A 56,709-nucleotide genomic window follows, 5' to 3' on the forward strand; every position below is an offset into this window, starting at 1 on the left:
CGAGCAGGGATGGGCTGAGTATGAGCAGCGAACGTATTGGCGTGATTGGCGCGGGCATAATGGGGAGCGGTATTGCGCAGGTATGCGCGGTTGCTGGCCTGCCAGTGACATTGGTCGATATTTCCGGAGCCGCGCTGGAAAAGGCCATCGCGACCATCGGCAACAGCCTCGACCGTCAAGTTCAGAAGGGCGTTCTGAGCGAGGAGGAGGGCGTTGCCGCTCTCGGCCAAATCAGTACCAGTTCCGACTATTGCGACCTGAGAGGGGCCGCCCTTGTGATAGAGGCAGCGACCGAGAGTCTGGAGTTGAAGCTGCGCATCCTGAAGCAGGTCGATGAGCAGGTCGGCGCGGACACGATCATCGCCAGCAACACCTCGTCGCTGTCCATCAGCCAACTGGCAGCCCAGGTCAGTCATCCGGAACGCTTCATCGGGCTGCATTTCTTCAATCCCGTGCCGGTGATGACCTTGGTCGAGGTGATCCGCGGTTTGCAAACTGCAGACGCCTCCTATGCCCGGACCATGGAATTCGCCACGCGGATCGGCAAGACGGCGATAACGGCCGGAAACAGGCCAGGGTTCGTGGTCAACCGCATCCTGGTGCCGATGATCAACGAGGCCATTTTCACTCTGCAGGAAGGTTTGGCCAGTGCCGAGGATATCGATACCGGGATGAAGCTTGGCTGCGGCCAACCGATGGGCCCATTGGCCCTGGCTGACCTGATTGGCCTGGATACCCTCCTGGCGATACTCGAATCCTTCCAGGAGGGGTTCGGAGATCCCAAGTACCGCCCTGCACCCTTGCTGAAGGAGCTGGTGGCTGCGGGCCGTCTTGGTCGCAAGAGCGGTCAGGGATTCCATCGCTATAACTGAGCCGCAGCCGGGCATGGATAGGCCAGCACCGCTCCAAGTCGCGCATGTCGGCCATTGTTCTGCTCGAGGTACCAGTTGATATGAATACCAAACGCCTGATCGCCAGCCCTTCGACCGAGGAGCAATATTCAGCTTCCGGCGAAGAGCCTGTCTCGCGCCTCGAGCAGATCCGCACCAAAGCGCTCGAACTGTTTGCCGAGCGTGGTTTCGCTCAGGTGGGTATGCGCGAGCTGGCCCTTCATCTGGGTATCGCTGCGGGCTCGTTCTACCACCATTTCGAGAGCAAGGAGAAGCTGCTGTTCGAAGTGATCGAGGAGCTCTATGAGGATCTGCTCGACGCCGCTGTGCTGACAGAGAAGGGCAACGCCTACGGCCGCCTCCAGGCATTGCTGCGGGCACATATCGCCCTTCACGAGCGTCGTCGCCTGCATTTTCTGATGGCCGAGCAGGAGTTCCGTTGTCTCTCGCCGCAACACCAGGAGCAGATCCGGCAGCTGCGCAAGCGCTATGAGGAGAAACTCGTCCGGCGCCTCCTGGAAGCGGGCGCAACAGGTTCCATGCCGCTGCTCCAGGCAACGATGCAGGGTGTCGTTTCCTGGCTGAACAATCTGCCAACCTGGCTGGATCGATCCGACCTGAACCCGACACAGAGGCAAGAGGTGATCAATGGGATCGTCCTGGGCTCCTTGTCCGGCGTTCTCAAGCAGCCGCCAGCTGCCGCAGATGGCAAAACGGTAGTTCCGTTGCGAGTCCTGGGTGCAAGCCTGCAAGGCTGACATCCCGATTAATAGATCAGGGCATGGTGAATGCCCTCACATTGTCTGAGTAAACCAATCATGTCTGACTACAAAGCCCCCCTGCGCGACATGCGCTTCGTCCTCAATGAAGTCTTCGAAGTCTCCAAGCTGTGGAGCCAATTGCCGGCGCTGGCCGAAGTGGTTGACGTCGATACCGCTGCGGCGATCCTCGAAGAGGCCGGGAAAGTGACCGCCGGAGTAGTCGCACCGCTCAACCGCAGCGGCGACGAAGAAGGCTGCCAATGGCAGGATGGCGTGGTCACGACGCCGGCCGGCTTCCCCACGGCCTACCAGACCTACGCCGAAGGCGGCTGGGTTGGGGTGGGCGGTGACCCGATCTACGGCGGCATGGGCATGCCCAAGGTCATCTCCGCCCAGGTGGAGGAGATGGTCAACGCGGCCAACCTGTCGTTCGGCCTGTACCCGATGCTGACCGCCGGCGCCTGCCTGTCGCTCAACGCCCACGCCAGCGACGAGCTGAAGGCAAAGTACCTGCCGAACATGTACGCCGGCGTCTGGTCGGGTTCCATGTGCCTGACCGAGCCGCATGCCGGTACCGACCTCGGCATCATCCGCACCAAGGCCGAGCCGCAGGCCGATGGCAGCTACACGATCACCGGCACCAAGATCTTCATCACCGGCGGCGAGCACGACCTGACCGAGAACATCATCCATCTGGTGCTGGCCAAGCTGCCCGACGCACCGGCCGGTCCGAAAGGTATCTCGCTGTTCCTGGTGCCCAAGGTCATGGTCAACGAAGATGGCAGCCTTGGCGCACGCAATGCAGTGAGCTGCGGCTCGATCGAGCACAAGATGGGCATCAAGGGTTCCGCCACCTGCGTAATGAACTTCGATGGCGCCACCGGCTACATCGTCGATGCGCCGAACAAGGGCCTGGCGGCGATGTTCACCATGATGAACTACGAGCGCCTGGGCGTGGGTATCCAGGGCCTGGCCTCCGGCGAGCGCTCCTACCAGAGCGCCGTGGAGTACGCCCGCGAGCGTATCCAGAGCCGCGCGCCGACCGGCCCGGTGGCCAAGGACAAGGCGGCCGACCCGATCATCGTGCACCCCGACGTGCGCCGCATGCTGCTGACCATGAAGGCAGCCAACGAAGGCGGCCGTGCCTTCTCCAGCTACGTCGCCATGCAGCTGGACACCGCCAAGTTCAGCGAAGACCCCCTCGTGCGCAAGCGCGCGGAAGAGCTGGTCGCCCTGCTGACGCCGGTGGCCAAGGCCTTCCTCACCGACCTCGGTCTGGAAACCACCGTGCATGGCCAGCAGGTCTTTGGCGGCCACGGTTTCATCCGCGAGTGGGGCCAGGAGCAACTGGTGCGTGACGTGCGCATCACGCAGATCTACGAAGGCACCAACGGCATCCAGGCGCTGGACCTGGTGGGGCGCAAGGTGGTCGGCAGCGGCGGGGCGTTCTACAAACACTTCGCCGACGAGATCAAGGCGTTCGCCGAGAGTGCGCCCGCCGAACTGGCCGAGTTCGTGCAGCCGCTGAAGGCCGCCATCGCCAACCTCGACGAGCTGACCGCCTGGGTCCTGGACCGCGCGCAGTCCAACCCCAATGAGATCGGTGCCGCCTCGGTCGAGTACCTGCACGTGTTCGGCTACACCGCCTACGCCTACATGTGGGCGCTGATGGCGCGGGCCGCCTTGGGCAAGGAAGGCCAGGACGAGTTCTACGCCAGCAAGCTCGGCACCGCGCGCTTCTACTTCGCGCGCCTGCTGCCGCGCATCCACTCGCTGACCGCCTCGGTGAAGGCCGGTAGCGAATCGTTGTACCTGCTGGACGCTGCGCAGTTCTAAGCAGCTTCCGGTCTGGCTCGCCCAGCGTCGTTTGAGGCTCGGGCGAGCCACGCTTTGCCATCTTTACTCGAAGCCTCTGGCTGTGCCGGCTCCTGCCATATTGGCAAGCGCATCCCGTGTCATGAAATGGAAATTGGCTGTCGCCCGATGAGAAGTGTCGGGCCTGCATCCAGCCTACAGTCCATGCCAACCATCGCAGTTAGAAACCATCGCCCGGATGATGGAAGAGTCAGCCCCTGCTGATCAGGTCGGGGGTCGGATGCTGTGCCCGCCACGCGCAGGCGACGAATACGTGGCTCGACGTCATGTGATGCAGTGATCGCTGACCGCGCCAGGAAGATACAGCGTCCGGATCAGGGACGGGCAGCCACGACCTGTCCGTCCCTGGTTGACTTTGACGACGGACCAGAACAACCGGCCGATGCAAGACAAACCGATGGAGACATGGCCTTTCACCACAGCGCGAAGGGTGAGGGCGTCGATACTTCGTCGGCATCCCGAGCTATCGCAGGTGCATCGCCGTTGCGCTGACCTTCAGCCTGTTCCCTGAACCACGAGAGTCGCAATGAGTAAAACCCCTCGAGCGAGCCAGACAACAACCACCACGAAGCGTCGTCCAGCAGCAGGCAGGGGACCGCGCAAAAGCGAAGACCCTGAGCGCGCGTGCAATTCCCAGGAACATGAGCTGGTTGGCGCTGCGATGAATCACACGCTGGCAGGCAACCCGCTGGTCAGTGTGCGCGCAGTAGATCTGGCAGGGTCTGCCGGTTACTTGTTGAAGGCCCTGGGCAAGACGCCAATCAAAGCTGGATATCACCTCGGTGGCTACCTCAAGGAGTTGCGCGGCATAGTCGGCGGAACTTCCAGCATTGCCCCGGACCCCAGAGACAAGCGTTTCGCCGACCCGGCCTGGCAATCCAATTTCGTATTACGCGCCCTACTGCAAAGCTACCTGGCCGGCCAAAGCGAACTCACTCGCTTTATCGGCTCCTCCAACCTTACGCCCCTGGAAAAGAGCCGTGCCCAGTTCGTCACATCGCTTCTGGCCGATGCGATGGCACCGAGCAACTCGCTTCTGACCAATCCAACTGCACTGCGCAAACTGGTAGACACCGGCGGCATGAACCTGGTCAGGGGCATTCGACAATTCACCCACGATGCGCTGAACAACCGGGGGATGCCCGCGCAGGTCGACAGCACGCCGTTCAAGGTGGGGGAGAACATTGCCACGGCCAAGGGTGAAGTGGTGTTCCGTAACGACATGTTCGAGCTGTTGCAGTTCGCACCGACCACCGAAAACGTCTACGCAAGGCCATTGGTGATGTCGCCGCCGCAGATCAACAAGTACTACGCCATCGACCTCTCGCCGGAGAAAAGCCTGATCAAGTGGGCGCAGGATAGCGGCGTGCAAATGTTTGTTATCAGCTGGCGTAATCCGACGAGCGAGCACCGTGACTGGGGTCTGTCCGAGTACGCGCTGTGCCTCGACCAGGCCGTGGATGTGGCGTGCAAGATCACCGGCAGCCCGGATGTAAACATGTGGGGGTCCTGCTCGGGCGGGATTACCCTGGCGGCCTACCTGGGCTGGCTGGCGGCGCGCGGCGAAGGCCACAAGGTTGCCAACACCAGCTGGGCCGTGTGCGTGCTCGACATGCCGTCGGCACTCGACGACTCTACGCTGGGACTCTTTACCACCCCAGCTGCGTTGCGCACAGCCAAGGCCAGCTCGAGGCGCAAGGGCGTACTAAGTGGTCAGGACATGGCGCGGATGTTCGCCTGGATGCGGCCCAATGATCTGATCTGGAACTATTGGGTCAATAATTACCTGCTTGGCAACAAGCCGCCAGCCTTCGACATCCTGGCCTGGAACAACGACACCACGCGACTGCCGGCACAACTGCATGCGGACTACCTCGATCTGGTCCAGCTGAACCCCTATAGCAACCCGGGCGCCATGCAAATAGCCGGCGAGTCTATCGACATGACCAAAGTCAGGGTCGGCGCTTATGTGATCGGGGGAACCACTGACCACATCACGCCCTGGCAAGGCTGCTATGGCACGGCACGTCTGTTTGGTGAGGACACTACCTTCGTGCTGTCCAACGCTGGTCATCTGCAGAGTCTGGTCAACCCGCCTGGCAATCCCAAGTCGTATTTCTACGCAGCACCTGCGACCGCCGATGATCCGGAGGCCTGGCTACAGAACGCCGGGGAACGCCAGGGGGGCAGTTGGTGGCCGCATTGGCGCGAGTGGATTCAGCAACGCTCGGGCGCTAATCTGCCAGCGCCGAAAAAGCTCGGCTCGCGCAAGTATCCGCCGCTGTGCGCTGCTCCCGGCACGTATGTGCTTGAGCGCTGAGGGTAAAATCGTTCGCTGAGCAGGCATTGGTAGGCTCGAGGGTACAGGGGCGCAGCAGCACGCTCCTTGGCCCTCACTAATTCGACGCAGGAGGGCAGGGCTAAACACGTTCATCTCAGGAATCGACATAACAACAAGAATCGAGGATAGGGAAATGCGACCGATAGTGATGTTGTGCCTGCTGTACCTGCTTTCACCCATGACCTGGGGCGATGGACGAAGCGATCAGCAGTTGAGCGAGCTGTCCAGTCGCAGCCAACTGCTGTGCGCCAGTGCCATGCTCTATTTCAACCCGGAGGAGCGTGCGCCTGACCCTCGCAGCCTGACAGTGGTCTTCCATCATCTCAGCACCCTGGAGACCTATGTTCTGCAACTCGGCCAGCCGGAATCGCTGGTACAACCCCTTCACGCCATGAAGCGCATTTTCGCGCAATTGGACAGCTTGCCAAGCAGCCAGCGAGAGCGCTATCCGGAATTGCTTCGGCAGATGTTGGTGCAGCAGCGGCAGCTGCAGCAGGCTGCCGTGGACATCCTTTCTGGCGTTAGGCAGAGCAGTTCAGAGGCCGCCCAGGGGCAGCCGTTCAACGCGCAAAGCCAAGCCTTGGCGAGCCTGTTGATGGACTACCAATTGCGCTTCTATCCAATGCCCGGCAAGCATGAATTGACAATGAAGCGGGAGCAAGTGCTAGACCTTGACCGGGCAATCGAGCAGCGCTTCGAGATGCTGCTGGTCAGGCACTTCGAACAGGCGGAGCTGTTGGCCAAGATCAGGGGCAACTACCAGTTCGTGCGCGCCCAGTTGTTGCAGGATAAAGGGCGCGCTCAAGGTGGCGTTGAGTTCTACCTGAGCCGTGCAGTGGCCGACCTCGATGAACTGGCAGTCATGACGCGGCCGACAGATTCAGGGCAGCCTCCGCTCTAGTCGCCATGTTTAACGTGCCTTGGTACCACTGCGCCCTGCTTGCGTCCTGGAGGAACCGCTACATGCTCCGCCCCTGGTTACACAGGTTTCTGCACGCTATCCAAGCCCTGCGCACCTTACACAAAGACTTTCACATGAGCATCACCAACACGGATCCCAGCACCTAGCTTGCTTTCTATATGTTTGAAGATCCCGATGTTGGGATCGGGCGTTGAGCGGAGTGCGGGCATCCCAACAGGCTGGGAAATAACCCTGTAGCTGGTAAGGCGAACGGGGATAGCCGCAGACGCTAGAGAGCAATAAGACAGACTTCACTTGGGCGTTTATCCGTCGAAAGGCGGGTGGCAGCTCCGTTGGCGATAGATGACGAAGCCGTACGCCTGGCCGTATGTAGTGGGCAAGCCGCGCTGGACCAAGCGCCAACGGGCGCAATTGCAGACGCAGCCCACGCAATCCCAACGGCGCATGGTCAGTGACGCGAGCCATTATTTCCTAGGGCAGCGGTATAGGCTCAGGGTAATAGAGGAGGGTGGTTCACACCGGCTGCCCCTCAGGGGCAAGGCTTCAATGCTCTTGACCGTGCGCTCAGATACGACGCCAGAGAAAAAGCAGGAAATTCACCATACCTTATGCCGTGCAGAGCTGAAAAAGCTTGTTTCCGAACTGTTGGACAAGTGGCAGCCAATCCTGGGTGGTTACGGTCAGCGCCTAGGGTATCAAGCGCATGAAGACCAAATGACGCATCTGCTGGAGCGCCATCACAACGAGCGATTTACAGGATTGCTTGACCAACCCTTGCCGCAATGGCGACCGCTGCGTGAGGAGCTGAATGGATTGGTGCTGGCGGAGTTCTAGACTGATCGCTGCATCGATGTGCTCGTGCGCATAGTCAATTTTGAGTAATCGCATCATAGCGTCGGTTGCACGAAGCGGATCTGCTTGAGACGAAAAGCAGCCCGAAGAGCTAAATGATGCGTTGGCGGCGAAGCATAGGAGACTGATTCAAAAGGGCTTTCAGGATTCTCATCCTTGAGGGAATTCTCCACTTAGCTGACGTACGACAAACAGAAATGAAGCCGGTATGCTCCACCAAATATCGTATTTACCATAATATACATTATGCGAAGCCTTGGATAAGAACGACCGCCCAGCTACAGGCTCCAGTAAACAGGAGCAACGCCGTGGCGATCCGGTGAAACCAACAATCAACACACGTCCAGGAACGGCAAGTTATCGCCATGGCCTCGTTGGATATTCCGAATCAGCCACTACCGTCAGTTTCTCACGCGGCTGGCGGTCAGGGTTCGCGGGGTGCGGCTGGTGCCTTCTACCATAGTGGCGCGGACCGGTCGAGGTTTGGCCTGGCAGGCTGGTGAGCATCACCCGATCCTGCATCCAGCCATCGCTGGCCTGCGGATCGGGTGTGTCAGGTGCGTTGTAACGACCATCAGAACGCCACTGGCCGTTCTAGGTTGGAATCCTTTCTTCACGTAGCGCACCGATGCGCCAGAAGCCCGACAGAGGCGGATCGACCCTTGTGCGGCCGGCAGCATGTCCTCAGGCCATGGGTTGACCTCTGGGGCGATGAAGCTTGCTCGTGGGCACTCGTCTCCACGACATCAACGTAGGTCGAAATGGACTCCCGAATCTTCAGCTTTGCCGGAAGATTGGCCCCAGTCGGACACCCGCTATAAATCTTGATTGTGAAGCGCTAATAAATGCCTGCCGCATTAAGCTTTTCGTGCACGTACGAGAATTTGACCAAGGCACTTACCCACGACGCCAAGTCGGAAGCGTTCTGCGCGACGAGCACGGCCTGCATGCTGCATGGTCTTGGCCTGAGCATCGACCTAGTGACCTTGCTCCTTCAGCAGCTCAAGGTCCTTGAGCGAAAACTTGTTGATCTTTTGATCTTTTGACCGCTTGCCCAGCGCCGCCAGATTTCGTCTGGTACGAGAACCACACCGTTAGGGATGCGATCCCGCTGACAAGGCCCTCATCTCGACTAAGTCGATCGGAGCAAGGTGGATGTCATAGTCGGCGACTCACCGAGCTGCTGCCCCGGAAAGTGCACTACTGCTTCGACATAGCGCAGTGCCGACTTGGCATCGCGCCAACCGACATAGCCCATCAGCGCCTTCTGGTCCCAGCCACTGCGCGTGGCCCAGGTGGCGAAGCCGCGACGCAGGGAATGGCTGCTGTACAACTCGGCCGGCAGCCCCGCCCCTTGTAACACCGCGCGTAGCAGCGGGATGACGCTGTGGGGGTGCAGTGCCTGTTCGCTCAGGTGCCCCCAGCGATCGAGGCTGCGGAACAACGGCCCGCGCGCGATGCCCGCCAGGCTGATCCAGTCGCAGTACGCCTGCACCGGGCAAAGCCGGGCCAGCGCGGGTGCCTGGTAGGTCTGCCCCAGGTTGTCACGATCGCCTTTGGTCCAAGGCAGGAACAGCTGCATACCCTCCCCCGGCCGCACCTGGATGTGCTCGACCTGCAGTCGGCACAGTTCGTCACTGCGGAAAGCACGCCAGAAACCGATCAGTAGCAGGGCGCGGTCGCGCCAGCAGCGCAGCAACCGCGGCAAGTCGCCATCCGCCCGTGCCTTCTCCCCCGCCTGCTCCAACCAGGTGACGCACTGTTCCAGCTCGCGCAGTTGCAGCGGTTCGGCCTGCTTTTCCGGCTTCGGGTGCAGGGTGCGAATGCCCTTCAGCACCTGGCGTACCAGCGGCGTCTTGGTCGGGTCGGGGAAACCCTGGCTGACATGCCACTGCGCTAAGGCGGCCAGGCGCAGTTTCAGGGTGCTGCTGGCCAGCGTACCGGCGTAATCCACCAGGTAGCGCACGATGGCGTCACTGGTGGCCGGCAGAAAGCCGCCCCAGCTTACCTCGAAGTGCTCGATTGCCTGCTGGTAGCTGCGCCGTGTGTTGGCGCGGGTGCCCGCCTGCAGGTAGCGCTCGATCTTATGATTCACTCCCCCCTCCCCGCCCCGGCGTACTGCCTATTGACCCAAAAAAGGTCGAAAAACTGTATCACCTTGGATAATTCGTGATTATCAAAGGTTAACTCATGGTTGATTTAGCGTGAAAGAGTCGAGAACAATATACTGTAATTGCATAGTATGTATCACAGTACGTAATTGTAGGAGGCCGATATGGCGCGTGGTGGTATCAACAAGGCCGTAGTGCAAAAAGCCCGCACCGCTCTCCTCGCCCGCGGTGAGCACCCGAGCATTGACGCGGTGCGCATCGAACTCGGCAACACTGGGTCGAAAACCACCATTCACCGCTATCTGAAGGAATTGGACGCCGCCGAGCAGGGCCAAGGCGGGGCGGTCTTCATACTCAGCGAGCAGCTCAGCCATCTGGTGGGGCAGCTCGCCGATCAGCTCCAGGACGAAGCCCAGGCTGCGGTGGCTGGAGAACGCGAGCAATTGGCCCGTGAACGTCAGGGGTATCTGGCACAGGTTCGCGAGGCTGAGAGCCGTATTAAGCAACTCGAAGGTCACACCACTAGCCTTGCCGAGCAACTACAGGCGCTGCAAGCCGCCCAGCAGGAGGCGCAGCAGCTGCGCCAACAGGCCGAGGTCGAGAACGCCCGGCTGCTGCAGGCCAACCGCGACCTGGAAGCGCGCGTTCAGGATCGCGACGTACAGATCCGTTCGTTGGAAGATAAGCATCAACACGCCCGCGAGGCCGTGGAGCACTATCGCCAGGCGAGCAAGGAACAGCGCGAGCAGGAGCAACGCCGGCATGAAACCCAGACGCAACAGCTGCAACTGGAGCTGCGTCAGCTGCGGCAGACGTTGATCGTCAAGCAAGACGAGCTGACTCAGCTGAACCGTGACAATGCGCGCCTGCACACCGAGGCCCGACAGAACCAGAAGGAGCAGCACAGCCAACAGCGTCTTCTGGAGCAGAAATCCCAGGAACTGGTAGCTCTGCAGAGCCAGCTCAGCACAGAGAAAACCGCAAATATGCTCCTCGAGCAACGCTATCAGGACTTGCAGAAGAAGCTAAAGAGCGCCAACAGATCCAAGGTCAGGCAGCGGGCCGCAGCAACGCCAGTCCATCCAAATGAATAGTGAATTTAATTGTGGCAGCGCGCACCTGCCACTCGAACTCGGACTATCTATTTCTTAGGCATCGCTCACGCGCTCGCCTCGATTTGCCCTTGCTCGGCCCCACGCGTTCATGTGCCTTTTCCCGCACGTTGCTGCTTCTGGTCGGGTATGGATCAGGCCAACACTAGAAACTGATCGCCAAAGCCCGCCACTTCGGTGACAGTACTAGGTCCATCAATTACAATTTGATTAACATCCATCAAATTGAATAAGCAGATATCTATGGAAAGCAAGACTGCGCGACTTACCGTACTCATCGACCCCCACAAGAAGAAAGCGTTCGAGCAGCTGTGCGCAGCACAAGACCTGACGCCTTCGCAGGTGGTGCGACAACTGATCCGCGAGTACCTGGACAATCATGGCGTCACTTACGTAACCAAGAGCAAGCTGGCTAACAACACCAAAGCTTGACGCCACAAGGGAGTTGGCCAATTTCGGGCCAACTGACCTCACCCAAAAGAAGAGCTTTAGTGTTGTCGGGGGGCGTACGATGCCTCATTGGCCGCGAGTGCAGCAGCAAAATCGTCGTGGTAGTGCTCCGTACCGATGGTTTGCAGAACACCCGCCCTGTCGAGCTTGCTGAGTACCTTCCGGTTCGCCTCGCATAATTTCACTACGATACGCCGCTTATGTAGCTGTTGGATGACCTCCTCCAGCGTCTGCAGGCCGGTGATGTCCATGAACGGCACTCGCTTCAGGCGGATTACCAACATCCGCGGATCGGTGTGAGTCTGCGCCAGCACACGCTCAAAGGTTTCTGCCGCGCCAAAGAACAGCGGACCCTCGATCGTATATACCAACACTCCGGGCGGCAGTCGGGTTTGCCCATTGACGCGTAGTTCAGTTTCCAACTCCTCCTCGACGACCTGTTGCACCTCCACCGAAGAGGCCATGCGCCGCATGAACTGCAACATGGCCAGGATGACTCCGATGTTCACCGCGATCACCAGGTCGCTGAACACAGTCAGGCTGAAGGTAACAAGCAGGATCGCCACATCAGCGAGCGGCGCACGCTGAACCATTCGTATGAAGTGTTTCACTTCGCTCATGTTGTACGCGACGACAAACAAGACAGCGGCCAGCGCGCACAGCGGAATGTTCGAAGCCAGAGGCGCCAGGAATAGAATGATCAGCAGCAGGGTCAGGGCATGCGTAATCCCGGCCATTGGTCCGGTGGCACCGTTTCGGATATTGGTGGCAGTACGGGCAATAGCGCCAGTGGCGGCGAATCCACCGAACAACGGCACGACAAAGTTCGCGACGCCTTGCCCGATAAGCTCCTGATTGGAATCGTGCTTGGTGCCCGTCATGCCGTCAGCCACCACCGCGGAAAGCAATGACTCGATAGCGCCCAACATGGCAATGGCGAATGCTGGTCCAATCAGTTCGATGACGCGAGGTAGCGTGATATCAGGCAAGGAAAGCTCGGGCAGTCCTTGGGGAATTCCACCGAAAGAACTGCCGATTGTCGCCACTCCATCGAAATGGAATACCGACTGGACGGCCGTGGCAAAGACCATCGCCACTAGTGGGCCTGGCACCCTCTTCAGCCCCGGCAGCTTGGGGGCTGCAATGATCAAGGCAAGACTGCCTACCGCGAGCAAGGTAGTGGCCACATGCAAATTCGGTAGGGCCTGCACCAGGTACAAGAGCTTCTCGTGGAAGTGCTCGCCGATAATGTTGGGGATGCCAAAGAAGTCCTTCCACTGCCCCACCCAGATGATTACCCCGATCCCTGCGGTAAAGCCGACGATCACCGGGTCGGGGATGAACTTGATGATGGCACCGAGTCGAGTGACTCCCAGAAGAAACAAGATGACGCCCGCCATCATGGTGGCGACTTGCAGACCATCCACACCGTACTTCGCTGTTACCCCAGCCAGAATGACGATGAAGGCTCCGGTTGGCCCGGCGATCTGCAAACGGCTTCCTCCCAGGAGTGATACCAGTACGCCACCGATGATGGCCGTATAGATGCCCTGCTCCGGCTTGACTCCTGAGGCGATGGCGAACGCCATGGCCAAGGGCAATGCCACGATGCCCACTATCACCCCGGAAACCAGGTTACGCCCCCAGTGCGCCCGGCCAAACAACCCCGCAATCCACGCTTCACGTACGGCAATCATGACTAGCTCCTCTATCGGCGCATGTGCATAATATTACCATCCTGTGATAATGATAAATGCCTCCCCTCCGCTTCTGTCGGGCGAGGCATCGATGCTGATCAGATGCCGAGATGCTGCCGAGATAGCACTCGTTTTGGGTAGAGGCGCGCGAGCGCGCATGCAGCGTGGTGACTCAGATGAACCGTAATGATGTGAAACTCAGGCATGCCGAAGGTATTTCCTTCGACACCCATGTAATCGCGAACCCTACCAACACCAAAGAGTGGATCGTGTTCTTCAAGAAAGATGCGGGACGAAGCTATTTCCTGGTCGACGAGAATGAAGAGGTCGAATCCTTTGCAAATCTGGATGACCTGATCCATGAACTCCGCGACCTTGGAATAAAGAACGCAGAAATTCATTTCTGACCACTGAATGGCCCTGGAGGCGCGAACATGTCCGTTAGAATCGAGCATTTATCCAGCCATAGCGAAGAGCTTTGGGCTGTGCACTTTGGCATCCGGCGGGTGCAATTCCGTCATGAGCGCTGCGCCAGGGACTTCGCGGACAAACTGAAGCAGCGCATTGAGGCCCCTCACGTGTACCCACGTGCTGACCAGTTGGTACGAGAACGAAATGGCAAGGCGCGCTGATTACATTACGGAAATCGTTCTGTTCCGGGCATACACGCCTTTCCGCCAGCGATTACCGGCATGTGTAGGCTCATTCAGGAATCCAATAATCCATGATTGGGCCGTTCGATAAACCATATGATTCTTGCCAGGTGCGGATAATCAGCGACCAACCGCCGGAACTCGACGAACTTCTGGAGTTTCTCGAAAGTTGCGACTTCCGCTGCATCGGATGCACATCGAGCCTGTCGATACGGCCTTTCGAGGCGATCATCCTCACCGCTATGTGATGTGATAGAGGCGATTCGCGGCGGAATCGCCGACTACGACCTGGAGCAGATGCTGTGCGCCATCAGCCGCTTGGAGCAGCGACTGCAGCTCCCCCTGGCAGGCAACCCTGGAGCGGACCGAGCTGAACCGCAAGCTGTGCGCATTGGCTGAGTCGATTGACGAACCTTACGGCGAAGTCAACAAGCGTCGGCGCAGACCGGACGATCCCCCACTCAAGTCGGGTTCAGACCAAAGCTGTAAGTTCCACCGCCCTTCGATATGCTTTCTCCACGCCAGCTCGAAGTCGTCCGAAGAATCAGCAAGGGCATGACAAACTCCCAGACCGCGTGCGAACTGGGACTTACGGAAAATACGGTAAAGCTCTACGTCTCACAGGTCCTGCGCTTGAACCTCACGAATAGCCGCACATAGCTGGCTGCCGCGTGAGCCTGACTGATCACACGAGCTCATTGGCGACAACCAATCGCCCCGAAGCAGGCTGCGTGCTTCAGGGCGGTTGGCAATCTACTCCGGCAGTGTCTCGCCTGACCCACCCATTTCCTTGGGCATATCCTTCATTTTGGGCAGCCCGTCCTTGATCCTGAGCACTGCCTCCTGATAGTGAACATGAAGCATGGGCTCATGGCGGTAGGTGGGGATGGTGGCGGCGTACACATCGACCAGCCCGAAAGGTGGATGGTCTGTCAGCAAGTGCCCACCACACGCCTTGCAAAATTTCCGGTAGCTCTTCTCGGTCTTGTGGTAGACGCCAATGTTGTCCTCACCTTTGGTGATTGTCACAGCCTCGGGCTTCCAGAGGCTGAACGCATTTACCGGCGCGGCAGACCAACTCCGGCATGATGCACAGTGGCAGAATCCGGCAGCTACCGGCTCACCGGTGACAGTGAGCTCGACAGCCCCGCAGAAACAGGCACCCTTGTAACTCTGAGTCATGGCTCGCCCCTTGCGCCCATTCGAATGATGATGTCGCGCGTTGGCGCGGTCCGATCAGTGTAGACAGTCCGCGCCTATCTGGTCGTTGCCGGAGCCAGGGATGAGTCCTCTACTTCAGATGAACCTCACGCCGGGTTTGGCCCGCTCATCCACCGTCAGTTCGAACACGTCAGGCCGTGCGTAGTGCCCCACAACATCGAAGTCGTAGCGCGCACGCACCAGTTCATCGGTATCGATCTGTGCTACCAGCAGGCCGCGCTCGCCCACCAGAGGGCCGGCCAGGACATCGCCCAGCGGGCTGACAATGAGGCTGCCACCATTGATCAACGGACGTTCGGCAGGCCAGTTCTCGATCGTCTGGCCCAGGTCGTTCGGCGAGCCCTGGACCTGGCAGGCGCTGACCACGAAACAGCGGCCTTCGCAGGCAACGTGACGCATGGTGACCTGCCACATCTCCCGCTCATCGACGGTGGGCGCGCACCAGATGTCGACGCCCTTGGCATACATGGCAGTACGCAGCAGGGGCATATAGTTTTCCCAGCAGACGGCAGAGCCCAGGCGGCCGGCCTGGCCCTCGACCACCGGCAGGGTCGAGCCGTCACCCTTGGCCCAGATCAACCGCTCGGTTCCGGTCGGCATGAGCTTGCGGTGCTTGGCGGCAAGCCCTGCCTCCGGATCGAAGAACAACACGGTGCAGTAGAGACTGTGGCCGCTGCGCTCGATCACACCTATCACCAGGTTGGCCCCGGTGCGGGTAGAAAGCGCGGCCAGTGCATCGGTTTCAACGCCGGGCACATCAATGGCATTTTCGTAATACCGAGCAAATGCTTCCCGACCTTCCGGCAGGCGGTAGCCCAGTTGGGTACCGAACCGCTCACCCTTGGGATAGCCGCCCAGCAACGCTTCGGGCATCACTACCAGGTTGGCGCCTGCCTCACGGATGGCCGTTTCATAGGAAAGGATCTGCTCGAGGGTTTCTGCCTTGCCGCCGGGCAGAGAGCCGATCTGCAGGGCCGCTACGATGGACTTGGACATGTCTTTCTTGCTCCCGAATTTGCGGTGGACGTTGCGCATTGTCAGCGGCTGCTGAATCATGAATAAAGCCATGTCTGCTACTGAATGATATGAATCAAGTGAATATCGTCGACGTTGATCTCAATTTGCTCAAGGTATTCGAAGCGCTGCATGACGAGGTCAGTGCAAGCCGCGCAGCATTGCGCCTGGGCATTACCCAGTCAGCGGTGAGTGCGGCGCTGCGGCGGTTGCGCAACTTGTATGACGACCCCTTGTTCGTACGCACCGGGCGCGGGCTGGCGCCCACGCTGCGCGCCAACCAGTTGAAGCCGCTGATCGGCGAGGCCTTGAACAAGTGCCGGCAAAGCCTGACCTTGCTCGATCCGCACGCCGGCAACTACACCGGCCGCGCGGTGACGCTCGGGCTGTCGGATGATTTCGAGATTGCCTACGGGCAGCGACTGATCGCTGAGGTGCGGTCGCGGGCGCCGGGCTTGCGCTTGATCTTCCGCCAGACCCACAGCCAGATCGTCGCCAACGCGCTGATCGAGCGCAGCATCGATCTGGCGATTACGGCCGGTGGATTCAATGAGCGCATGCTTAGCCGCCAGGTATTGACAGAGGGAGATTACTGTTGCCTGGTGGATTCCTATAGCCTGACGCTGGGGCAGAACAGTCTGAGCGTGGAAGAGTTTGTGGAGCGGGAGCAGATCCTGGTTTCTTCCGGCGGCTTTATCGGCATCGTCGATGAGGCCTTGGCGACGTTGGGACGGACCCGAAAGATCAGTGCCTCGACCACCCACTTCGCGGCCCTCTCCTATTTGCTACAAGGCACGGCGGCCATCGCGACCATCCCCAGCCATGCTGCCGAAGCGATTTCCCGCGCCACAGGGCTGGCCATGCTGCCCTGCCCTTTGACACTGCCAGGCTACCCGATCGAGCTAGGCTGGCGCACTGTGGCACAGGTGGACCCGGCAGTGTTGCGGGTCAGGGAGGCGATCGCGGCCTGCTTCGCCAAAGAGCGATGACGCATTGGCCGTCGTATTGGGCCTGAAACTCCTCGCCTCTCCCACATTCAGATCAGGCAGCAGGCGGAGTCCGTCCGCAAGGCGTGAGGACCGAAGGATCCTCGGGATTTGCAGGTAGCCCCCAATTTGCAACTGCCGGGCGCTGACAATTGGGAAGCTGAACAATCCGGGATCAGCGCCAAAGGTCGGCGCTGACACTATTCGATTCTTGAGCGCCTTCAGATGTCAGAGCTCGCCATAAAGCTTGTCGCTCACCAGCATGTGCCCGGGCGCATGGGTGATGCACAGTTCCGGCGAGGCATCGGTGATGACCGACTGGGGCGTGACGCCGCAAGCCCAGAACAGCGGAATCTCATCCTCAGCGATGGGCACCGGGTCACCATAATCGGGGGCCTGCAGGTCGCTGATACCAATCAGGGTTGGATCGCCAATATGCACGGGAGCGCCATGGGTCATGGGGAAGCGAGAGGTGATCTCGATGGCGCGTACTGCATCGACAGCCTTCATAGGGCGCATGGAAACCACCATCTTCCCAGCTAGGCGCCCTGCCGGACTGGTGTCGATCGACGTGCGGTACATAGCGACATTGCAGCCCATATCGATATGCCGCATCCGGATGCCGGCATCGAGCAGCGCCTGCTCGAAGGAGAAGGAACAGCCGATGGCGAAGGCAACGAAGTCGGCTTCCCAATACTCGCCAATATCAGTCACTTCCTGATAGGGCTGCCCGCGACGATGAATGCGGTAACGTGGCACGTCACTGCGCACATCGACATCGATGCCAAGCTTCTCGAAATACGGCGAACCGGGTTCGGTGACATCGAGCAGTGGACAGGATCGGGGATTGAGGACGCAGAAGCGCAGGAACTCATCCGCCCAGGAACGTTGCAGGATAACGATATTCGCCTGTAAATGACGTTGGCCCAGGCCGCTCGTGTGCCCGGTATAGTCACCTCGGCGAATCTGCTGGCGCAGCTCGCGCGGGGTAAGGGTGGCGAGTGCATTCAACGTTTGCGAGGTCATCTGGCGGCTCCATTCCAGTTCAGGGAATGGCCGATCTTTTAGACGGCCTGCCATTGCGGCGTCCAACAAAAACTTTCCGCGACCGGGCATAAGGAAAGTTGAATCACAGGGTCCGCAACCGGCCTGCCACCTTGTTCAGCGGCGCCGGCACGAAACAGTCCTTGCCGACATTCTCCGCGTAGTCGCTGACCACCGCCTTGCTGACCTCGACAATCTGGTCAACCAGCTCCAGGCCGGTACCGCCGCGCCAGGAAACCACCAGTGGCAGATCTGGCGGCGGAGGACCAATGCGCAGGACGGTCAGTTCACCACGCTCCAATTGCTGACTCACCAGAGCCGGCGGCAAGGCACCTATGCCGAATCCGTCACGCAACAGGCGGGTCATGGCCGCCACCGAGTTCACGCAACTCAGCCGGGGCGCCACAACACCGTTAGCGTGCAGCAGGCTGAGCACATCCTGGTGTGGGCGTGAATGCTTGGAAAAGGTAACCACCCGCTCGCTGGCCAGCTCAGCCAATGAGGCGTAATCGCGGTGATAGATCGAGCCGGTTGAGACGATCCAGCGCATCGGGTAGCTGCCCAGCTCCAGGTTGAGTACAGACTCATGACGCAGCGGGTCGGTCTGGAAAATCAGGTCCAGATAGCCCTTCTGCAACTGCTCGGAAAGATTGCGTGCGGTATCGGCCATCAGCTCGATCTCTACCGCAGGGAATTCCTCCATCACCTTCGAGACAAGTGGGCTCAGCCAGGTATGGATGACGGTATCCATCGCTCCGATGCGGATGCGCCCCTGGGCGGTGCTGCTGGTGTCGATAGACTGCTTGAGCGCATGCATGGTGTCCATCATCTGCTCGGCGTACTCCAGCACCTTGTGCCCCTCTGGCGTCAGTGTCACACCCCGGGAGTCGCGTACGAACAGTTTCACCCCGAGTTCGTCCTCTAGTACGGCTATGCGGCTGGAGATGGAGGCCTGGGTGCTGAACAGCTTTTCAGCGGTGAGGCGGAAGCTTTTAAGACGGGCGACCCAGACGAAGGTTTCGAGGAACTTGAGGTTCATGACGGCTACCGGCAATCAGTGAAGCTGCGCCGGCCACGGCCGTCGCTAACGATTAGAGACATAGTAAATTCAAGCACTTCCTGTGCCATGCAATAGGTTCATTCGACGAACGTGCCCGCGTGTGCGGCCATATGATCGTTGTTCGGCGAGTCGCGCGGGTATCGGAAATTCTTATCCCCCGCGGCCGTTTTAATTAGTTGGACGCTGGCTTCGACAGCGCCCAAGAATGCCGCCACAGGCTGCGGCAATCCAACTCCGCATCCGCCGAATGCTCATACAACGCCAAGAACAGCGATCGGAGAACAAAATGGAAAAACAAGCGACCCATGCGGGCGGCCTGGACGTGGACCAGGGCGGCTATTTCGGTTGGTATCGGGACCTGAACAAGCAGGAGCGCCGGACCTTCTGGAGCTGCAAGATCGGCTATGGCCTGGACGGCATGGACACCCAGATGCTCAGTTTCGTCATCCCCACGCTCATTGCGATGTGGGGGATCACCACGGGCGAGGCCGGATTCATTCACACGCTCACCCTACTCGCCTCCGCCATTGGCGGTTGGGTCGCCGGCATCCTCTCCGATCGCATCGGCCGTGTGCTGACCCTGCAATTGACGGTGCTCTGGTTCGCTTTCTTCACCTTCCTCTGTGGCATCGCGCAAAGCTACGAGCAATTGCTGGTCGCTCGCACCCTGATGGGCTTCGGCTTTGGCGGCGAATGGACGGCCGGCGCCGTGCTGATCGGCGAAGTGATCAAGGCCAAGGACCGCGGCAAGGCCGTGGGACTGGTGCAATCCGGCTGGGCCCTCGGCTGGGGCATGACCGCCATTCTATATTCCCTGATGTTCAGCCTGCTGCCGCCGGAAGACGCCTGGCGAGCACTGTTCATGCTGGGTCTGCTGCCTGCGCTGTTCGTGATGGTGGTCCGCCGCCTGGTAAAGGAGCCGGAAATCTATCAAGAGGCCCGCAAGCACAACCAGGGAGCGGAAAAAGTCAGCTTCTACGAGATCTTCGCCCCTGGCATGCTCAGCATCACCCTGCGCGCCTCGCTGCTGACCACCGGAGCGCTGGGCGGCTACTACGCCATCACCTCCTGGCTGCCGACCTTCCTCAAGACCGAACGCGGCCTGACCGTGCTAGGCACTGGTGGCTACCTGGCCATGGTCATCATCGGCTCCTATGTCGGCTACGTGATCAGCGCGTTCCTCACCGACCTGATCGGCCGCAAGAAGAACTTCATTCTGTTCGCTGCCGGCTCCTTCACCGTGGTGCTGCTCTATACCCAGCTGCCAGTCAGCAACTCGGCCATGCTCTGGCTGGGCTTCCCCCTAGGCTTCTTCGCCTCGGGCATCTTCAGTGGCATGGGGTCATTTCTCACCGAGCTCTTCCCCACGCGTATCCGCGGTTCGGGTCAGGGCTTCTGCTATAACTCCGGCCGCGCCATCGCCGCCCTCTTCCCGATGCTGATCGGCATGATCAGCCAGCACGTCCCGCTCAGCCTGGGCATCGGTGGATTCGCCGCGGTGTCTTACGGGGTGGTGATCCTCGCGGCCCTCAGCCTGCCGGAAACTCGCGGCAAACAACTCGAAATCTGATCGGCCCGTTCCACACCCAGGATTTCCCCATGCACCCGAACACCCATCTGGCTGCCGCGCTGTTGGCCGGCAGCGGGCTGGGCTGGCCGCTGCTCGCCCAAGCCGAGCTGATCGACGACAGCCATGCCAGCCTGGAACTGCGCAACTTCTACTTCAACCGCGACTTTCGCCAAACCGGTGCTCGTGACAAGGCCGAAGAATGGGCCCAGGGCTTCCTGCTGCGAGTCGAGTCCGGTTTCACCAAGGGCCCGGTAGGCTTCGGAGGCGATGCCATCGGCCTGCTCGGGGTCAAGCTCGACTCCGGTGACGGCACCGCTGGCACCGGGCTGCTGCCTGCTGACCTCGGTAGTGGCGGCTCCCAGGACGAGTACTCCAAGCTCGGCCTGACAGGCAAGGTAAAAGTCTCCAATAGCCTGCTCAAGGCCGGCGCCCTGCACTTCAAGAGTCCAATCGTCTCGGCCAACGACTCTCGACTGCTGCCGCAACTCTTTCGCGGCGCCTTGCTCAATGTGCAGGAGATCGAGAACCTGACCCTGCAGGGCGGCCGCCTCGACCGCATCAAGCTGAACAGTTCCAGCGATTACCAGGAGTTCAGCGCCAATCGCATTGGGGGGCGTAGCGATGCCTTCACCTTTGCCGGAGGCGACCACCGCATCACCCCAGCCCTGACTACCAGCCTTCACTATGGTCAGCTGGAAGACATCTACGCGCAGACCTTCGTCGGGTTAACCCACAACCTGGCGTTTGGCGGTACGCAGTCACTCAAGAGCGATTTGCGCTATGCCCGCTCCCGCGAGGACGGCAGCTTCCGTGAGCTGGACAACGAGGCATTCGGCGCGCTGTTCACCTGGAGGATCGACGGACACGCGCTGGGTGCTGGCTACCAGAAGATGGCCGGCGATGATCCCTTTCCTTACCTAGCGGGCAGCGATCCCTTCCTGGTCAACTTCGTGCAGATCGGTGATTTCGCCAATACCGGGGAGCGCTCCTGGCAGCTGCGTTACGACTATGACTTCGCCAGCCTCGGGGTGCCGGGCCTGACCTTCATGAGCCGTTATGTGTCCGGCGACAAGGTCCAGCTTGGTGCGCCGAACGATGGCGAGGAATGGGAGCGCGACACCGATATCACCTACGTGATCCAGAGCGGCCCGCTGAAGAACCTCGGCCTGAAATGGCGCAATGCCACGGTGCGCTCCAACTTTTCCAACGATCTCGACGAAAACCGCCTGATCCTCAGCTACAGCCTGGCGCTGTGGTGAGGACCGGCTCGATAGCTGAAGGACAGACCATGAGCAGACTGCTGCTGAACTGTGATATCGGAGAAAGCTTCGGCGCCTGGAAGATGGGGCTGGATGCTGAGGTGATGCCGCTGATCGATTGCGCCAACATCGCCTGCGGCTTCCATGCCGGTGATCCCAGCACCATGCGCCACACCATTGCCCTGGCCATCGAACATAGGGTCAGCATCGGCGCCCATCCGGGCTATCCGGACCTGGTTGGTTTCGGCCGCCGCTCCCTGGATTGCAGTCCGGCCGAAGTGGAAGACTTGCTGCTCTACCAGATCGGCGCCCTCGACGGTCTTTGCCGCGCCCAGGGCGCACGGGTCAGTTATGTGAAGCCACACGGTGCGCTCTATCAGGACATGATGCGCGAGCCGAAGATACTGATGGCGGTGATGCGTGCCGTGGCGGCCTATGACCCGCAATTACCGCTGATGCTGATGAGCACCCGCGACAACACGCGGGCTCAGGCCATTGGCGATGAGTACGGTGTGACGCTGTGGTTCGAAGCCTTTGCCGACCGCGCCTACGACGCCGACGGCTATCTTGTTTCGCGCAGCCTTCCCGGGGCGGTGCACCACGAGGCCGGGCGAGTGATTTCCCAGGCCGTCGCGATCGCGAGTGGTGAGCCCCTGGTGGCCAGCGACGGCAGCGCCCTGCCGCTGCAGGCCCATACCCTTTGCGTACATGGCGACAACCCCGGCTCGGTCGCCGCCGTGCGTCACATACGCGAAGCCCTGGATGCACTGGAGGCCCAATGAACAAGCCGCATCTGCGAATCGAAGTGGCCACGATCGACAGTTTCATCCTGCGCCTGTTCGACCGCATCGACGAAGACAACATGCCCTGGCTGATGGCGGCTGGAACACGCCTGCGGCAAGGCTTCGGCGAACATCTGGTGGACCTGGTGCCCTCCTACACCACGCTGCTGCTGCATTACGACCTGCACCACCTGGATCCTCGGCAGGCCCGCGAGCGGATCGCCGAAGCCCTGCACGACCTGCAGCCGGAACACCACGCCAACGGCCGCTGCCATCGCATCCCCACCTGGTACGACCCGCAGGTGGGGCCTGACCTCGAACCGCTGGCGCAACGCAAGGGCATGCCGGTAGCTGAACTGATCAAGCGCCATAGTCAGCGCGAGTACCAGGTGTTCGCCCTTGGCTTCACGCCCGGCTTTGCCTTCATGGGCCTGGTAGAGGAGGCCCTGGCCAGCCCTCGACTAGCCACGCCTCGCAAGCGAATTGCGCCGGGTAGCGTTGGCATCGCCGAGCGCCAGACTGCCATTTACCCGGTGGCCTCGCCCGGAGGATGGAATCTGCTGGGGCGCACTCCGACCTGCCTGTTCGACCTCAAACTGGAAGGCTACAGCCTCTTGAAAGCTGGCGACCGCGTGCATTTCGAACCTGTCGATCACGCTGAATTCGTCCGCCTGGGCGGTGACGACACCCCGCTGGAGACTCCGCAATGACCGCAATGTCTGCGCTGCAAGGCCTGCGCATCGAAACCAGCACGCCCTTCATCCTCCTGCAGGACGGAGGTCGCTTCGGCTGCCGTCACCTGGGAGTAACCCAGGGAGGAGCACTCGACTGGGTCTCCATGAGCTGGGCCAACTGGATACTGGGCAACCCGCTGGATGCGGCGGTGGTGGAGATTGGCCTCGGTGGCTTCTCGCTGATCTGCCAGCAGGACGGCTGCCTGGCCCTTGCCGGTGCCGACCTCGGGGCGACCCTCGATGCCCAGCCGCTGCCGCTCTGGAGCCATTTCAGGGTGCGCCCCGGACAACGGCTGGCATTCGCCCATCCTCGACGGGGCGCACGCGCCTATCTGGCTGCACCCGGCGGATTTGTGGGTGAACCTCAGCTCGGTAGCCTGGCCTGCGTTGGTCGGGAGAACTTGGGCGGGTTGCATGCGGACGGCAAGGCGCTCGCGGCAGGTGACCAGCTCACCTGGCGCGGAGAAGCCGCCAAGCCGCGGGGCATACCGCGTGCGAGCATCCCTGATCTGGCTGGCGAGATTCATTTGGAGGTGATACTGGGTGCCCAGATCGGCGACTTCTCCGGCCAGAGTCTGTTCGATGCGTTCAACAGCGACTGGACTGTGGATACCCGCGCCGACCGGATGGGCGTGCGCCTGCTTGGCCCGGTGCTGCAGTGCAAGCGCCAATCGATGGTGTCCGAGGGGATCGGTCTGGGTGCCCTTCAGGTTCCGCCAGATGGCCAGCCCATTGCACTGCTCAACGACCGCCAGACCATCGGCGGGTACCCCCGCCTTGGCGCTCTCACGCCACTGGCAGTGGCGCGGCTCGCCCAATGCCTTCCAGGCACATCCTTGCGCTTCGCACCCACGGTACAGGAGGCGGCGTACCGGACGCACCAGCAGCGGTTGGCAACCTGGTGGGCTGATTGAACGCCTGGAGCACGACTCAAGTCTGGTTTGCCTGGTTGTGCCGCTAACAGGACCGCCTCTGGGCCGGGTAGGGAATGGGCGGACGTAGCCAAGGCCAGAATCTTCAGCATTCTGCCCGCGGCTTCAGTCCACCCGAATGCGCGCAGGTGCACATCACTTCGACTCGGTAATCCCGCGCCCTTTGGCCAGCGTCCACTCCAGCACCTTGATTGACAGCATGTCGCTGGCCTTGCCAAACGCGGTCACCACCTGCTCAGGCGATGTGCCGGCAGCGGGTTGGCGGACTTCGAAACGCTGGCTGGCAACAATACGCCGAGTCCCGCTTTGAACCAGGCGCGCATCCAGCAATACGTGGGCTTCCGGAGTGCCGGAGCGGTATTCGCTCTGGAAGGCGCGCAGATCACCAGTCAGCTCCAGATCGGCCTGCAGGCGGCTGTCATCACTGCTGACCTCCCCTACCCGCCCGTCGGCCAGAAATGCGTCGACCAGTCGATCCCGCACCAACACGGGCGCCCGGTCACTCCAGCGCGCACCTTTGTAGGCGCTGAGTCGATCCCCGGCAGGCGCCACTGCAATCCGGGTACTATCGAGCGTCTGACTGGCCTGCGGACGGCTCACCCTGAGGGACCAGTCGACAGCCTTCACCTGCACACGGGAGGGCGGATTGCTCGTCGGCAGAACGTAGACATCCAGTTCCTCGCGTTCGGGAAGGATCGAGCACGCGCCAAGCAAGCTGCTCACCAGCAGCACGCCAAGAGGAAAGATCCGCTTCATGGTTGGAACTCCTTGATGGTGTCACTGCGGAGCAAGTACCCCGCAGGGTCTGCCTCCAGGCGCTGGGAAAATGACCGCAGGGCCTCCAGCGTGTCGCGCAACTGGGCAATGGCCGGGCCCAGTTCGCCAATGCCTTTGAGTCCGCCGTCCAGCGCGTCGCGGTTGGTGTTTAGCAATTGCTCGATATTCCGGCTGCTGCGCTCGAGGGATGCCAACATCTCTCCGGCATTGGCCACTGCTTCGCGGCCATGACCATTGATGAGCGTATTGGCGTTGTGCATCAGTTCCGCAGCTTCGGCAGTTGCAGAGTTGATCTGCTTCAGGGTCTGGGCCAACTCATTCCGTTGGCCGTTGAAACTCGCAGTGGTCTGCTCAAGATTGGCGAGGGTCTCCGACACGCGTGCGATGTTGTCGCTGGAGAACAATTTGTTGGCTTGTTCCAACAGTGTCGTGATGCTGATCATCAGATCCTCGCCGCCGGCCATGAGGCGTGCAATGGGCGACGGGTCGGCGACAATCACCGGTCTTCTGCCATCCTTGCCTTGGAGCAAGGGGCTTGAGGGGGTGCCACCGTGCAACTGGATCACTGCCGTACCGGTAACGCCGGTGATGGACAGGCGTGCGCGGGTGTTTTCCTTGATCGGGGTAGCGCCGACGACACGGATGCGTGCCTTGACCTTGCGCGGGTCTTTCGTGTCCAGTCGCAACAACACGACTTCGCCGACCTTGATGCCGCTGTACTGCACCGCACTGCCCTTCGAGAGGCCACTTACGGCTTCGGTGAATATCACTTCGTACTCGCGGAACTCCCGGTCGGAACTGGACTTGCTCAGCCACAAGGCGAACAACATGGCGGCTCCGACCACCAGCACGGTGAACAGGCCGATCATGACGTGGTGGGCACGAGTTTCCATTCAAACACTCCCCGGCACGCGCGATGCGGCCTGCGCGGCCGCGCGACCGCGCGGTCCGTGAAAATATTCCTGGATCCAGGGATCGCCATTGGCGGCCACGACCTCCAGTCGATCGGCCACCAGAACGTGCCTCTTCGCCAGCACGGCGACCCTGTCGCAGATTGTGTAGAGAGTGTCCAGGTCATGGGTGACCAGGAACACACTGAGGCCAAGGGCATCCCGCAGCGTGCGGATCAGCTGGTCGAACGCAGCTGCGCCAATGGGGTCCAGCCCTGCTGTGGGCTCGTCGAGGAACAGGATGTCCGGGTCCAGGGCCAGTGCACGCGCCAGGGCGGCGCGTTTGATCATCCCCCCGGAAAGCTCGGTGGGGTATTTGTCCCCGGCCTCCACCGGCAAGCCGACCAGGGCCAGCTTCAGACGCGCAAGCCGTTCCGCAGAGGGACGATCCAGGCCCGCATGCTCAATCAACGGCAGTGCAATGTTTTCGGTAACGGTCAATGATGAAAACAAGGCGCCGCGCTGATAAAGGACCCCAAACCGACGTTCGAGTTGGGAACGCCGCACTAGTGGCAAGGCCAGCAACTCTTCACCAAATACCCGCACCGTACCGGCGTCGGGATGGCGCAGGCCGAGGATGCAACGCAGAAGCACCGACTTGCCGGTGCCCGAGCCGCCCACTACACCCAACACCTCACCACGCACAAGGTCGAGGTTGAGGTTCTCGTGCACTACCTGGGCTCCGAACTGGTTGCACAGTTCGCGCACTTCGATGATCGCTTCACCCGTCACCAGCCCACCTCCATGAGGAACAACGCGGCAATCGCATCCAGCACGATGACGACGAAAATCGACTGCACGACGCTGGAGGTGGTCCGTTCGCCCACCGACTGCGCGCTGCCGGTGACCTTGAAGCCCTCCAGGCAACCGATCACCGCGATCAGGAAGGCAAAAATCGGTGCCTTGCAGATGCCCACCAGGAAGTGCCTGAGTTCGATATTCTCCTGCAGGATCGACAGGTACATCGATGGAGAGATGTCCAATGCCAGGGCGCACACCACGGCACCGCCCACCATGCCACTGAGCATCGCGATGAAGGTCAGCATTGGCAATGCGATGAGCATGGCGAACACCCGGGGCAACACCAGCAGCTCCACGGGGCTGAGGCCCAACGTGCGAATTGCGTCGATTTCTTCGTTGGCCTTCATTGAGCCGATTTGCGCAGTGAACGCGCTCGCTGTGCGGCCGGCCATGAGGATCGCAGTGAGCAGCACGCCGAACTCCCGCAGGAACGAGAACGCCACCAGGTTGACGGTGTAGATGCTGGCCCCGAAGTCAGCGAGGATGGTCGCGCCGAGGAACGCCACCACCGCGCCGACGAGGAAGGTCAGCAACGCAACGATGGGCACGGCGTTGAGTCCGCTCTGCTCCAGGTGGGTAACCAGCGAGGTGATACGCCACCGGCCAGGCAGCAGAAGGATGGTGAACATCGAGCTAAGCACCACACCGGTGAAGCCCAGCAAGGCAAGCGCTTGTTCCCAGAGCCCCTGGACTGCCTTACCGATGTTTTCCAACAGTTCGATCAACGCCGAACGGCGCGGGGCCTTGGCCTCCTTGCCCCCTAGGGCCATGGCCGTGGCGACGGTTTGCAACAATGCACGCCGCTCCGCCGGCAGGTTGGGCATCGTCGCATCGAGGTCAGCCATGCGGCTGACCCCGAGCAGCTCCACGATCAGCGCTGCACCGGCCGTGTCCAGCGAGCCGAGGGCGCTGAGATCAACTGCTACACCGCTGCCAAGGCCACCGCGCGCAGTGTCCACTTGCTTCTGCAATGTGCTGTAGTGGGCAAGCGTCCAGTCACCGCCGATCTGCAGACCGGACTTTTGGGCGCTGATGAAAGGTTCCGTTGTCATGCAGGCAGCTTAGCTCCGGATTTTGGCAACCCATCGGAGAGCTTCAGCCTGACGCTCAGCGGCTCTCGATGTGTTGACCTGGGACTGAAAGCGGATCCGTGCACCACAAGTTACCCTCCTTGGCTATTCGGCAGACGGAAAATGATACCCGCACTGTCTGCGGTTGACGTAGCGTCACCTCTTACCGTCCCTCCCTGCCCACTCCTTGGAATTGTCTTCACACAACGTAGGACTCGACTTATGCCTTCACCGGACTGACTTTCAGCACGCAGGAAATTGTCTGGGTCTTACCGTCCCACAGATAGCGAAAATGTTGCCCCTGAACGGGCAAGGTCACCGCTGGAGGGCGGAAAGCAGCCACGCACTCATGCCCTGGCAAGCGCACACTGTTGTAGAGCAGCCCCCACTTCCCGGCGTTCCGCCACTGCCCGGCGACTGCCTGGCTGGCGCCGTAGCTCAGCGGGTCGGGATCATGCAGTTGGACAAGGCCGCGCACGTCGACCATAGGGCTCACCACTCGATTCACATAGGCCCGCATGGTGATCTCGATACTGGCCTCCTGGGTCGCCCGCCAGAATCGCTCCTGGTGATAACGCGTCTCGGCGATCGCAGCGTCGACGGAGTTGGCGCAGTAATAGACGCCGTAGGAACCGTCGGTAAAGCGGCTGGCGCGGCCGATGTGGGTGAACGGTGCCATTACTATTGTCGCCCCGGCACCGCTGACCCGATCCTCCGGCAGCACACGAGAAATCTCGCCTACCTGGTCACGCAAGCGGTCATTGGTCATGGCCTCGATGGCGTAAGCCAGTTCCAGGTCAGCCGGGTCCAATGTGTCTTCGAATATCGAGATCGGCGGGAACGAACTGTTGACCAGCCGATAGGCCTTACCCCACTCAGGCAGCAGCTCCGCGAGCAATTCCGTCATCAGCCCCGTACTCCGTCCAGGTAGCGGCGCACATCAGCTACGTCGACAACTTGCCCGCCCAGCATGTATTCCAGGGCGCTGCGCCCATTGAAAGGCGCAGCGCTGTTGGGTCTGTGCACCCACTCGTAGGCGCGTGCCTCCTGGTTGCTGAACAGGATTCGCAGGGCCTTGTGGATGCCCATCAAGTAGGAAATCCGCTCCAGCGTATCGTGGGGCAATCGCACGCTCGGCAGTTTCTTGTAGCTGAAGTAGGTCGTGTTGCCGATCGAGCCCAGCAGCGTGCGCTGCTGCTCCTTGGTGCAACCCCACTTGTCCATCAGGTTGAAGAAGAACTTGAGGGCGACACGCCCTGCATCGCCACTCTGGATTTCTAACGCGGGCGCTCTTGCAGGAATGCTCATGACAACTCCCCTGTCTGTTGGGTGGCTTCAGTTTACTCCGTATACGAACAATATAAACAATATTATTCATATGCGTATATCCCCATTTGATTTCCTTTCTTGTTCAGCTCGCACTTATCCTTAGCTGCTCATCGCTTGACCAACTCTTTTCCTTGGCGATTCGGAGATGCCTCTCTAGAATGTGGAACCAAGTTCCAGAAACAAAAAGAGGAAATCCAGATGCCTTCCGATTCACCCATTTCACGCTCGATGGAATGCGATGTCCTGATCATAGGTTCCGGCGCAGCAGGGCTCAGCGCGGCGGTAACGGCAGCCTTCCATGGACAGAAAGTGATCCTGGTGGAGAAAGACCCGGTGCTGGGGGGCGCAACCGCCTGGTCCGGCGGCTGGATGTGGGTGCCACGTAATCCGCTGGCTCGCCGCGCCGGAATTGAGGAAGACATCGAACAGCCGCGTACCTACCTGCGCAATGAGCTGGGCAAGCACTATCGTGCCGACCTGGTGGACGCCTTTCTCGAGGCCTGCCCGCACATGGTCGGCTTTTTCGAACAGCACACTGCCCTGCAATTCGTCGATGGCAATGGCATCCCCGACATGCATGGCAACACGCCCGGCGCCGCCACGGGCGGTCATCAAGTGATCGCAGCGCCCTTCGATGCCCGCGAAGTCGGCGCCCTGCTGCCGCGCCTACGCAAGACCATGCGCGAAACTTCGTTCATGGGCATGCCGATCATGGCCGGCGCTGACCTCGCCGCCTTCCTTGGCATGACCCGCTCGCTGCGTGCTTTCGCCTATGTGACCAAGCGTTTCGGTGCACATCTCTACCACTTGGCGCGCTATGGGCGAGCCATGCATCTGGTCAACGGTGTGGCGCTGGTGGGGCGCCTGGCCAAGTCTGCCGACGACCTCGGCGTGCGTATGCTCGAGTCAGCACCGGCCAAGCGACTGCTCGTCGAGGATGGCAGGGTGTGCGGCGCAGTGATCCAACATGCGGGCGCGGAGCTGAGCATTCGTGCCAAAGCCGTGGTATTGGCCGCTGGTGGTTTCCCTAACGACCCAGAACGGCGTAAGGCGATGTTCCCGCGCGATGCCAGCGGGTACGACAACCTGGCACTGCCACCCAGCGCCTGCTCCGGCGACGGTTTGCGCCTCGGCGAAGCCGTTGGTGGCCTGGTGGCCGATGACCTGAAATCACCCGTAGCCTGGGCACCAGTTTCCAAGGTGCCCTACCCCGATGGCAGCGTTGGCCACTTCCCCCACATCATCGATCGCGGCAAGCCGGGTGTGATCGGCGTATTGAGGAACGGCAAACGCTTTGTCAACGAAGCCGGCGGTTACTACGACTACGTGTCGGCCATGGTGGAGGCTGTTCCCGAAGGCGAAGAAGCCTGCTCCTGGTTGATTTGCGACCACCGTTTCCAACGCCGTTTCGGCCTTGGCTTCGCCCGTCCTGCGCCCATCCCGCTGTGGCCATACGTGCGTAATGGCTACCTGATGCGTGGCAACTCCATCGAGCAGCTTGCTGGCAAATGCGGCATCGATCCCGTGGAGCTGGCCAACACAGTGGCCGAGTTCAATCAGCATGCGCGCAAGGGTGAAGATCCGCTGTTCGGTCGCGGGTCCACCCCGTTCAATCGCAGGAGTGGTGATCCTCTGCATAACGGCCCCAATCCCTGCGTTACACCCATCGAGCAAGGGCCGTTTTATGCGGTGAAGGTCCAGCCCGGCTGCTTCGGCACCTTCGCCGGCCTGCGCACTGATAGTCAGGCTCGCGTTCTGAATGCAGACGGCCAGGCCATTACCGGCCTCTATGCCGCGGGCGCGGACATGGCCAGTGTATTGGGCGGGCACTATCCGTCGGGCGGGATCAATCTGGGTCCGGCAATGACCTTTGGCTACATTGCCGGATGCCATATTGCTGGCGTGCCGGTCGAGAGCCGAGATATTCCCGCGGCGAATTCAGCCTTTCCCCGAGCATGAAAAAAAGCCGCCAGGATGCGTGGTCCTGGCGGCGTCCAGCCTGCGGTGAATCAACCTTCCAGCGATTCGACCCCAAGCTCATCCCACACGGCCTCAGCCAGGTGGAAGGTAGCGTTGGCTGCGGGAATACCGCAGTAGATGGCGCTCTGCATGATCACTTCCTTGATCTCGTCGCGGGTTACACCATTGTTCTTGGCCGCGCGCAGGTGCAACGTCAGCTCGCCTTCGCGATTCATGCCGATCAGCATGGCGATGGTGATCAGGCTGCGGGTGTGCCGAGGCAGACCGGGCCGCGTCCAGATGTCGCCCCAGGCATGCCGGGTGATCATCTCCTGGAATTCTTCGTTGAACGGCGTCAGGTTCTGCAGGCTGCGGTCTACGTGGGCGTCGCCCAGCACGGCACGGCGTACCTGCATGCCGGCCTCGTAGCGTTCTTTCTCGTCCATCTTCGACTCCATGGATCAGGTGCCCTGTAGGAACGAGCTTGCTCGCGAAGCCCTTCTGTTCGCGACATTCGCGAGCAGAGCTCATTCCTACACAAGAGGCGCAATCAGGCGGTCAGGAAATCCATCACACGGCGGGTGAACAGCTCACCGGCTTCGACATTGGACAGGTGCGCAGCGTGGAACTCCACCAGGTCGGCGCCGCGGATGTGCTCCTGCATGAAGCGACCGTGCTCGGTCGTCGTCACGGGGTCGGCGTCGCCGCAAACCACGAGCGTCGGCGCGACGATGCTGCCCAGCTGCTCTCGGTAATCGGCATCGCGTACCGCCGCGCAGTTCGCGGCGTAGCCTGCAGGCGAGGTCTGAGCCAGCATGCCGACGATGGGTTCGACCTTGGCGGGCTGGGCTTTCGCGAACTCAGCGGTGAACCAACGGGAGATGGAGGCATCGCGCAGATCGCGCATGGCCTGGGCGCCGCCCGCCAGCACGGTGTCGATGCGCGGATTCCAGACTTCCGGGCTGCCGATCTTGGCGGCGGTATTGCACAGCACCAGACGTTCGATACGCCGGGGGGCATTGATGGCCAGCCACTGGCCAATCAGGCCGCCCATGGAAAGACCACAGAAACTCACCTTGGCGATGTCCAGCGCATCCAGCAAGGCCAGCACGTCACGGCCCAGTCGTTCGATGCTGTAGGGGCCTTCGCTGACCAGCGACTGCCCGTGGCCACGAGTGTCGTAGCGCAGCACGCGGAACTGCTCGGTGAATGCCGGGATTTGCTCATCCCACATGTGCAGGTCGGTGCCCAGCGAGTTGGACAGGACCAGAACCGGCGCACCGGCCGGGCCTTCGAGCAGGTAGTTCAGGTCGCCATCGGCGAGGGTTACGGCAGGCATGCAAGTCTCCTAACGCGAGAAATCTTGGTGTTCGGTAATGGCCCGGTCCACCCAGCGGCGGGCCTGGCCAAGGTAATGTGCAGGGTCGAGCAGACGGTCGAGATCAGCGGCCGACAATTGCGCGGTCACCTCGGCATTGGCACCAAGCACCTTGCGCAGGTGCGCGCCCTCCTTCACCGCCTGTCTGCAGCACTGCTCGATCAGGTGGTGCGCGGCATCGCGGCCGATGCGCTGGGCCAGGGCGATGCTCACCGCCTCGGCCAGCACCAGACCCTGGGTCAGATCGAGGTTACGGCGCATGCGCTCGGCATCCACTTCCAGTCCCGGCACTACCAGCAACGCCTGATGCAGCGCGCCGGATACGAGGCAGCAGAGCTCAGGCAAGGTTTCCCACTCGGCATGCCAGAGGCCCAGGCTGCGCTCGTGCTCCTGCGGCATGGCGGCGAACATGGTGGAGATCAATCCCGGTGCACGGGTAGCGGCGCCGATCAGCACAGCCGCGCTGACCGGGTTGCGCTTATGCGGCATGGTGGACGAACCGCCCTTGCCCGGCGCGGAAGGCTCGAACACTTCGCCGGCCTCAGTCTGCATCAACAAGCTGAGGTCACGGCCCAGCTTGCCGAGACTGCCGGCGATCAGCCCCAGCAGGCTGGCGAATTCCACCAATCGGTCACGCTGGGTATGCCACGGCTGGTCAGGGAGGTTAAGGTCGAGCTCACGGGCCAGGGCCTCGGCCACCGGCCAGGCCTGATCGCCCAGGGCAGCCAGGCTGCCAGACGCGCCGCCGAACTGCAGGCACAGCAGGCGTGGCTTGAGTTCGAGTAGACGCTGACGATGACGGGTAATGGCGCCCAGCACACCGGCGAGCTTCATTCCCAGGGTCACGGGTGTGGCCTGCTGCAACCAGGTGCGGCCCGCAAGCGGGGTTTCCGCATAGCGTTGCGCTTGCACGGCCAGGGCCTCGGCCAGCTGCGCCAGATCCTGCTCGATGAGTACGATGGCAGCGCGCAGTTGTAGCACCAGACCGCTGTCCATGGCGTCCTGGCTGGTGGCTCCTAGGTGAATGTAACGCTCGGCCTCAGCACTGCTGGCAGCCACGCGCTTGCCTAACGCCTTGATCAGTGGAATGGCGGAGTTGCCCGCGCTGGTAATGGCCTGGGCCAGGGCGATGAAGTCATAGCCATCGGCGCTGCAGGCAGCCGATATGGGTGCCACGCAATCTTGTGGCACCAGTCCCACGCTTGCCTCGGCGCGAGCCAGCGCGGCTTCAAAATCCAGCATGCCCTGCACCCGGCCATGGTCGGAAAACACCGCGCGCATGGCCGGTTGGGTGAAGTAGGGATCGAAGAGTTGGTTGCTCGGGCTGTTCAAGCCAGTGCTCCAAAATGCGGAAAGTGGGCGTGTCCGCCAATTGTAGAGGCAACCGCACTTGTAGGAGCGAGGGGGACACCGAGTTCTTGCTCGCGAACAGGCACTCTCGCCGTTGATCCGCGAGCAAGCCCGCTCCTACAGGTTCGTAGCTCCGCTAGCAGGCCATAGAAGACACGATCACACGCGCTCGATGGCAAGAGCGAGTCCCTGACCTACGCCCACGCACATGGTCGCCAAGCCTTTCTTGCCGCCGGACTTCTCCAACTGGTGCAAGGCAGTCTGGACCAGACGCGCACCGCTGGCACCCAGCGGGTGGCCGAGGGCGATGGCGCCGCCATTGGGGTTGACCTTGTCGCTGTCGTCGGCGATGCCGAGTTCACGCATCACAGCCAGCCCTTGTGCGGCGAAGGCTTCGTTCAGCTCGATCACGTCGAAATCGCCGATAGACAGGTTCAGGCGCTCCATCAGCTTGCGGACTGCCGGCACCGGGCCGATGCCCATTACTCGCGGGGCAACGCCGGCGCTGGCCATGCCGAGCACTTTCGCGCGCGGGGTCAGGCCGTGTTTCTTCACCGCTTCAGCGGAGGCCAGGATCAGCGCCACAGCACCGTCGTTGACGCCCGAGGCGTTGCCGGCTGTAACGGTTTTTTCCGGGCCATTGACCGGCTTCAGCCTGGCCAGTGCTTCGAGGGTGGTGTCCGGACGCAGGTGCTCGTCCTGATCGACCACGGTCTCGCCCTTCTTGCCCTTGATCACCACAGGGACGATTTCTTCGGCGAAGAAGCCTTCGGCCTGGGCGCGACCGGCGCGTTGCTGGCTGCGCACGGCAAAGGCGTCCTGGTCTTGACGACTCACCTTGTAATCATCAGCGACGTTGTCAGCAGTCTGCGGCATGGCGTCGACGCCGTACTGGGTCTTCATCAGCGGATTGATGAAACGCCAGCCGATGGTGGTGTCCTCGATCTTCTGGTTGCGGCCAAAAGCGCTGTCAGCCTTGCCCATGACGTAAGGAGCGCGGGACATGGACTCCACGCCGCCGGCAATCGCCAGTTCCATCTCGCCCGAGGCGATGGCACGGAACGCGGTGCCCACTGCATCCATGCCCGAGGCACAGAGTCGGTTCAGCGTCACGCCGGGCACGCTGTCCGGCAGGCCGGCCAGCAGTAGCGCCATACGGGCGACGTTGCGGTTGTCCTCGCCAGCCTGGTTGGCGCAGCCGAGGAACACTTCATCGAGCAGGTCCCACTGGACCTGCGGGTTGCGTTCGACCAGTGCCTTGATCGGGACAGCAGCCAGATCGTCGGCACGTACCGGGGCCAGGGAGCCGCCGAAGCGGCCGATGGGCGTGCGGATGGCGTCGCAGATATAGACCTCGCGGCTCATTCCTCACCTCCCTGCTGGCCATGGGCGGCGGCAGTGCGGGCTTCGAGGGCACGCAGTGCATTCAGCTCGGTGTCGTTCGGAGCCAGGGTCTCGCCCACCACCGGTGCGAAGCGGATCGCCCAACCAGTGGCTTCGATCACTTGCTCGCGGGTGATGCCCGGGTGCAACGAGGTAACGATGAATTCGTTGGTGCCGGCTTCCGGCTCCATGATGCAAAGGTCGGTGATGATCGCCACCGGGCCTTTGCCCGGCAGGCCAAGTTGCTTGCGATGGTCGCCGCCTTCGCCATGGCCGACCGAAGTGATGAAAGCCAGCTTGTCGACGAAGGTGCGGTGCGACTGCTTGAGGATGATCAGCACTTCCTTGGCGGAGCCTGCGATCTCCGGGGCACCGCCGGCGCCGGGCAGGCGTACTTTCGGCTGATGGTAGTCACCGATCACGGTGGTATTGATGTTGCCGAAGCGGTCCACCTGGGCGGCACCGAGGAAGCCGACGTCGATGCGACCACCTTGCAGCCAGTAGCGGAAGATCTCACCAGTGGGCACCACGGTGTCAGCGGTTTCGGCCAGCTCGCCGTCACCGATGGACAGCGGCAGCACTGTTGGCTTGGCGCCGATGGGGCCGGATTCATAGATCAGTACCACATCGGGGGACGAGGTCAGGCGCGCCAGGTTGGCAGCCTTGGACGGCAGGCCGATGCCGACGAAGCAGACGGCGCCGTTCTTCAGGCGACGGGCAGCGGCAACGGTCATCATTTCATTGGTGGTGTAGGCGCTCATCACTTGGCCTCCGCAATCTTGGCTTTGGCGATTTTTTCCTGGAATTGGGCGAAATCCTTGGTGCCACGGATGTACTCGTTGATCCAAGCCGTGAAGGTTTCGCGGTCGCGGGCAATCGGGTCCCAGGCCTGGTAGAAGCGATTGTCCCGCTCGTAGTAGCCATGGGCATAGGACGGATGGGCGCCACCGGGAACATGGCAAACAGCGGCCAGGGCCCAGGTCGGCAGCACGCAGGCGTTCATCGGCGCGTTCAGGTCATCGACGATTTCTTCCACGGTGACAATGCAGCGCTTGGCCGCCAGGGCCGCTTCCTTCTGCACGCCGAGGATGCCCCAGAGCAGCACGTTGCCCTTGCGATCGGCCTTCTGCGCGTGGATCACGGTCACGTCCGGGCGTACCGAAGGCACGGCAGCCAGCACTTCACCGGTGAACGGGCAGGTAACGGTCTTGATCAGCGGGTTGACCTTCGGCAGGTCGGAGCCGGCATAAGCACGCAGAACGGCGAACGGCAGGCCCGAGGCACCGGCCACATAGGAGTTGGCCAGGTCGGCGTGGCTGTGCTCTTCGATCTCCAGAGCGTGCGGCCACTGCTTTTCCACCGCGTCGCGCAGACGATGCAGCGAACCGACACCAGGGTTTCCACCCCAGGAGAACACCAGCTTCTTCGCACAGCCAGCCCCAATCAGCAGGTCATAGACCAGGTCGGGGGTCATGCGCACCAGGGTCAGGTCCTTCTTGCCCTGGCGAATGATTTCGTGGGAAGCGGCAGTAGGAATCAGGTGAGTGAAACCTTCGAGGGCAACGGTGTCGCCGTCGTTGATGAAGCGTTCGACCGCTTCGCGGAGAGAGAGGAGTTCAGCCATGGTCGATCTCGTGTTGTTATCCAGGGCGATGGAGCGCCGGGTGATGAAAAAGTAACCTCCCCCTGCCCCCCAAACAATCCGATAATCGACTATTAGTGCGATTACCGAACAAATGTATGCCTTGCTACCGACTATCCCTTTCGTGTGCTGGTGCAGCTTTTCCTGTGGGGGAGAATTCATTCGCCAAGCAGACTGAAGGCCTGCCAGGAATGCCACCATGGGTCAGCTGCGCTGCCCTTAGCGAATGAATTCGCTCCTCAAGGAAGAGAAAAACGCTCACGCTCGGCCGTTCAGGTCTCTTCTAGCAACTCCGCCATCCGCTGCGCCAACTGCCGTTGCCCGGCCAGGCGCTGATTGATGCGCTCGACTATCTCCACCCGGGCCGCAGCGCCGGTACGCATGTCACCCATGGCCTGCAGGGCTGCGGCAGATTTCTCCAGCCCCGCGCGCGCGGAGCTGCTCACGTGCTCCATGCCTGCTCTCGCGTCGATTGCCGCCTTCTGCAGGCCTTCTGCGATCTGGCGAATCTGCCCGCTGGATTCGTTGGCCCGCAGGGAAAGATTGCGCACCTCGTCCGCCACCACCGCGAAACCTCGCCCGTTGCTACCTGCTCGAGCGGCTTCGATGGCCGCATTCAACGCCAGCAGGTTGGTCTGTTTGGCGATGTCCTGGATGCTGCCCACAATGGCGCCAATGCGCATGGACTGGCTGCCCAGTTCGTTGAACACTTGCCCGATATGCGTCATGTAGGTGTCCAGTTCGCCTATTGCCCCAGCCGTGGCCTGCATACTCTCGGCACCGAGTTGCACTTTTTCGCCAGCGGTTCGGGCCAGTGCATTGGCGTACTGCATGTCCTGCTCACTTTGCAGGATGGCATCAAGCAGCTGGCCAAGCGGTGCACGGAGATGATCGGTAGCCGCGGGGTGCTGCAACTCTGCCTGCGTGGCTATCAGCGGCATGGGATCTGGCAATGGTTCGGATACGTACACCTCTACCGGGACCTCAATGATCTCGGCGGGGTGCCAGTGGTAAAGCAGCCCGGCAACGGCGTTGCCGGCCAGGGCCAGACCAAGCAGCCAGGCGGGGCCCAGCAGGATCGCGGCGATACAAAGCAGTCCGCCACTGCAAAGCAGCATTGCGGCCAGGGGTTTACGGGACATCGGGGAACTCCTTGTAGGTTGTAACCCCATGGGAGCGAATTCATTCGCGAAGGTGATTCCCGGGTAGACCTTCTTTCTGCTATCGCGAATGAACTCACTCCCACAAGACACAACGTCGTGCCTATCAGAACAGCGTCCAGGTGTAGCTGAGGATCAGCCGGTTCTCGTCGATGTCGGTGCGGTAATTGGAACGGGCAGTGACGTTGCGCACGCGAACTCCAAGGCCTTTGAGCGTGCCGCTCTGGAAGGCGTAGCTGATGTCCAGGTCGCGCTCCCAGTCCTTGCCTTCGTAACCCAACCCCGTGTCGACATTGTCTCCGGTGATGTAGCGCGTGCTGGCCACCAGGCCGGGCACGCCAAGGGCGGCGAAGTCGTAGTCGTAGCGAGCCTGCCAGGAGCGTTCGTCGGCCGAGGCGAACTCGTAAGTCGGCACCTCGTTACCCAGGGGGCTGACGTTGGCGAACACGCGCGGGAAGGCACTGTCCCCGTACATCGCCTGATAGCCGATAAAGAAGGTGTGGCCGCCACGCTTGGCCGACAGCAGTGAGAAGAACGCCTGGTTATCGATGGCGCCGATCAGATGCTTGCCGTCTTCGCTAGCGTCGTAATAGCCAACGTTGGCGCCGAACACCCAATCCCCCATTGGCTCGCTGTGCTTGAGACCGAAGAAGCGTTGGTCGTAGAGGTCTTCCAGCTGCGCATACCAGGCGCTCAAGGTGGTGCGGTTAGCGTTGAAGGCGTAGTCGGCGCCGGCGTAGTTGAAGGCATCGCTCGACGCCTGGCGTTGGGGCTTGTGGCCGAGCATGGCCTGCATCTTGTCATCCCCGGCTTCGTTGCGCAGGCTGGTGGAGGTCAGATGGCCGCCCTGCAAGGTCAGCCCCGCGATCTCATTGGAGACGAGGCTGGCTCCCTGATAGGTCGGCGGCAGTAGGCGAATATCGCTGAATACCAGTACCGGCAGGTTCGGCTGCAGCTCGCCTACCTTCAGCTCGGTCTTCGACAGCCGGGTCTTCAGCGCCACGCCCAGGCGGCTGTATTCGTCAGCTGCCTCACCATCCTGCTGAACCGGAAGCAGCCCGGTTTTGACCCGCCCTCTCCCGCTGTCCAACTTGATGCCAAGCTGGCCGATGGCGTCCAGACCGAAGCCGACCGGCCCTGGCGAGTAGCCGGACTTGAAGTTGAGGATGAAGCCTTGGGCCCACTCTTCGGCCTTGGACTGCTCGGGCCCGCGGATATCCGAGTAATCGCGGCTGAAGTAGTAGTTCCGGGCTTGCAGGGTGGCGGTCGAGTCAGCAATGAAACCCGATTCAGCGGCCTGGGAAAGCGCGGGGAAACCAGCGGACACGCCGGCGGACAGCACTACACACAGCTTGCTTGCGTTGTATTTCATGTCACCACTCTTGTTTTTATAGGGACGAAACTCCCCCTACCCTGGAAACGGTTGGTTGAACCGGGCCCTGGGGCATGCACGCAAGGGGGGAAAGACTGGCGCGGGCTGCGGACAGCTCCCGCAGGGATCCCGCGCCGGGTACAGCGAACTAGCGGTCGGCCTCCAAAGCCTCCGTGTCATCGGGTATCGTTCTGGGCGCTGTTCGCACGGTGAGCAGCAGGTGTGCGGCCAAGCCGAAGATCAGCCCCCAGAACGCGGCCGACAGCCCCAGGAAGGACATGCCGGAGGCCGTCACCAGGAAGGTGATCAGCGCTGCCTCCCGGTCATCGGGCACAGCCATCGAGCCGGCCAGCGCTCCCGCAATCGCGGCGAACAGGGCCAGGCCCGCCAGAGCCGCAATCAGCTCATTGGGAAAGGCGCTGAAGATCGACACCAGCGTGGCACCGAAGATACCCAGCACCAGGTAGAACACTCCGCCGGCCACACCGGCGATGTAGCGCTTGCCTTTATCTTCGTGCGCTTCGCGGCTGGTGCAGATGGCGGCAGTGATGGCTGCCAGGGTCAGACCGTGGCAACCAAAGGGGGCCAACAGGAGACTGCCCAGACCGCTGGCAGAAATGATCGGGCTGGCCGGCGTTGCATAACCGTGGTTCCGAAGTACTGCAACACCCGGCACGAACTGCCCGGTCAGCGCAACCATTACCAGCGGCAGGGCGATGTTGAGTAGCCCGTGCCAGCTGAACTCCGGCGCGATCCACCTGGGAGTGGCCAGACCGATCACCAGCGCCGAGCTATTCAACTCCCCGGAGTTGGCGGCGATAACGCAACCCACCACCAGAACTGCCATCACCGCATAACGCGGCGCCAGCCGGCGGAACAGCAGGTAGGTCACGAACATGGCCAGCACCATGACCGGCTTGTCCTTCAGCGAAACGAACAGTCGTGTACCGAAGCTGAACAAGATACCCGCCAGCATGGCCGCCGAAATGGCGGCCGGCAGCTTGCCGACGATACGGTCGAAGGCACCGGACAGCCCCACCAGCACGATGATGCCGTTGGCGAGGATGTAGGCGCCCACCGCTTCGTTCGGGCTGATACCCGGCAGCATCGATACCAGCAAGGCGGAGCCCGGCGCTGACCAGGCGATCACCACAGGGACCTTGAAGCGCAGGCTCAGGACAATTCCCAGCACACCGCTGCCGATGGAAATCGCCCACACCCAGGAGGACAGTGCCTCAGCCGACATCCCGGCACTTTTGGCCGCCTGAAAGACGATCACCAGCGGCCCGGCATAGGAAATCAGCGTCGCGATGAAACCAGCCACCAACGCCGACAACGAAAGGTCCTTCATCAAACTGCGCATGCTTCCTCCAAGGCCCTGGCGTTCTTCAGGTACAGCGCTGGATCAACCCTGCGCTTCAGCCGCTGTGGCCAGCGGAGCCTGCTGTAGCTGGCGATGGTAAACCAAGCACATAGCCACGGCTGCAACGGCACCCGGAATTGCGAAGGCCATGAAGTTCAGTTGCAGCGGCAGGTTGATACCGAGCAGCGCGCCCCCCAGCAGCGGGCCGACGATTGCGCCATTACGGCCGATACCCGAAGCCCAACCGAGACCGGTGGAACGGAACGCCAGCCCATAGAACTGCGCGGCGGTGGCATACAGCAGGATCTGCGTGCCGATGGTGGTGGCGCCGGCAATACCGATCAGCAGGTAGAGCACCGGCGTCGGGCTCTTGAAGCCCAGCAGGCTGATGGACACCGCGGCAACAATGAAGAAGCCAGCCACGACCCTCGGCAGATTGAAGCGATCGCCAAGAAATCCGCCGGCAATGGCGCCGAACATCCCGCCGAAATTGAGTGCCAGCAGGAACGACAGGCTTGAACCCAAGCTGTAGCCCGCGTTGGCCATCAGCTTCGGCAGCCAGGAGCTCAGTGCGTAGACCATCAGCAGACAGCAGAAAAACGCGACCCAGATCATCAGGGTTTGCAGCGCGCGCCCTTCGCGGAACAGTTCCAGTACCGGCGCACCCTGGGTTTTCACCTCGGTGAGTTCCAAGCGGTCGTCATCATGCAATTCACGCTGTGGGTCGACCCGCTTGAGGATCGCGCGAGCCTGCTCCACGCGGCCCTGGCGCAGCAGGAAACCCACAGACTCAGGCAGGAAGTACAGGACCAGCGGCAGGAGCAGCAACGGCAGCAAGGCGGCGAAAAACATCGCTTCCCAGCCAAAGCGCGGCAACATGTAAATGCCGACACCCGCCGACAGCATGCCGCCCAGCGAGTAACCGCTGAACATGATGGCAACCAGGGTGCTGCGCAGCTTTTTCGGTGCGTACTCATTCATCAGCGCCACCACATTGGGCATCAGCCCGCCGATGCCCAGGCCCGCCATGAAGCGGCAGATACCGAACTCCGTGGGGTTGCTGGTGAAACCGTTGAGCACCGTAAACCCACTGAACAGCACGAAGCAGATGGCGATGCCCTTCTTACGGCCGATCTTGTCGGCGAGCGAGCCGAAGACCAGGGCGCCGAACATCATGCCAAACAGCGCGTAGCTGCCCAGCGCCCCCGCCTCCAGCGGAGACAGGCCCCACTCTTTCATCAGGACGGGCAGGACCACGCCGTAGATGAACAAGTCATAGCCGTCGAAGATGAGCAGGAGCGCACACCAGCACATCACCATCCAGTGAAAGCCGGTAAAGCGCGCGTTATCGATGATCTCGTGTACGTCGATTTTTCGCATGGCATCTGTCTCTTGTTTTTGTTGTGTAGAAACCGCTGGGATGGGCGCGTGACGGTGCCCATTTGTGAGCCTGCAGGATGGGTTGAGCGGAGCGATACCCATCACATCGGCATCGATGGGTATCGCGTTGCTCAACCCATCCTACGAGGGAGCATTCAGCCCAGGTCACCTCCGCCTACAGGTAGGGTTACACCGGTGATGTAGGACGCTTCGTCCGAGGCCAGGAAGAGAATCGCGCCAGCCTGTTCGTCGATGGTGCCGTAGCGTTTCATCAGACTGCTGTCGATCGTCTGGTCGACGATCTGCTGGTACCAGCCCTTCTCCTGTGCGCTTTGCTCGGCGGTATTGCGCGGGATGCGTCGCGGTGGCGCTTCGGTGCCACCAGGCGCAGTCGCATTGACGCGAATGCCGCGCTCGGCGTTCTCGAACGCCAGGCAGGCAGTCAGCGCATTCACTCCGCCCTTCGCTGCGCCATAAGGCACGCGGTTGACCCCGCGAGTGGCGATTGACGAGACATTGACGATCGCGCCTGCACCCTGTTCCAGCATGTAGGGCAGCACCGCGTGGCAGCACCAGAGCGTGGGAAACAGCGAGCGACGCACTTCGGCCTCGATCTCGTGTTCCTGGTAGTGCTCATAGGGCTTGGCCCAGATGGTGCCGCCAACATTGTTGATGAGGATATCCAGGCGGCCGAAGCGCTCCACCGCGGCGGCAGCCACACGATGGCACTCGACGAACTGCTCGAGGTCGGCGGTCAGCGCCAGCAGCTGGGCATCGGGACCCAGTTGGTCGGCCAGCTCGAAGACCAGCTCGGAGCGGTCCACGGCTACGACCCGCGCGCCCTCCTCCGCCAGCCGCTCGGCGACACGGCGGCCGATGCCTTGGGCAGCGCCGGTGACCAGCGCGACTTTGTTCTGGAATCTGTTGCTCATGGCAGCCTCTTGAAAATGGCTCGTAACCTATACGGTGTCTGTACGAGCGAGCTTGCTCGCGAATAGCTCCGCGCGAGGCGGTTCGCGAGCAAGCTCGCTCCTACAAGACGTGCGTTAGATCGAGGGCATTCGCTTACGCCGCTGAAGCAGCGAACTTCTCGTAATAGAAATTCGCCGGCTGGATGCCCTGCTCGCGGATGAACTGGTTCACCGACTCCACCATGGGCGGCGGGCCGCACAGATAGACGTCCACATCGCCCTCGTTGAGGTGCTTGGGCTCGATGTGATGTGTCACATAGCCTTTCTGCGGGTAGCTGCTTGCGGGGCTGGACACGCAGGCGCTGTAGGTGAAGTTGGGAATACGCGTGGCGAACGCCTCAAGTTTGTCCATCTCCACCAGATCAAAGTCGTGCGTCACGCCGTAGATCAGGTGCAGCGGGTGCTCGCTGCCCTGCTCTGCGATCTTTTCCAGCATTGCAGTGAAGGGCGCCAGGCCAGTGCCACCGGCCAGCAGCAACAGCGGGCGACGGATGTCGCGCAGGTAGAAGCTCCCCAGCGGGCCGGCCAGGGTCATGCTGTCGCCCGCCTTGGCCAAGCTGGTGAGGAAGCTGCTCATCAGACCGCCCGGCACATTGCGGATCAGGAAGCTGACTTCGCCATCCTTCTGCAGGGAGCTGAAGGAATAAGCGCGGGTCTGCTCACTGCCCGGCACCTTGAGGTTGACGTATTGCCCCGGCAGGAATGCCAGCTTGCTCAAGGATTCGCCCTTGATCGACAGCGCGATGGTGCTGTCGGACAACTGGCGTACCTCGCTGATGCTGGCCTCGAAACTCGCCTGCTGAGTCTTGCATACGTCGGAGGACGCCGGCACACGCACCACGCAGTCGCTCTCGGCGCGCATCTGGCAGGTCAGCACGTAGCCTTGCTCGGCTTCCTCTTCGCTCAGTGCATCTTCGATGTAGTCCTGGCCCATGTCATAACGGCCTGCTTCGGCGAAGCACTTGCAGGTGCCGCAGGCGCCATCACGGCAATCCAGCGGGATGTTGATGCCCTGGCGGTAGGCCGCATCGGCCACGGTTTCGCCGGCGCTGGCGTCGATGAAACGGGTGACGCCATCTTCGAAATTCAGTGCGATCTTGTGGGACATGGCGGCCACCCTAGATGTGGTAGATATCGATGACTTGGCGGACATAGTCGTTCTTCAGAACCACCTTCTTGGCCTTGATCAGCGGGCTCTCGCCGCGCACATCGAGGGTGTAGAAGCTGGTGCCGAAGTAGCTGTCCACGGTCTTGTAGCGGAAGCTCAAGGTGTGCCAGTTGAAGCGCAGCTTGCACAAGCCGTCGGCGACTTCGAGGATCTCGATGTTGCTGATGTTGTGCGAAGTACGGGTGTCCGGCATGGTCGCGCTGGAGCGGTCGGTCTTGATGCGGAATACCCGGTCTTCCAAACCGCCACGGCTGCCGTACCAGATCAGCGAAATTTCGGTCTGGGGGTCGACGGTCAGCTCGTCGTTGTCGTCCCAGGATGGCATCCAGAAGCTCGCGTCAGCCGCGTAGAGCTCCAGCCAGTTGTCCCAATCCTTGTCGTCCAGATAGCGCGCTTCGCGGTAGAGAAAGTCGCGCACGGCGTCGTAGGAGATGCTCATTGCACGGCCTCCACGGGGATCAGTTGCTGCTCGGCGGCGGCGGCCTTGAGCATGGTTTCCTGCCAGTACTTGTGCTGCAGGACGAAGAGGCCTTCGTCCTCGGTGCGTACGCCGGACAGCAGCGGGTGCAGGTCGATTTCCTGGGCAGCAGCGTCGGCGCCTTCCACCCAGTGCTCGGCACCGCGGGACATGTCGTTCCAGCCACGGTTGCCCTGGTAGCCCATCTGGCAGGAGCGGAACTCCTCCAGGTCGTCCGGAGTGGCCATACCGCTGACGTTGAAGAAGTCTTCGTACTGGCGGATGCGCTTGGCGCGGGCATCACTGCTCTCGCCCTTCGGCGCGATGCAGTAGATGGTGATTTCGGTCTTGTCGACGGAGATCGGCCGCGCGATACGGATCTGCGAGCTGAACTGGTCCATCAAGTAGACGTTCGGGTACAGGCATAGGTTGCGCGAATTCTCGATCATCCAGTCAGCCCGGGCCCGGCCGAAGTCCTGGGCCAGTTCGTCGCGACGCTCGTAGAGCGGGCGATCCTCGGGGTTGGCCCAACGAGTCCAGAGCAGCAGGTGGCCGTGGTCGAAGGAGTAGAAGCCCCCGCCGTTCTTGGCCCAGCTTCCCGCGCTCATGGTCTTGATCTCTTCGCCCGCCTCGCGCTGCTTGCGCTGGTTCTGGGTGGCGGCGTAGTTCCAGTGCACAGAGCTCACGTGGTAACCGTCAGCGCCGTTCTCAGCGGTCAGCTTCCAGTTGCCTTCGTAGATATAGCTCGAGGAACCGCGCAGGACTTCCAGGCCTTCCGGCGACTGGTCGACGATCATGTCGATGATCTTGGCGGACTCGCCCAGGTGCTCGAGCAGAGGCTTCACATCAGGGTTCAGGCTGCCAAAGAGGAAGCCGCGATAGGACTCGAAACGAGCAACTTTGGTGAGGTCGTGGGAACCTTCGCAGTTGAAACTGGACGGGTAACCAGCCTCGGCCGGGTCTTTGACCTTGAGCAGCTTGCCGGAGTTGTTGAAGGTCCAGCCGTGGAACGGGCAGGTATAGGAGGAGCGGTTACCGCTCTTGTGCCGGCAGAGCATGGCACCACGGTGGCTGCAGGCATTGAGGAAGGCATTCAGCTCACCATCCTTGTTGCGCGCGATGAAGATCGGCTGGCGCCCCATGGTGGTAGTGAGGAAGTCATTCTTGTTGGGGATCTGGCTCTCGTGGGCGAGATACAGCCAGTTACCTTCGAAGATGTGTTTCATCTCCAGTTCGAACAGACGCGGGTCGGTGAACATCTCCCGCTTGCAGCGGTAGACACCCTTTTCCTTGTCTTCTTCAAGCAGCGAATGAAGGAACTCGAATCCCAAGGACATGGCCAGGGCCTCCGTTGTTATTGTTCAGGCCAGGTCAGGTTAGGGATGCGAGGGGACGGGCAATATCCGCTTTTTGCAGATCGCTATCCGTTTTGTGCAGAGTGGTGGTGGTTGTAGCGGAAGGCTGGTACAGGGCGTGGCCCGTATACCTTGTGGGGGCGAATTCATTCGCTATGGGCGGCACCGCGGCCCCCTGATAGGTCCCAGGACAGACCTGCGGTCTGCTCAGCGAATGAATTCGCCCACACAGGAACAGCAGCAGACCCGTTACAAGCCCCGGCGCTTCAGGGTATCCGAAGGCAACTCGCCGAACTGATTGCGGTAGGTTTCGGAAAATCGTCCCAGGTGCAGGAAACCGTAGTCCAGCGCCAGCTCAGTGAGGTTGCGCACATTGCAGCTCGGGTCGGCCAGGGCGGCGCGAATGCGCTCCAGCCGCTTCTGCCGAATATAGTGCTTGGGCGTGGTACCGAGGTGACGCTCGAACAGCGCGTAGAGCGAGCGCAGGCTCATGTTGGCCTGCTGCGCCAGGGCTTCGCTGCTGATGTCCTGTTTCAGATTGTTGTCGATGAAATCCAGGATTCGTTCAAACGAGGCTGCCTGGGAGCACAGGCTTTCTCGGCTGACGTTGGTCTTCATCAGCGACAGCATCTTGCTACCGACGATTTGCGCGTAATGCTCCTGCACCCGTAGCAGTGGGTCACCGGTCTCAGCCTCGTTGCAGACCATCGCCAGCAGGTTTACGAAGCCCTCCAGCTCGTCCAGCTGGTAGTGGTTCTGCAGGAAGCGCACGCCCTGGCTCGGGTAATGCCAGCGTTGCTCCTGGCAGATCGACTCGAGCAAAGTAGTCGGCAGCTTGAGGATGAACTTCTCGCAGTCGTCCGAGTAAGTCAGGTCGACCGGGTCGTCAGGATTGATCAACAGCAACTCGCCCGGCGCCAGGTAATGCTCCTGCTTATGGCCACGCCACAGGCAATGACCGCTGAGAAGTATCTGCAGGTGGTAGATGGTCTCCAGGGCTGGCGAGGTAACCCGCACGCTGCCGCCATAGCTGATCCGGCACAGGTCCAGGTTGGCGAACTTGCGGTGATTGAGGCTGGCTTCCGGATGGCCTGCAGCTGGCAGACGGATGCAGTGCGTCCCGACATGCTGGTTCACATATCCGGACACGGCGTAGGGGTCCGCACGCTCGAACACCCTACTGCGTTCACTCAGCAGGCGATTATCCATTACCAGGCACTCTTGTAGTTCTTATGCCATGAGCGTCATGTCACGCAGACAAGCGCTAATGGTCCGATACCGTCGATTCTATTTGAGGCTTCCACCGCGCGCCTCAAGCAAAGATAAACGGTTACATCTTGGGCTCATTGCCGAGCCATCAGGCGGGCAGACCTTACGAGTAGGTTAGTGGCTATTCAATTCGACCCCTGGCAAAGCGTTCGATCAGCGAACACTTTGCCGAGAGCGCTTGGCTAATCCCTTGTGGGGGGAACACATTCGCCCTCCACCAAGAGCACCACGGCAGCGAGCAATCCCTGTTAGTGGAACAACCGCGTACTGAGCTCCTTGCTGGCCTCCAGCAACGCGGGTAGGAAGCGACTTTCCAGCTCCTGGCGACTGATGCGGCCCACATGGGTACCAACGTTGAGCGCTGCCAGTACCTGGCCGGCGGAGTCGCGCACCGGCACCGCGACTGAACGCAGGCCGACTTCCAACTCCTGATCGATGATCACCCAGCCCTGGCGACGAATCTCTTCGATACTGGCGAGCAAGCCTTCGCGGGTATGCACGGTGCGGCTGGTCTTCACCTGCAGATCGACATGATCGAGGTAGTCGGTGAGCGCCGCATCGTCCAGCGCGGCCAGGAGAATGCGCCCCATCGACGTGCAATAGGCTGGGAGGCGGCTGCCGACGCTGAGGTCCACCGAGATCAAACGCTGTGGCGTGGCCGAGCGAGCGATGTAGAGAATCTCGTCACCCTCCAGGGTGGCCATCGAACACGCCTCGTGCAGTTGCTCGCTGAGGCGGTCGAGGATCGGCTGGGCGGTTACCGCCAGAGGTGTCGACGAGAGGTAGGCGTGGCCCAAGGTCAGGACCTTCGGCAGTAGCGAATAGGTGCGCCCATCGGTAGTGACATAGCCCAGCTTGATCAGTGTATGCAGGCAACGACGCACCGCGGCACGGGGAATCTCGGTGCGATGACTGATCTGGGCGATGGTCAGGTGACGCTTGCGTTCCTGGAACGCGTGGATCACTGCCAAGCCACGGGCCAACGAGGTCATGAAGTTCGGGTCGCCGGTGAAGGCCTCGATGCGCTTGGCCGGCGAGGCGATGATCGGAGGCGCAAGTGGAGGCAGTGGCACGCGTTGTTCGTCGCTCATTCTTGTTGTCCTTGAAGATCAGGGGAATGCTGGTTTCGGCCGATTATCGAACCAAAGTTCGATAATCGCAATTGACCCTATCGCCCTTGCCTTCTACCTTGGCGCGGCTTTCGGCGCCCCGAGGTTTTCAACCTCAGCCACTGATCAGGTACCGGGGCCCCGGGCTGCGGCTGTGCTCATGAGGCGCAGCCGAAACACCCCCACGCAGGTGCCATAACCCCGGCGCGCCAAACACGCGTCCGGGGCTGGCTTTCCGAGCGCTGCTGCCATCCACCTGTTAGAGCAGCTTGCACACCTCGTCGAACTCCAGGCGTGGGCCGCGCGCGTGCAGCTTGGCCGGGTCGCCGTAGCCCAGGTTGCAGAGGAAGTTGACCTTCACATGGCTGTCTGGAAAATGTTCCAGCTGGAAAGCGTTGGTCTCTCCGTCTGCAGGAAAAAACTCATGGTCGACCATCACGTTGTCGAACCCGGACATGGGCCCGCAGTCGAGCCCAAGTGCTCGTGCGGCGATCATGAAATAGGCACCCTGCAGCGAGCTGTTGCGCCGCGCGGTGATGCCGGCAAGCTCCGGTGTGTTGGCGAACCACGCGCGGGCATCGGTGTGAGGAAAGAGCTTCGGTAGCTGTTCGTAGAATTTCAGGTCATAGGCGATGATGGCCGTGACTGGCGCCGCCATGGTCTTGTCGACATTGCCCGGAGCCAGTGCGGGCAATAGCCGGCGCTTGGCTTCGGGGGTGCGCAGGAAGAGGATCCGTGCCGGACAGCAGTTCGCACTGGTCGGCCCCCATTTCATCAGGTCATAAAGCTGTTTGAGCGTGTCGTCGCTCACCGGTTTGTCGAGCCAGGCACTGTGGGTGCGCGCCTGGCGGAATAGCAGGTCCAGTCCTTCCTCACTCAATCGATTGCTCATCGCCGCCTCCTCGTACTGGGGTGGACCGCACATCGTGCGGGCCTGGCCACCGGGCCAGCCCATTGAGAATAGACAGCAGCATTCGGGTCGAGGCATTTCCCTCAGGCCAGCACCCCGAGGAAGAAGCTGATGGTGATGAAGGCCAGCACGGTTGCCACCACCAGTGCCGCGGCGCAGCGGCCTTCCAGGCCATAGCGCTGACCGAGGATGGGATAGATGCTCATCATCGGCGAGCAAGCGAAGAGCACACCGGCGACCTTCATCACCGGGTCGACCGGCGGCAGCAGCGCAAAGCACAGCAGCACCGCCAACGGATGCAGCAGCAGTTTGCCGAGGCTGAGCTGAGCCACATCCTTGAGCAACCCCCCAACCTTCAGCCCGTTCAGGCTGCCGCCGATGACGAACAGCGCGACCGGAGCCGATGCCATCGCCAGCATCTCCACCACCTTCATCGCAATCGTTGGTAGGCGCACTTCCAGCACCGCCAGGGCCAGGCCAAGGCTGATGGCGATGATGATCGGGTTGCGCGCCAGACGCTTGAAGGTCTCCAGCACGGCAGCCCTGGCGCTTGAGCCGTTCTGGTGGCCTAACTCTGCAATCGCAAGGGCCAGCGGAATCATCAGCAGGTTCTCCACCAGCATGCCGAGTGCCAGAGCGGCCGCCGCTGGCGCACCAAGGGCCATGACGACAATGGGGTAGCCGATGAAACCGCTGTTGGAGACCGACATCCCCAGGGCGCTCAGCGCGCTGCCGGTGAGCGTGTCCTTGCGCACCATACGAGAGAACAGTAATCCCAGGCAGAACACCAGGAGCGAACCGAGGCCATAAGCCAGCACGTAGACGGGATCGAAAACCTGATCCAGTGGACGTTCGACGAGCGCCTTGATCACCAGAGCAGGCAAGGCAAAGGTGATGACGAACTTGCCGAGGCCGGCAACCTGCTCGCGGCTGACCAGGCTTGCGCGCGATGAGAGGAACCCGATCCCGATGAGGATGAAGATGGGCGCGGTGATGCCAAATATCTGAAGCATGTCTGAGCTCGCCGTTTCTATCAGATAACAGAGTGTCCATTCATCGCGGGCTTCACCTGGCTGAGCTGCTGCAGGCGACTGTGGGTCCGCGAGAAATCCATATGGGGCGTGCCACGGCACAGCTCGGCCAGGCTCGCTTCGCTGCCGAGCTGCAAGCGCAGACCACTGTCGTAGGCGATATCGACGAGGTTGACGAAGCGTTGCTGGACATCGATCGGTTCCTCGGCAAGGCACGGTACAGCGCTGACGGCCAGGTGGCGGAACTGCTGGCTGAGCCAGAGGAAGTCGGCACTGGAGTGCGGCCTGCGGCACAGCTCATCGAAGGCCAGCCAGGCACATTGCCCTTCCTGGGCCAGCAGGTGCATCGGATGCTGGTGGACCATCAGGGACACGTCACGCAAGGCCTCAGACGTCAGGCCGAGGAGGCGTTCGAACTCACCCTCGACGAAGTTGGAAATCGGCCAGCAGTGGCGGCCCCAGGCCTCCAATATGCTTGCGCGTTGCCGATAGTCCTCGCCCTCGTCCAGCTCCAGCACGTCGAAGCGTTTCTCGATCAGCGCGATGGCCGGTTTGAAGCGCTCGCGATACAGCGGGTTGGGGCATAGGCCATCAGGGTGGTAATTGGAGGTGCACACCACGCCCGTCCCCTCCTCCACCATCACCTTGAGCAGCCGCCCAAGTAGCACGGCATCGCCAATGTCGTGGACGTGGAATTCATCGAAGCACAGCAATCGTGCCTCGCCTGCCAACTCCCGCGCAGCCAGGGCGAGCGGGTCAGGTTGGCCGGCATGGGCCCGCATACGCACTTGCAGCTCCGCGAGGAAGCCGTGGAAATGCACACGACGCTTGTCCTTGAGCGGCACTGCAGCGAAGAACGCGTCCATCACGAAACTCTTGCCGCGCCCCACGCCCCCCCACAGATAAACCCCCACAGCCGTTCGCCGTAGCCAGCTTTTGCGTCCTGCCAGAAACACCTCGAGCCATTGCCCGAGATGGGCAATGGCAGCGCGTTGCGCTGTATCGGCCCGATAACCTCGGGCCTCCAGCAGCACCTCGAAGTGTCGCTCGATCCGCTGGCCGACCGGTTCGACCAGCGTATCCCGAGCGGGTTCTTCAATCTTAGAAGTCAAAGAACACGGTCTCGCCTTCTCCCTGGATACGGATGTCGAAGCGGTAGGCCAGCTTGCCGTCCACCTCGCACCGTTTGGCCACCAGCGTTTCGCGACGTTGCGGCTGCTCGATCAGGTTGAGCACCGGGTCCTTGGCGTTGGCCTCGGCCTCATCCTCGAAGTAGACACGCGTCTGCAGCTGGATGTTGATGCCGCGGGCGAACAGCGAGACGTTGATGTGCGGCGCCATCGGCACGCCAGCGGCGTTGTTCACCACACCAGGCTTGACGGTCTTCAGTGTCCATTCGCCGGCGTCGAAGGTGGTGGCGGTACGACCGAAACAATTGAACGGCTTCTCCACATCGAAGGCACGGTCGTAGACACCCTCGTGGTTGGCCTGCCAGAACTCCAGGAAGGAGTCCCGGACCAGGTGGCCATTGCCGTCGTAGACGTGGCCGATCATCAGGATGTGCTGGCCCGGTGCATCGGCCTTGGCCATCTCGTTCCAGATTTCCTGTTCACGGGTCGGGTTACCGGCGGCCGCCAGGGCCAGGCCGATGTGGACGTAGGGGCCGGCAGTCTGCGAAGGGGTTTCCGGCAGCAGTTCGATAGGCATGCGCGTGGCTCCTCAGCGGTTTTCGAAGTGGGTCTTGCGCTGGCCGCGCAGAACGATGTCAAAGCGATAGGCCAGGCAATCCATGGGATTGGCCATGCTCATGTCGAGTTTGGCGATAAGTGTCTGCACTGCATCCGGATTGGTGATCGACTTGACGATCGGGCACATCGGGATCAACGGGTCACCCTCGAAATACAGCTGGGTGATCAGCTTGGTGGAGATCGACGGGCCGCTGATGGAAAAATGGATGTGCGCTGGACGCCAGTCGTTCGGACCGTTACGCCAGGGGTAAGGGCCGGGCTTGATGGTGCGGAAGCAGTAGTTGCCTTCGCTATCGGTCAGGGCACGGCCGACGCCGCCGAAGTTCGGATCCAGAGGTGCCAGATAGCGGTCGTTCTTGTGTCGATAGCGGCCGCCAGCGTTGGCTTGCCACATTTCCACCAGGGTGTGCGGGATCGGCTTGCCGTACTGGTCGAAGACCCGGCCAGAGACAATGATGCGCTCGCCGATGGGCAGTCCGCCGTTGTTGAAGTTGAGCAGCAGGTCGTTGTCATGCTCACCCATTTTCAGGTGGGAGAAATCCGGGCCAGTGGCTTCCGAGATCGACTGGGGAATGCTTACCAGCGCCTGGCGCGGGGAACGAGCGACCGATGTCTTATAGTCGGGCGTAAAGGCTTTCGGATGCCAGTTTCGATCACGGGTGACGAAACGGCTGTTTTCCGCATGGGACATCAGGGCTTCCTCTTGTTGGAGTAGTGGAGCGGTTCAGGTACAGGGCAGCGAACGGTGGACCTAGTCTCATTCAGTCGAGGAAAGCAGAAAACTGAAAAGATGCCGCCAAGCCATAACCAGATGGTTATGGAAGTCGCCCCTCACGGTAGTCAGCCGCCGCCTCGCGCAGCACCTCGACGCACCACTGCGCGGCAAGTGATAGCGGCAGCGAGGCATTGCTGCAGATACCCACCGAACCACCCGGCTCCTGCAGGCCGAGGTCCAGTTCAGCCAACTCGCCCCTGCGCAGGTCCAGGCGGACGGCATCCATGGGCGCAATCCACACGGCATCGCTGCTCATCACATAGCGGCGGCTGAGCGTCAGCGAGAGGGTCTCCAGACGCTGGCGCGGCGGGCTGATCCCGCTTTGCACGAACAGACTGTCGGCATGCTTGCGGATGGTAGTCCCGGCCAGCGGCAATACCAGCGGAAAGCCTGCCAGCGTGCGGCCTTCGCGACCCTGCTCCAGCAACGGGTGACCTGGTCGCACCACCAGGGTCATGGACTCGCTGTACAGGTGCTCGAAGGAGAGACCTTGTATCTCCGGGCTCTCAGTCATGCGCCCAACGACAAGGTCCAGCTCCCCGACCCGCAGCTGCGACAACAGGTAGGCGCTCGGGCCGGTGAGCACGCTGACAACCAGCGCCGGATGGCGCTCATGGAGCCTGCGCACCACCTCGGGCACCAGCAGGCCCTCCACGGTCGAGAGCACGCCCACTCGCACCATGCCGGCGGCATACTCGCCCTCCCGCAAGCTGTTCACCCCGTCACGCAAGGCCTGCACGCATGGCCCGGCATAGCGCATGAAGGCCAGACCTGCTTCGGTCAGGCTGACACCGCTTTTGCTGCGGTCGAACAAGCTGGCGTCGAGAAGATCCTCAAGTTCCTTGAGCGTCTTGGAAATGGCCGGCTGGCTCACCGCCATCTGGTCAGCGGCCCGCGCCAGGCTGCCCTGGCGGGCAACCTCGAGGAAACACAACAGGTGACGGAACTTGATGCGGGTATCGATGTTCACCAGGGGCCTCGGTGGGGTGTTTTCCGGCACTTCACGGCACGTTTCGACAAAAGGTTTTGTCCTTTATCCATACAAACTGTCTGGAATAGGGTCTAACAGCCAATACTGGCACGCTAATTTCAACTGACCAATGGCGCAACGGCTTTGAAAGACATTGCTAGCTTTCAACGTACTTGCGCCAACACCTTGTTTTAGTTGGACATCCAGAACGTGGCGCCAAGGACTGGTTATGTTCGATTCTGTTGGTACTGCCGTCAGACGTCTATTGGTAGTCGACCCTTGCAAAGACTGCGAAGCGTTGTTGCCTTTGTTGAGGAACAACGGTTGGGACGTGGAAAGCTGCGCACTGCAGCATGCCATTGAACAGGTGTGCGATGTAGGTTTGCTTCGGCTGCAGATTCACCATTTGAAGCGACCGGAATCAGTCAAGCAACTGATTCGGAACAGCGGCACGGAATGGATTGCCGTTGTCAGCCCGGACACTTTGCGTTCGAAGGAGATTGGGGACTTTATCGGTGAGTGGTTCTTCGACTTTCACACCCTCCCCTTCGATACCCCAAGGCTGCAATGCGTCCTGGGACGGGCCTTCGGCATGGCCCGCCTGCGCGGACGCATGGCCAGGGCCTCGACAGGGGCGAGACACGACCAACTGGTTGGCCATAGTCCGTCGATAATTCAATTGCGCAAACTGGTGACCAAGCTTGCACAGACCGACTCCGCCATTCTGGTTCGCGGTGAAAGCGGAACCGGCAAGGAGCTGGTGGCCAAGGCCCTGCACCAGCAATCGCGTCGTAGTGAGGGCCCATTCGTGGCGATCAACTGCGGCGCCATTTCCGAAAGCCTGATCCAGTCCGAACTGTTCGGCCATGAAAAAGGAGCATTCACCGGAGCGCACCAGCGCAAGATAGGTCGCCTGGAATCTGCCAATGGCGGCACATTGTTTCTCGACGAGATCGGCGACCTGCCATTGGAGATGCAAGCCAATCTTCTGCGTTTCCTCCAGGAGAAAACCATCGAGCGGGTTGGGGGCAATGCCCCCATTGAGGTCGATGTGCGTGTGATTGCCGCGACTCATGTCGACCTCGAGAGCGCCGTTGCCGAGGGCCGCTTCCGCGAGGACCTGTATTATCGGCTGAACGTCCTCCAGATCCAGGCCACTCCACTCCGCGAGCGAAAGCAGGATATCCCGCTCCTGGCGGATCACTTCGCCGACTTCTATGCAAATGAGGTCGGGCGGCGCCCACGTGATTTCAGTGCTGCGGCCATCGCCTCGATGGTTGCCCATGGCTGGCCGGGTAATGTGCGCGAACTCGCCAACCGAGTCCGGCGTGCGCAGGTCCTCGCCGAGGGGCGGCAGGTTGGGCCGATAGATCTGGGCCTGGAGGTTGAAGTTGCGAGGTTCGAGACCTGTGGAGGGACCCTGAATGACTATCTGTGCCGCGCCGAGCGGCAAGCACTGGAAGACGTGATGTCAGTGCATACAACAAACATGAGCAGGGCCGCCCGGGCGCTTGGTATTTCGCGGCCCACTTTCTATCGGCTCCTGCACAAGCACGGCATCATCTAGCCCACACCTGCGACAGGCATAGCCTACCGCAGGGCGCCATTACACGTCAGAAGTAGTACGGGAACTTGAGGCTGAAGGAAAAATCCGGCGCATCCGGCGTAAGCCCGATCGACAGGTTGGGAACCACAGTCAGATCATCGCTGGCAGCATAAGTCATCCCGATGTTGAAGTAGGCCGCATTCGCGTCGCTTCCGGTCACTGTCTGCCAACCTTGGCCATCTGGCTTGATACGGCTTTCCTGGCTGACAAGCTCGGAAAAAGACATCGACAGGCTGGCCCGCTCGTTCAGCGCAAAGGCGATGCCCATGCCGAACTGGAACCAGTTACCCAGTTCTACCTTGCCGGGCACCTTCACGCCGCGTTGCGCACTGATGTCGTCGAAGTCCTCTTCAAGGTTGTAGGTGTACGAGAGGTTGCCGAACACCACTGCTGGGTCCATCGTCTTGACCAGTGCAATGCCTGGGGTAACCGACCACACACCATTGCCAGTGGGCAAATCCTCCGGCACGTTGAGGTTGTTGTTGCCCGGTACTGGGTCGATCTTGATGCCGTAGGGCTCCTCCCCGGTAGGTGCCTTGACCCGCAGGCTGAATACCGCATCAGGGACACCCGGCGCCTCATCGAGGAACTTGTAGGAAATCCCTGCACTGACGTCGCCCAGCCGTGGGTCACCCGTGACAGTCGCCTCACTGATCTCCGAGGTGGATCCACCGGCGCCAGATGACTGATAGGTGGTCTCGCGGTAGATCCAGGGCGTGTTGACATCCAACTGCCATCGCTGCGCCCAGTTGTAGCGGGCGGTCAGATCGAAGGTGTAGGTGTCGGCGTTGATCTGGTCGACCCCCAGGTTACCGAGGAAGATCGCATCCAGTGCGAGGAAGCCATTGAGGAACAGCTGGCGGGAATCGTAATGGCTGTAGGTGATGCCGGGCTCGATGCTGAAGGTGCCGTTGCCAAAGAAGCCACTGGCCTCCTGATAAAGATCCTCGACGCTGGCCGGCGGCTCGGCGCTGTCCTTGAGCGCTGTCCCATAACCGGTGCCACCTGCCGATGCAGCGCTGCCACCCGCCTGGGCTACCTGGGATGCCGGCACGGCCTTCGTTGCTGCACCCCGAGCCTCCACCTGACGCAATCGTTGTTCCAGAATCATCAATGCGTTCTGCTGGGCCTCATAACGTTGCTTGAGCGCTTGCAACTCC

54 protein-coding genes (1 of these 54 cut by a window edge) are annotated in these 56,709 nt (G+C 61.3%); 19 read left to right on the plus strand and 35 right to left on the minus strand.

Going from position 1 to position 56,709, the window contains the following annotated elements; all coding sequences use genetic code 11:
* The first annotated feature begins 20 nt into the window (after positions 1-20).
* The 7 genes from OXH74_RS21245 to OXH74_RS21275 all read left to right on the plus strand — a co-directional run bounded on the left by OXH74_RS21245 (position 21) and on the right by OXH74_RS21275 (position 8,687).
* On the plus strand, positions 21-872 hold the full coding sequence (locus OXH74_RS21245) for a 3-hydroxybutyryl-CoA dehydrogenase (protein WP_375738723.1): 852 nt from the start codon (positions 21-23) through the stop codon (positions 870-872).
* An 80-nt stretch (positions 873-952) separates the two neighbouring features.
* Positions 953-1,648: a TetR/AcrR family transcriptional regulator gene (locus tag OXH74_RS21250; protein ID WP_375738724.1), complete on the plus strand. Its 696-nt coding sequence runs from the start codon at positions 953-955 to the stop codon at positions 1,646-1,648.
* Between the two features lie 60 nt (positions 1,649-1,708).
* A complete protein-coding gene (locus tag OXH74_RS21255) occupies positions 1,709-3,487 on the plus strand; it encodes an acyl-CoA dehydrogenase C-terminal domain-containing protein (RefSeq protein WP_375738725.1) in 1,779 nt (592 codons plus the stop codon).
* A gap of 565 nt (positions 3,488-4,052) precedes the next feature.
* Positions 4,053-5,846 (plus strand): alpha/beta fold hydrolase, encoded by a 1,794-nt coding sequence (locus tag OXH74_RS21260; RefSeq protein ID WP_375738726.1) that lies wholly within the window; start codon positions 4,053-4,055, stop codon positions 5,844-5,846.
* A 154-nt stretch (positions 5,847-6,000) separates the two neighbouring features.
* Positions 6,001-6,768 carry a hypothetical protein gene (locus OXH74_RS21265; RefSeq protein WP_375738727.1) on the plus strand — a complete coding sequence of 256 codons (768 nt, stop codon included), beginning with the start codon at positions 6,001-6,003 and terminating at the stop codon, positions 6,766-6,768.
* 363 nt (positions 6,769-7,131) lie between these two features.
* Entirely contained in the window at positions 7,132-7,623 is a 492-nt protein-coding gene (locus OXH74_RS21270; protein ID WP_375738728.1) for a YgjP-like metallopeptidase domain-containing protein, read from the plus strand.
* 863 nt (positions 7,624-8,486) lie between these two features.
* Complete coding sequence (locus OXH74_RS21275) at positions 8,487-8,687, plus strand: hypothetical protein (RefSeq protein ID WP_375738729.1); 201 nt, start codon at positions 8,487-8,489, stop codon at positions 8,685-8,687.
* 86 nt (positions 8,688-8,773) lie between these two features.
* Here OXH74_RS21275 and OXH74_RS21280 read toward each other — a convergent pair whose 3' ends face one another.
* Positions 8,774-9,736 carry a site-specific integrase gene (locus OXH74_RS21280; RefSeq protein WP_375738730.1) on the minus strand — a complete coding sequence of 321 codons (963 nt, stop codon included), beginning with the start codon at positions 9,734-9,736 and terminating at the stop codon, positions 8,774-8,776.
* A gap of 180 nt (positions 9,737-9,916) precedes the next feature.
* Here OXH74_RS21280 and OXH74_RS21285 point away from each other — a divergent pair, with 180 nt between their 5' ends.
* Complete coding sequence (locus OXH74_RS21285) at positions 9,917-10,846, plus strand: DNA-binding protein (protein WP_375738731.1); 930 nt, start codon at positions 9,917-9,919, stop codon at positions 10,844-10,846.
* Between the two features lie 261 nt (positions 10,847-11,107).
* A complete protein-coding gene (locus OXH74_RS21290) occupies positions 11,108-11,296 on the plus strand; it encodes a ribbon-helix-helix protein, CopG family (RefSeq protein WP_375738732.1) in 189 nt (62 codons plus the stop codon).
* A 56-nt stretch (positions 11,297-11,352) separates the two neighbouring features.
* On the opposite strand, the gene OXH74_RS21295 is transcribed toward OXH74_RS21290, so the two are convergent.
* Complete coding sequence (locus tag OXH74_RS21295) at positions 11,353-13,011, minus strand: SulP family inorganic anion transporter (RefSeq protein ID WP_375738733.1); 1,659 nt, start codon at positions 13,009-13,011, stop codon at positions 11,353-11,355.
* 176 nt (positions 13,012-13,187) lie between these two features.
* Between OXH74_RS21295 and OXH74_RS21300 the strand changes: the two genes are divergently transcribed.
* Positions 13,188-13,418, plus strand: coding sequence for a hypothetical protein (locus OXH74_RS21300; RefSeq protein ID WP_375738734.1), 231 nt, complete (start codon positions 13,188-13,190; stop codon positions 13,416-13,418).
* Positions 13,419-14,171: 753 nt separating this feature from the next.
* Positions 14,172-14,324: a response regulator transcription factor gene (locus OXH74_RS21305; protein ID WP_375738735.1), complete on the plus strand. Its 153-nt coding sequence runs from the start codon at positions 14,172-14,174 to the stop codon at positions 14,322-14,324.
* A 93-nt stretch (positions 14,325-14,417) separates the two neighbouring features.
* Here OXH74_RS21305 and OXH74_RS21310 read toward each other — a convergent pair whose 3' ends face one another.
* The gene (locus OXH74_RS21310) at positions 14,418-14,846 is read right to left on the minus strand and encodes a GFA family protein (protein WP_375738736.1); all 429 of its coding nucleotides are present in this window, start codon (positions 14,844-14,846) and stop codon (positions 14,418-14,420) included.
* A gap of 114 nt (positions 14,847-14,960) precedes the next feature.
* A complete protein-coding gene (locus tag OXH74_RS21315; RefSeq protein ID WP_375738737.1) occupies positions 14,961-15,881 on the minus strand; it encodes a carbon-nitrogen hydrolase family protein in 921 nt (306 codons plus the stop codon).
* 89 nt (positions 15,882-15,970) lie between these two features.
* Between OXH74_RS21315 and OXH74_RS21320 the strand changes: the two genes are divergently transcribed.
* Complete coding sequence (locus OXH74_RS21320) at positions 15,971-16,888, plus strand: LysR family transcriptional regulator (RefSeq protein ID WP_375738738.1); 918 nt, start codon at positions 15,971-15,973, stop codon at positions 16,886-16,888.
* A 225-nt stretch (positions 16,889-17,113) separates the two neighbouring features.
* On the opposite strand, the gene OXH74_RS21325 is transcribed toward OXH74_RS21320, so the two are convergent.
* A complete protein-coding gene (locus OXH74_RS21325) occupies positions 17,114-17,911 on the minus strand; it encodes a putative hydro-lyase (RefSeq protein ID WP_375738739.1) in 798 nt (265 codons plus the stop codon).
* Between the two features lie 103 nt (positions 17,912-18,014).
* Positions 18,015-18,968, minus strand: a complete 954-nt coding sequence (locus OXH74_RS21330; protein WP_375738740.1) for a LysR family transcriptional regulator — start codon at positions 18,966-18,968, stop codon at positions 18,015-18,017.
* 307 nt (positions 18,969-19,275) lie between these two features.
* Between OXH74_RS21330 and OXH74_RS21335 the strand changes: the two genes are divergently transcribed.
* From OXH74_RS21335 to OXH74_RS21355, 5 genes are read left to right on the plus strand one after another with little or no spacing between them, the layout of a single operon-like run.
* Complete coding sequence (locus OXH74_RS21335; protein ID WP_375738741.1) at positions 19,276-20,559, plus strand: MFS transporter; 1,284 nt, start codon at positions 19,276-19,278, stop codon at positions 20,557-20,559.
* Between the two features lie 29 nt (positions 20,560-20,588).
* Positions 20,589-21,818 carry an OprD family porin gene (locus OXH74_RS21340; RefSeq protein ID WP_375738742.1) on the plus strand — a complete coding sequence of 410 codons (1,230 nt, stop codon included), beginning with the start codon at positions 20,589-20,591 and terminating at the stop codon, positions 21,816-21,818.
* A gap of 29 nt (positions 21,819-21,847) precedes the next feature.
* A complete protein-coding gene (locus OXH74_RS21345) occupies positions 21,848-22,600 on the plus strand; it encodes a 5-oxoprolinase subunit PxpA (RefSeq protein ID WP_375738743.1) in 753 nt (250 codons plus the stop codon).
* Positions 22,597-23,310 carry an allophanate hydrolase subunit 1 gene (locus tag OXH74_RS21350; protein WP_375738744.1) on the plus strand — a complete coding sequence of 238 codons (714 nt, stop codon included), beginning with the start codon at positions 22,597-22,599 and terminating at the stop codon, positions 23,308-23,310. Before OXH74_RS21345 ends, OXH74_RS21350 begins: the two co-directional genes overlap by 4 nt.
* Positions 23,311-23,315: 5 nt before the next feature.
* Positions 23,316-24,248 (plus strand): biotin-dependent carboxyltransferase family protein, encoded by a 933-nt coding sequence (locus OXH74_RS21355; RefSeq protein WP_375741660.1) that lies wholly within the window; start codon positions 23,316-23,318, stop codon positions 24,246-24,248.
* 153 nt (positions 24,249-24,401) lie between these two features.
* Here OXH74_RS21355 and OXH74_RS21360 read toward each other — a convergent pair whose 3' ends face one another.
* The 6 genes from OXH74_RS21360 to OXH74_RS21385 form a co-directional block, all read right to left on the minus strand.
* The gene (locus OXH74_RS21360) at positions 24,402-25,022 is read right to left on the minus strand and encodes an ABC-type transport auxiliary lipoprotein family protein (protein ID WP_375738745.1); all 621 of its coding nucleotides are present in this window, start codon (positions 25,020-25,022) and stop codon (positions 24,402-24,404) included.
* Positions 25,019-25,936 carry an MlaD family protein gene (locus tag OXH74_RS21365; RefSeq protein ID WP_375738746.1) on the minus strand — a complete coding sequence of 306 codons (918 nt, stop codon included), beginning with the start codon at positions 25,934-25,936 and terminating at the stop codon, positions 25,019-25,021. The genes OXH74_RS21360 and OXH74_RS21365 overlap by 4 nt, the downstream gene beginning before the upstream one ends.
* The gene (locus tag OXH74_RS21370; protein WP_375738747.1) at positions 25,937-26,725 is read right to left on the minus strand and encodes an ABC transporter ATP-binding protein; all 789 of its coding nucleotides are present in this window, start codon (positions 26,723-26,725) and stop codon (positions 25,937-25,939) included.
* Positions 26,722-27,846 (minus strand): MlaE family lipid ABC transporter permease subunit, encoded by a 1,125-nt coding sequence (locus OXH74_RS21375; protein WP_375738748.1) that lies wholly within the window; start codon positions 27,844-27,846, stop codon positions 26,722-26,724. Before OXH74_RS21375 ends, OXH74_RS21370 begins: the two co-directional genes overlap by 4 nt.
* 238 nt (positions 27,847-28,084) lie before the next feature.
* Positions 28,085-28,771 carry an RES family NAD+ phosphorylase gene (locus OXH74_RS21380; protein WP_375738749.1) on the minus strand — a complete coding sequence of 229 codons (687 nt, stop codon included), beginning with the start codon at positions 28,769-28,771 and terminating at the stop codon, positions 28,085-28,087.
* Entirely contained in the window at positions 28,771-29,172 is a 402-nt protein-coding gene (locus OXH74_RS21385; protein ID WP_375738750.1) for an antitoxin Xre/MbcA/ParS toxin-binding domain-containing protein, read from the minus strand. Before OXH74_RS21385 ends, OXH74_RS21380 begins: the two co-directional genes overlap by 1 nt.
* Before the next feature lie 219 nt (positions 29,173-29,391).
* Between OXH74_RS21385 and OXH74_RS21390 the strand changes: the two genes are divergently transcribed.
* The gene (locus OXH74_RS21390) at positions 29,392-31,152 is read left to right on the plus strand and encodes an FAD-dependent oxidoreductase (protein ID WP_375738751.1); all 1,761 of its coding nucleotides are present in this window, start codon (positions 29,392-29,394) and stop codon (positions 31,150-31,152) included.
* A 50-nt stretch (positions 31,153-31,202) separates the two neighbouring features.
* Here the strand turns inward: OXH74_RS21390 and pcaC are convergent, their stop codons facing one another.
* The 22 genes from pcaC to pcaQ form a co-directional block, all read right to left on the minus strand.
* On the minus strand, positions 31,203-31,598 hold the full coding sequence (gene pcaC / locus OXH74_RS21395; RefSeq protein ID WP_215379966.1) for a 4-carboxymuconolactone decarboxylase: 396 nt from the start codon (positions 31,596-31,598) through the stop codon (positions 31,203-31,205).
* 104 nt (positions 31,599-31,702) lie between these two features.
* A complete protein-coding gene (pcaD, locus tag OXH74_RS21400; protein ID WP_375738752.1) occupies positions 31,703-32,491 on the minus strand; it encodes a 3-oxoadipate enol-lactonase in 789 nt (262 codons plus the stop codon).
* 9 nt (positions 32,492-32,500) lie between these two features.
* Positions 32,501-33,862, minus strand: a complete 1,362-nt coding sequence (locus OXH74_RS21405) for a 3-carboxy-cis,cis-muconate cycloisomerase (protein WP_375738753.1) — start codon at positions 33,860-33,862, stop codon at positions 32,501-32,503.
* Between the two features lie 177 nt (positions 33,863-34,039).
* Entirely contained in the window at positions 34,040-35,245 is a 1,206-nt protein-coding gene (gene pcaF, locus OXH74_RS21410; protein WP_375738754.1) for a 3-oxoadipyl-CoA thiolase, read from the minus strand.
* Positions 35,242-36,024 (minus strand): CoA-transferase subunit beta, encoded by a 783-nt coding sequence (locus OXH74_RS21415; protein WP_375738755.1) that lies wholly within the window; start codon positions 36,022-36,024, stop codon positions 35,242-35,244. Before OXH74_RS21415 ends, pcaF begins: the two co-directional genes overlap by 4 nt.
* Positions 36,024-36,887 (minus strand): CoA transferase subunit A, encoded by an 864-nt coding sequence (locus OXH74_RS21420; RefSeq protein WP_215379978.1) that lies wholly within the window; start codon positions 36,885-36,887, stop codon positions 36,024-36,026. The genes OXH74_RS21415 and OXH74_RS21420 overlap by 1 nt, the downstream gene beginning before the upstream one ends.
* A gap of 290 nt (positions 36,888-37,177) precedes the next feature.
* On the minus strand, positions 37,178-38,077 hold the full coding sequence (locus tag OXH74_RS21425; protein WP_375738756.1) for a methyl-accepting chemotaxis protein: 900 nt from the start codon (positions 38,075-38,077) through the stop codon (positions 37,178-37,180).
* 94 nt (positions 38,078-38,171) lie between these two features.
* Positions 38,172-39,437, minus strand: coding sequence for an OprD family porin (locus tag OXH74_RS21430; protein WP_375738757.1), 1,266 nt, complete (start codon positions 39,435-39,437; stop codon positions 38,172-38,174).
* Between the two features lie 148 nt (positions 39,438-39,585).
* Positions 39,586-40,800: a benzoate/H(+) symporter BenE family transporter gene (locus tag OXH74_RS21435; RefSeq protein ID WP_375738758.1), complete on the minus strand. Its 1,215-nt coding sequence runs from the start codon at positions 40,798-40,800 to the stop codon at positions 39,586-39,588.
* Between the two features lie 42 nt (positions 40,801-40,842).
* A complete protein-coding gene (locus tag OXH74_RS21440; RefSeq protein WP_375738759.1) occupies positions 40,843-42,180 on the minus strand; it encodes an MFS transporter in 1,338 nt (445 codons plus the stop codon).
* A gap of 155 nt (positions 42,181-42,335) precedes the next feature.
* On the minus strand, positions 42,336-43,112 hold the full coding sequence (locus OXH74_RS21445; RefSeq protein ID WP_375738760.1) for a 1,6-dihydroxycyclohexa-2,4-diene-1-carboxylate dehydrogenase: 777 nt from the start codon (positions 43,110-43,112) through the stop codon (positions 42,336-42,338).
* Positions 43,113-43,245: 133 nt separating this feature from the next.
* Positions 43,246-44,259 (minus strand): benzoate 1,2-dioxygenase electron transfer component BenC, encoded by a 1,014-nt coding sequence (benC, locus tag OXH74_RS21450; RefSeq protein WP_375738761.1) that lies wholly within the window; start codon positions 44,257-44,259, stop codon positions 43,246-43,248.
* Positions 44,260-44,269: 10 nt separating this feature from the next.
* Positions 44,270-44,758 (minus strand): benzoate 1,2-dioxygenase small subunit, encoded by a 489-nt coding sequence (gene benB / locus OXH74_RS21455; protein ID WP_375738762.1) that lies wholly within the window; start codon positions 44,756-44,758, stop codon positions 44,270-44,272.
* Positions 44,755-46,113 carry a benzoate 1,2-dioxygenase large subunit gene (gene benA, locus OXH74_RS21460; protein ID WP_375738763.1) on the minus strand — a complete coding sequence of 453 codons (1,359 nt, stop codon included), beginning with the start codon at positions 46,111-46,113 and terminating at the stop codon, positions 44,755-44,757. The genes benB and benA overlap by 4 nt, the downstream gene beginning before the upstream one ends.
* Before the next feature lie 267 nt (positions 46,114-46,380).
* A complete protein-coding gene (locus tag OXH74_RS21465) occupies positions 46,381-47,340 on the minus strand; it encodes an AraC family transcriptional regulator (RefSeq protein WP_375738764.1) in 960 nt (319 codons plus the stop codon).
* Between the two features lie 308 nt (positions 47,341-47,648).
* Positions 47,649-48,491, minus strand: a complete 843-nt coding sequence (locus OXH74_RS21470) for an IclR family transcriptional regulator C-terminal domain-containing protein (RefSeq protein WP_375738765.1) — start codon at positions 48,489-48,491, stop codon at positions 47,649-47,651.
* 277 nt (positions 48,492-48,768) lie between these two features.
* Positions 48,769-49,401: a malonic semialdehyde reductase gene (locus OXH74_RS21475; protein WP_375738766.1), complete on the minus strand. Its 633-nt coding sequence runs from the start codon at positions 49,399-49,401 to the stop codon at positions 48,769-48,771.
* A gap of 101 nt (positions 49,402-49,502) precedes the next feature.
* Complete coding sequence (locus OXH74_RS21480) at positions 49,503-50,432, minus strand: AEC family transporter (protein WP_375738767.1); 930 nt, start codon at positions 50,430-50,432, stop codon at positions 49,503-49,505.
* 20 nt (positions 50,433-50,452) lie between these two features.
* Positions 50,453-51,562 carry a cell division protein ZapE gene (zapE, locus tag OXH74_RS21485; protein WP_375738768.1) on the minus strand — a complete coding sequence of 370 codons (1,110 nt, stop codon included), beginning with the start codon at positions 51,560-51,562 and terminating at the stop codon, positions 50,453-50,455.
* Complete coding sequence (gene pcaG / locus OXH74_RS21490; protein WP_375738769.1) at positions 51,552-52,157, minus strand: protocatechuate 3,4-dioxygenase subunit alpha; 606 nt, start codon at positions 52,155-52,157, stop codon at positions 51,552-51,554. The genes zapE and pcaG overlap by 11 nt, the downstream gene beginning before the upstream one ends.
* A gap of 12 nt (positions 52,158-52,169) precedes the next feature.
* Positions 52,170-52,889 carry a protocatechuate 3,4-dioxygenase subunit beta gene (gene pcaH / locus OXH74_RS21495; RefSeq protein WP_375738770.1) on the minus strand — a complete coding sequence of 240 codons (720 nt, stop codon included), beginning with the start codon at positions 52,887-52,889 and terminating at the stop codon, positions 52,170-52,172.
* Positions 52,890-53,013: 124 nt separating this feature from the next.
* The gene (gene pcaQ / locus OXH74_RS21500) at positions 53,014-53,943 is read right to left on the minus strand and encodes a pca operon transcription factor PcaQ (protein ID WP_375738771.1); all 930 of its coding nucleotides are present in this window, start codon (positions 53,941-53,943) and stop codon (positions 53,014-53,016) included.
* 229 nt (positions 53,944-54,172) lie between these two features.
* Here pcaQ and OXH74_RS21505 point away from each other — a divergent pair, with 229 nt between their 5' ends.
* Positions 54,173-55,510 carry a sigma 54-interacting transcriptional regulator gene (locus OXH74_RS21505; RefSeq protein WP_375741661.1) on the plus strand — a complete coding sequence of 446 codons (1,338 nt, stop codon included), beginning with the start codon at positions 54,173-54,175 and terminating at the stop codon, positions 55,508-55,510.
* Positions 55,511-55,556: 46 nt separating this feature from the next.
* On the opposite strand, the gene OXH74_RS21510 is transcribed toward OXH74_RS21505, so the two are convergent.
* A protein-coding gene (locus OXH74_RS21510) for a hypothetical protein (RefSeq protein WP_375738772.1) crosses the window boundary here: on the minus strand, positions 55,557-56,709 show its 3' portion. 101 nt of this gene lie beyond the right edge of the window; the window shows 1,153 of its 1,254 coding nt (coding positions 102-1,254); its start codon lies beyond the right edge, outside the window; its stop codon occupies positions 55,557-55,559.

Origin of the sequence: Metapseudomonas boanensis, assembly GCF_042232855.1 — a bacterium.
Taxonomy (GTDB): Bacteria; Pseudomonadota; Gammaproteobacteria; order Pseudomonadales; family Pseudomonadaceae; genus Metapseudomonas; species Metapseudomonas boanensis.

Bases quoted from the DNA above. Each gene is read 5' to 3' on its own strand.
- OXH74_RS21505 (WP_375741661.1), top strand. From the start codon at position 54,173: ATGTTCGATTCTGTTGGTACTGCCGTCAGACGTCTATTGGTAGTCGAC.
- OXH74_RS21435 (WP_375738758.1), bottom strand. From the start codon at position 40,800: ATGCGCAGTTTGATGAAGGACCTTTCGTTGTCGGCGTTGGTGGCTGGT.
- benA (WP_375738763.1), bottom strand. From the start codon at position 46,113: ATGTCCTTGGGATTCGAGTTCCTTCATTCGCTGCTTGAAGAAGACAAG.
- benC (WP_375738761.1), bottom strand. From the start codon at position 44,259: ATGTCCCACAAGATCGCACTGAATTTCGAAGATGGCGTCACCCGTTTC.
- OXH74_RS21305 (WP_375738735.1), top strand. From the start codon at position 14,172: ATGCTTTCTCCACGCCAGCTCGAAGTCGTCCGAAGAATCAGCAAGGGC.
- pcaH (WP_375738770.1), bottom strand. From the start codon at position 52,889: ATGTCCCATGCGGAAAACAGCCGTTTCGTCACCCGTGATCGAAACTGG.
- OXH74_RS21415 (WP_375738755.1), bottom strand. From the start codon at position 36,024: ATGAGCGCCTACACCACCAATGAAATGATGACCGTTGCCGCTGCCCGT.
- OXH74_RS21265 (WP_375738727.1), top strand. From the start codon at position 6,001: ATGCGACCGATAGTGATGTTGTGCCTGCTGTACCTGCTTTCACCCATG.
- OXH74_RS21255 (WP_375738725.1), top strand. From the start codon at position 1,709: ATGTCTGACTACAAAGCCCCCCTGCGCGACATGCGCTTCGTCCTCAAT.
- benB (WP_375738762.1), bottom strand. From the start codon at position 44,758: ATGAGCATCTCCTACGACGCCGTGCGCGACTTTCTCTACCGCGAAGCG.
- pcaG (WP_375738769.1), bottom strand. From the start codon at position 52,157: ATGCCTATCGAACTGCTGCCGGAAACCCCTTCGCAGACTGCCGGCCCC.
- OXH74_RS21275 (WP_375738729.1), top strand. From the start codon at position 8,487: ATGCCTGCCGCATTAAGCTTTTCGTGCACGTACGAGAATTTGACCAAG.
- OXH74_RS21300 (WP_375738734.1), top strand. From the start codon at position 13,188: ATGAACCGTAATGATGTGAAACTCAGGCATGCCGAAGGTATTTCCTTC.
- OXH74_RS21445 (WP_375738760.1), bottom strand. From the start codon at position 43,112: ATGAGCAACAGATTCCAGAACAAAGTCGCGCTGGTCACCGGCGCTGCC.
- OXH74_RS21340 (WP_375738742.1), top strand. From the start codon at position 20,589: ATGCACCCGAACACCCATCTGGCTGCCGCGCTGTTGGCCGGCAGCGGG.
- OXH74_RS21475 (WP_375738766.1), bottom strand. From the start codon at position 49,401: ATGAGCAATCGATTGAGTGAGGAAGGACTGGACCTGCTATTCCGCCAG.
- OXH74_RS21330 (WP_375738740.1), bottom strand. From the start codon at position 18,968: ATGAACCTCAAGTTCCTCGAAACCTTCGTCTGGGTCGCCCGTCTTAAA.
- OXH74_RS21285 (WP_375738731.1), top strand. From the start codon at position 9,917: ATGGCGCGTGGTGGTATCAACAAGGCCGTAGTGCAAAAAGCCCGCACC.
- OXH74_RS21325 (WP_375738739.1), bottom strand. From the start codon at position 17,911: ATGACCTCGCAAACGTTGAATGCACTCGCCACCCTTACCCCGCGCGAG.
- OXH74_RS21260 (WP_375738726.1), top strand. From the start codon at position 4,053: ATGAGTAAAACCCCTCGAGCGAGCCAGACAACAACCACCACGAAGCGT.
- pcaC (WP_215379966.1), bottom strand. From the start codon at position 31,598: ATGGACGAGAAAGAACGCTACGAGGCCGGCATGCAGGTACGCCGTGCC.
- OXH74_RS21380 (WP_375738749.1), bottom strand. From the start codon at position 28,771: ATGACGGAATTGCTCGCGGAGCTGCTGCCTGAGTGGGGTAAGGCCTAT.
- OXH74_RS21440 (WP_375738759.1), bottom strand. From the start codon at position 42,180: ATGCGAAAAATCGACGTACACGAGATCATCGATAACGCGCGCTTTACC.
- pcaD (WP_375738752.1), bottom strand. From the start codon at position 32,491: ATGCCTGCCGTAACCCTCGCCGATGGCGACCTGAACTACCTGCTCGAA.
- OXH74_RS21355 (WP_375741660.1), top strand. From the start codon at position 23,316: ATGTCTGCGCTGCAAGGCCTGCGCATCGAAACCAGCACGCCCTTCATC.
- OXH74_RS21375 (WP_375738748.1), bottom strand. From the start codon at position 27,846: ATGACAACGGAACCTTTCATCAGCGCCCAAAAGTCCGGTCTGCAGATC.
- OXH74_RS21425 (WP_375738756.1), bottom strand. From the start codon at position 38,077: ATGGGGTTACAACCTACAAGGAGTTCCCCGATGTCCCGTAAACCCCTG.
- OXH74_RS21465 (WP_375738764.1), bottom strand. From the start codon at position 47,340: ATGGATAATCGCCTGCTGAGTGAACGCAGTAGGGTGTTCGAGCGTGCG.
- OXH74_RS21430 (WP_375738757.1), bottom strand. From the start codon at position 39,437: ATGAAATACAACGCAAGCAAGCTGTGTGTAGTGCTGTCCGCCGGCGTG.
- OXH74_RS21295 (WP_375738733.1), bottom strand. From the start codon at position 13,011: ATGATTGCCGTACGTGAAGCGTGGATTGCGGGGTTGTTTGGCCGGGCG.
- OXH74_RS21470 (WP_375738765.1), bottom strand. From the start codon at position 48,491: ATGAGCGACGAACAACGCGTGCCACTGCCTCCACTTGCGCCTCCGATC.
- OXH74_RS21245 (WP_375738723.1), top strand. From the start codon at position 21: ATGAGCAGCGAACGTATTGGCGTGATTGGCGCGGGCATAATGGGGAGC.
- OXH74_RS21420 (WP_215379978.1), bottom strand. From the start codon at position 36,887: ATGGCTGAACTCCTCTCTCTCCGCGAAGCGGTCGAACGCTTCATCAAC.
- OXH74_RS21365 (WP_375738746.1), bottom strand. From the start codon at position 25,936: ATGGAAACTCGTGCCCACCACGTCATGATCGGCCTGTTCACCGTGCTG.
- pcaF (WP_375738754.1), bottom strand. From the start codon at position 35,245: ATGAGCCGCGAGGTCTATATCTGCGACGCCATCCGCACGCCCATCGGC.
- OXH74_RS21345 (WP_375738743.1), top strand. From the start codon at position 21,848: ATGAGCAGACTGCTGCTGAACTGTGATATCGGAGAAAGCTTCGGCGCC.
- OXH74_RS21315 (WP_375738737.1), bottom strand. From the start codon at position 15,881: ATGTCCAAGTCCATCGTAGCGGCCCTGCAGATCGGCTCTCTGCCCGGC.
- OXH74_RS21310 (WP_375738736.1), bottom strand. From the start codon at position 14,846: ATGACTCAGAGTTACAAGGGTGCCTGTTTCTGCGGGGCTGTCGAGCTC.
- OXH74_RS21270 (WP_375738728.1), top strand. From the start codon at position 7,132: ATGACGAAGCCGTACGCCTGGCCGTATGTAGTGGGCAAGCCGCGCTGG.
- OXH74_RS21335 (WP_375738741.1), top strand. From the start codon at position 19,276: ATGGAAAAACAAGCGACCCATGCGGGCGGCCTGGACGTGGACCAGGGC.
- OXH74_RS21290 (WP_375738732.1), top strand. From the start codon at position 11,108: ATGGAAAGCAAGACTGCGCGACTTACCGTACTCATCGACCCCCACAAG.
- OXH74_RS21385 (WP_375738750.1), bottom strand. From the start codon at position 29,172: ATGAGCATTCCTGCAAGAGCGCCCGCGTTAGAAATCCAGAGTGGCGAT.
- OXH74_RS21250 (WP_375738724.1), top strand. From the start codon at position 953: ATGAATACCAAACGCCTGATCGCCAGCCCTTCGACCGAGGAGCAATAT.
- OXH74_RS21360 (WP_375738745.1), bottom strand. From the start codon at position 25,022: ATGAAGCGGATCTTTCCTCTTGGCGTGCTGCTGGTGAGCAGCTTGCTT.
- OXH74_RS21320 (WP_375738738.1), top strand. From the start codon at position 15,971: ATGAATCAAGTGAATATCGTCGACGTTGATCTCAATTTGCTCAAGGTA.
- OXH74_RS21350 (WP_375738744.1), top strand. From the start codon at position 22,597: ATGAACAAGCCGCATCTGCGAATCGAAGTGGCCACGATCGACAGTTTC.
- OXH74_RS21390 (WP_375738751.1), top strand. From the start codon at position 29,392: ATGCCTTCCGATTCACCCATTTCACGCTCGATGGAATGCGATGTCCTG.
- OXH74_RS21480 (WP_375738767.1), bottom strand. From the start codon at position 50,432: ATGCTTCAGATATTTGGCATCACCGCGCCCATCTTCATCCTCATCGGG.